Genomic DNA, 45,680 nt, shown 5'->3' on the forward strand with positions numbered 1-45,680 from the left:
AGACAGGCTCCAACAGTCTCGATGTGACGCTTGAAAGGGTTCAGCGCGGGAATGAACCGCCTGTATGGCTCTTTGCGTCGGAGACGCTCGCGAAAATTCCCGAGTTTTACGATGCCCTGGGCGCCAAATTATTCGAAAGATATTTTCCCAAATTTATGACCGATATCGTAGTCCTCTGGTTTCCTCTTTGGCAGTGGCTCTATATCCTGCTCATGGCGCCTCTTTCGATTCTTGTGGCCACCCTGGTCACCCGGCTGGTGACCCCGCTTTTTCTGATCCTGATCAGAAAAATTGCGAAAACCGGCGACGAAGACCACGTCATGACGCTTACCGGTCCTCTTCGCATTTTTATCCTGGCCCTGGCAATCTGGGCTATCTCCTTCTTTTCCCGTTCCGTACTGATCAGCCTCTTCTGGACCTACGCGGCCCTGACCCTCACGGTAGCGGGAATCACATGGCTCGCCGTCCGGGTGATCGACGTGGTGGTGAGGCTCAAACACAGGCAATGGACCGCAACTGCGTCAGGAAGACTCGCCATGATAGAGCTTCTCGGCAAGCTCTCGAAGGCGCTCACGGTGATTGCGGGTTTCCTTATCATCCTCTACTTCGCGGGGGTCAACATCACCGCCGCCCTTACGGGTCTCGGGATAGGCGGTATTGCCATAGCACTCGCAGCTCAGAAAACCCTCGAGAATCTTTTCGGGGGGATCATGATCATTTCAGACCGGCCCATAAGAGTCGGCGATTTCTGCAAGGCAGGCGCCTATATGGGCTCCGTGGAGAGCATAGGTCTTCGTTCCACCTATCTGCGTACTCCCGAGCGAACCATGGTCTCAATCCCGAACGGACAGCTTGCTACAATGAGTCTGGAAAATTTCGCATTCCGTGATAAAATAGTGTTTCATCACACAATCAACCTTCAGCCTGGTATTGCCTCCCCCCGCATCGCGGACTTCCTCTCCGGGATAAGGCAGATCCTCATGGAGCACCCCAAGGTTGAAGAGTCGAGCATGAGGGCGAACCTCCTGCGCATCTCCGATTCCTCCCTTGTGATAGACGTATTTGCGTATATTCTGGAGAGCGGGTATGAGACATTTCTTGCAATTCAGGAAGAGCTCCTCCTCTCAATTGTCAGCTTCGCGGAAAAAACCGGGTCTCCCCTGGCGTTTCCAACCGCCCTCAATTGGGCAGCAGCCTTAAAAGGGCCGGCCGAAGGAGAAGACGAAAAGAAGAAGTCCGATACATGAGCATTCCTTCATGGGAAAGCAGGACAATTGGCCGTACAGGGAAGATAAAATCAGAGGGAGCAGAAAGGGCGGACGGTCCATCTGCGAAACCAAAGGGAGGTTTTATGAGAATCACAAGAGTATTCTTATGGATTTTTATCGGCATGGCTGCTCTCCTCCTCATGGCGCCGCCGGCTTACTCGGAAAGCGATAGTGCCCAAAAAGGGACCTTTAAGCAGGAGGAACTCGACCAGATGCTGGCTCCGGTGGCGCTCTACCCCGATGCCCTCCTTGCCCAGCTTTTCATGGCTGCCACGTATCCCCTCGAAGTGGTGGAGGCGGACCGATGGGCCAAAGGCAACAAAGGACTGAAAGGCGATGCCCTGAACGCCAAACTGGATAAGCAAACCTGGGATCAAAGCGTCAAGGCCCTCGTTTCCTTCCCTGACGTACTGGCAATGATGAGTGAGAAGCTCGACTGGACCCAAAAGGTGGGCGACGCGTTTCTGGCACAACAGAAACAGGTCATGGATACGGTCCAGAAATTACGGTCGAAAGCCTACGCACAGGGCAAGCTGACAACCACAACCCAACAGAAAGTGGTGGTGAAAGAACAGGTAATCGAAATAGTGCCGTCGAGCCCTACTGTCGTATATGTTCCCGCCTATGATCCCGCGGTAGTCTACGGCCCCTGGTGGTACCCTGCCTATCCGCCTTATCCTGTATATCCTCCCGGCGCAATGATGGCCACCAGCATGGTCTCCTTCGGTCTTGGAGTGGCGGTGGGGGCAGCATGGAGCAGCGGCTGGGGGTCGTGCAACTGGCATACGGGCGATGTGAATGTAAATGTGAACAAGAATGTCAATGTGAATAATACCAACATACACAACACGAACGTTCAGACGAACAAATGGCAGCATGACCCCGATCACAGGAAAGGGGTGGCTTACCGGGATAACGGTTCGGCACAGAAATACGGGCAGACGCCGAGAGGAAACGCCGATGCCCGGCAGAATTACCGGGGCTTCGACGATAAAAGCGGGCAGACGCGGCCTTCTTCCAATCAGAAAGGTCCAAACTCCGGGGCAGGATCAGCCAAGACCGGATCACAGGCGTCTTATGGGCAAAAAAATGCCGGTAAGGGCGCGGGCATGGACAGCCGCCAGCCGTCCCGCCAGACTTCGCAGCCGAGTGCTTTTGAAGGCGTCGACCATGGCGCTCAGAAGACTGCCATGAATAGTGAAAGGGGGCGGACGAGCCGCGAAAGCATGAGCGCATCGAGAGGCAGCTCGTCATGGGGAGGCACAGGTCGCTCTGGCGCCTCCGGTTTTGGCGGTCATCGCCGGTAATCGAATACCGGCTCGAACAAGCATATTAAACAAAAGGCCTTCAGGATACATGATATATCCCGAAGGCCTTTTGTTTAGTTCTTCATCCTTTGGAGGAGTAGACTCGAATCTCCCGTATCGATCACAAGAAGCGTTCCCTCTATCTTGAACCGGGCGTTCACATTGCCCTTGGGTCTGTTGATGAGCAATGTGGAGCCCACTATATGATAGGGGAAGGACTGGCTTTTTTCGGAGCGGTCCTCGTACACCGTGGTCTCGACCAGGTTTCCATCCGACCTGAAACTGAAGATCATGCTCGCATAGGCTTTCGCAGGTTTCGGGTTAATGCTTGTCACGAGCCACCTGGAGTTGCCCAGAGGCTTGAGATCCTCGGGCGCAGGCGCCTCCTTTCCGTGATCCACCATTTCATAAGAATAGATTAGTTTGGCCGCAGCATCGACGAGGGGCGCGGTTTCTCCGGCATGCTCGGGGCCGCCCTTACAGGAAGCCGCAAGGGCCGCGATCAGGCAAAAGACCGCCAATCCGGTCCAATGTGCCACGCTTTTGCGTCTCTTCATATATATTCCTCCTATGACATTAGCCTCTTCATTTTGTCTCGAAAATCTTGGCCAGGCAATGCGATTGAAGCATGTTCTAAAATATTTCTGCGAGCCAGCGCAACATAGATCAGGGCTCTGCTGTTCGGCCACCCAATCGATAATCTCCCATAGGCCTTGCACAGGTTTACAAAAATGAATTTGCTTTTTAGAAACGAACGGCAAATAGAAGCCGCGTTGAAACGCGGCAATCGATTGAATATTTGGTAGTGCGGACACCGGACAAAGGGCATTCACACTCCGAGCCCTTATTTTTCCTGGTGAGCGTCTTTCTCTCCAGCCTGTGCGCCTGCCTCTTCCTGGCCCTCTCCCGTATCGGTCCCTGCCTCTTCCTGGCCCTCTTCGCCCTCTTCCAATATCTCTTCACCTTCGCCTTCTTCGCCCAGGGCTTTTGCGGCGAAGCGACGCTGTCGCTTTTCTTCCTGTTTCTTAAGACGCGCCATCTCTTTTCTTCTTTTTTCCGATTTATATGCCTGTCTCGCCACCTAAACCCTCCTTCCTTTTTGTACCTGCCGCCTTTCATCCTACCATTAAAAAAGAAGAAAAAACAGTCCTTTAGGGGGGGAAATAGGGAGAAGGAGAAATTTAAGAACTACGTGCTGCCGGCCAGGAAACTCCCGCGGCGTTCCCAAAACCACCTGGCCGGCACATAATCAGGCAACGTAGGGCGAGGTTACTATCTGTCCTTCCTGCTCCCTGAGGGCCGAACAGGTGATCTCGCTTCTCGACTCAAAGGAGAGATTGCCGACGACGATCCCCACATTGGCATAGATGACCCGGGACACTTTAATTTCAGGCTTGGCCCCTTTTTCTATGCTTTTCTCAAGATCGGTAATTTCTTCGCGCAGTTCCTCAATGCGGTTTGCCAGCTCTTCAGATGCAGAGAGGAGCTTACGGTAAAGGACTTCCTTCGTCTCCGAGAGCGTATTTTCCCTCCTTTGCTGTTCCAGAACTCTGAGCCCTTTTCTCACTTCAACAAGAGAAGCCTCCCTTTCCGATCTTTCCTTCTTCTTATCATCCAGCCGCTTTTTTTCTTTCGGCTTATATCCCACCCTCAATTCAGTCCTCACGTTCGATTCGGAACCGATCGACTTTGCCTCAATAAGGTTCTGGGCCGATACCTTGCCTCCCAGGATCCGGCCCTTGCCGGTAAGGACGAAAATTCTGTCTCCCGCGGATAAGGTGGAATGGAGGACGTCGCCTATAAGGATATCTCTCCCCGCTTCAATGGTGCCATACTGCACGAAAAGAGCGCTCACGTTGCCTCCCGCCCTTATTATTCCCTTATTTCCTCCCTGGATCCCGCCTTTTATAAGCACATTCCCGCCCGCCTCCACGTGTGCGTCCTCCACTACCCCGCTTATATCGATATTTTCAGTCGCTTTGACTGAAAACCCGGCAGTGATGGTGCCGTGAATGATAAGGCTTCCTGCGAAATCTATGTTTCCCGTGTCGAAATCTATATCGCTTTTAATATCCAGAACCGGTTCGACCGTCAAGGTCCGGTCCCTGAGTATGGGCTGGCCGTCTATGTTCGCCAAAACCTGGGCGCCGTCATCAGAAAATCGCGTATTTTTACCCGCCACCAGACGGATGTCCCTCACCGATTTCACAGGTATCTGCTTACCCATTACCGTGGTCCCGCCGACACCCCTTGCGGCCGGTGTTTTTTGTGCGAGGACTTCATCTTTTCTTACCGAAAAGACCGTCTGCAATTCCCGATAATCGACTTTGTCGAATTCGATCTCTTTGGGGTGTATGATCGTTTCCCTGGTAAACATATATTCAACGGAAGCGTCCCTTCCCTCGACCGGCTCTTTCCCCGACGCGATCAGGATCGTAGAATTGTATATTTCCTCCATCACCGCGCGCTCGATCTCCTCCCCGTCTATTCCAAAGACAACCCCGTGCTTTGTGAGGAGCTGTTTTATCTCACCGACACTTACGGGATTGCCGCCGAGGGGGGGAGATAAAACCAATTCGGCGGACATGGCGTCCCTCGCTACAATGATTTCCGCCTTGCCGTCTACTGCCCTTGCGGCAAGCACCGGTTTGCCTGTCGAGTGCTCTGCCAGGGCCTTTTCGATACTCTGCTCGTCAATCCAATAGGGGATTTCCTTTTCCCTCAGTGCATGAATTATATCGTCCAGGTCCGGATAAGACTCCTGGTCCGAAATTATGACGAAGGCCTTTTTTGTCTCTTCATCGAGATTGACTTCAATGGCAGGATGGATCATATCGTCGCAAATCCCCTTCCCCTTGCGGGCTGTCCACAGCTTTCCCCTTCACAAGAAACTTGTCCGGGTCATCTGATGTCCCGGAAACAAGCTCCCTCCCCCCTTACCATGTATCGGAAATTTCGGCTCAATCCTTAATGGCTTTATGCGTTTATAAACAGTATCAATTGAGATGTCAATTAAAAAAATATGGTAAAATGCAGATAAACCGTGGACGTGGCCGAAGCAAATCAGGAACGGCCGCCTTCGCGCACCGGCACATGTTCGCACCCGAGGAAGGAGAGGTCATGATTACCGTAAAAGAAGTTCTCGCGGCTCAAAACAGGATAGGACCTTTTATCCATAAGACGCCTTTGATGCGGTCCAGTTCTTTAAGCGAGGCAACGGGCGCGGATGTCTTCATCAAGGCGGAAAACCTCCAGAAAACAGGGGCTTTCAAAGTGAGAGGGGCTTTCAATAAGATGATAGGCATGAATGAGGATGCAGTGATTACCGCATCCATGGGGAATCACGCGCAGGCCGTTGCTTTTGCGGCCAGAGAAACGGGAATCAAAGCAAAAATCGTGATGCCTGTCGTGGTTTCCATAATAAAAGAAGAAGCGACGAGAGGCTACGGGGCCGAGGTGATACTGAAAGGCGCCGACCTGGGGCAATCCCTCGATTTCGCCCTCTCTCAAAAACAATATCCTTTCATCCACCCTTTTGACGACGATGCAGTAATCGCGGGACAAGGAACTATAGGTTTGGAAATAATGGACGAGCTCAACAACGTGGACGCGATCCTCGTGCCGGTGGGTGGGGGCGGCCTGGTCGCCGGGGTTGGGGCGGCAGTAAAAGCCCTATCTCCTTCCACTCAAATAATAGGGGTAGTCACCGAGTCGGCCCCGGCGGCATACCGCTCCTTTCTCGAAAGAAAATTATTGGAGTGCCCTCCCCGCCCTACAGTGGCCGACGGGGTCAAGGTGGGCAAATTGGGGGACAGGCCCTTCCGGATGATCATCCGATACGTCGATGATATCATACTGGTAGCGGAAGATATGGTCGCCCTCGGAGTGCTCCTTCTCATGGAGCGCGCGAAAATGGTGGTGGAGGGGGCCGGAGCGCTCCCGCTCGCGGCGCTTCTGTCACATAAGGAGCGATTCAAGGGAAAACGGGTGGTCCTCGTAGCGAGTGGAGGAAATATCGATTTCACCGTCATCGACAGGATCGTGAGAAGGGGGCTTGTTACGAACGGGAGAATAGTGACCTTTGACGTGGTGGCGGACGACATACCGGGAAATCTGCGCGATCTCACCTCCCTTATCGCCGGGCTCAGGGCCAATATCCTCGATGTCTCTCACAACCGGCTTACCCAGAGCCTCCCCCTGGAGAAGACTTTGGTCACCTTTACGATAGAAGTGCGCTCCAGGGAGGACGGAGAGGCCCTTTTTGCCCGGCTCCGCGCCAAAGGCTTTGTGACGAGAGACTCCTCCCGCTTCATTACGGGAGCCACCAGAACAACAGGCGCCATAGATGATGTCTTACATTAGCAGATGATTATAATCTATTTAAATAATTAGTTCTTCGTAATGGGGAGGCACTGATGAAATTGAGCGAAAAGGAATTTGACGCCCTCGTAAAAAGGGCGATACGCCGCATCCCTCCCGAAATCTGCGAGCACCTCGAGAATATCATGATCTCCGTCCTCCCAAAACCTTCAAAGGAAATGCTCAGGGAATCGGGCCTCCCGAAGGGAGAGACCCTTCTCGGCCTTTTCCAGGGGGTTTCCCTTATGGAGCGACTTGCCACTTTTCCTCCCCTTTATCCTGATACCATATTCCTCTTTCAGGAGCCTCTCGAAGAGATTTGTCTCACCATAGAGGAGCTTGAAGAGGAGGTCGAGATCACGGTCGTCCATGAGGTAGCCCATTTTCTGGGCATGGGAGAGGAGAGACTGGCCGAGCTCGGCTATGCCTGAGTTTCCTGCGCACCAGTCTTAGATGATAAAGATTATTGCGAGCGAAGCGTCCCGTGGTGAAGGGCGTCACACAATGGAAACCCTTCGCTCAAGAGTTTCAGGATAAGGATACTCCATTCGTTTTGCCGTCTCACGCGAGACACCGTCTCCGAAATACTTGGCCACAATCAGAAGGGCGCAATCAATCCCCGCGGAAATGCCGGCGGAGGTAAAAATGTTTCCGTCCTCTACCACGTGAAGGTCTCTCTCCACCTTCGTATCAGGGAAGAGATCTCTCATCCAATCGAGAAGAGCCCAATGGGTCGTAGCCCGGCGCCCCTTGAGTAAACCTGCCCTGCCGAGAAGCATGGAACCCGTACAGACCGACGCCACGGTCCCGGCCTCGCGAGCACGCTCGGAGATCCATGTGATGAGAGGCTCATTCCCCATCTCTCTGCGAGTTCCCATCCCGCCGGGGATGAAAAGGATATCGAAGCGAGGACATGTGGCAATCCCGCAGTGAGGCACAACTTTCATGCCTCCTGTCGTAATCACCGGGTCCGCCTTCTCCGCCACAAGGAGGACCTCGAAAGGAGAAGGGTCCTCGCCACGGCTCTCTTCATGAAGACGGGTCACCGAAAAGACTTCGAAAGGTCCGCAAAAATCGAGTGCCTCTACCTCGTCAAAGATCAGAATTCCCACCTTTTTGCGTTCCATCTCAGCCCATAAACCGGTGGAGGACCTTTCCGCCCGTGATGGTAAGGCCGATGCTGAAGGTATATCCCTCCAATGCCTGAACAGGCCCGAGGTCCGCAACTTCTTCGAAAAGGGAGGGCATGAAGTAAACCCCGGCCTCGCCCGTCCACGCATCCTTCACCGCCACATTCGTAACCGTACTCATGGTAATATCATGAACGAGGGGTTTTTCGGGATTTTCGTAATCGGGAAAGTGGCGCATGAGGTAGAATTTTACCGGAGGTGCTTCTTCCGGGGGTATCGCCTTCTTGAGGACCAGCGTCCCTTCCACTATCCTTTCTTCGTGGGCAGCGCATATGCCCTTCATTTTTGCGCCCCCCTTCTTCCCCCCTACCATCGGCGTCAGGTCGTGGAGCTTCGTAATGTGGACACGGCCAAGCTTCTTCGGAAAACCCTGGATGAACCCACGCATAAGAGTAAAATCGTTGTCCACCCATATATAGGGCACATAGTAACCGGGTTCTCCTTCAAAATCACAGCGTATCATGACGATGCACTCCCTGTACATGGAACGCTCGGGATTGACGAAGGAGAGATCGAGACTTGCATCGCTCACAGATATCCATTCCACAAACCAGACAGCGCCTTCACCGGGATTCGGACCCATACCGAGCGGCTCGGGCAGCAGAGCACGGACCTTTTCCGGATCGGCCTTAAAATTGAGGTGCATGGCCTCCCCGCCATAATGCCATGGGGGCGGGTCCAGGAGAGAAGCTTTCCCTCCCGGTGACAGGGGGAGCATATATCCCTTCAGGGTACTTTGGCTCATAATTTTGACCTCCTCCTCTGTGTCGCCTCAGGTGAGGCGGAATGTGCGCACGTGAAGGCAAAGATTATCTTGTTCCCCACTTACTCTGAAAAACCTCAAGGAACAAAGGGTCGAATTTCAAGGCCCTTCGGGCCGGAGCCCTTTGAGGGCCGTTTCAAGGTCGCCATATAGGGGAATATCGGAGGCAAGGTCCACCATGTCGAATACCTTTTTTATTGTTTCGCCGGCATTTGCAATGACCAAATTCCCTTTCTTCCCTTCTATCTCACCGAGCGTCCGGTACAGCACCCTGATCCCGGCGCTGCTCATATATTCGAGGCCGTGGATATCCAGAAGGAGGAATCGGACGCCCCTCTCCAGGAGGGTCGCACACCATTGGTCGAGCTGGGGGGACGTAAGTGCGTCCAGCCGCCCCCTCACAGTGAGAATTACCACATCTCCCTTGGTATATTCCGTAATCTCCATGTCCCTCCCTTTACTGCCGACTCCGTCAGGCCATTGCCCTTAACACATGTGCCTCTCCACATTATCTCAGTTTGTCTCCCCTTCGTCCACGGTTTTTTATAACGCGAATTATGTGGCAGGACCGAGAAACCTGACGGAAAGGATGGTGATATCGTCCGATTGGACGGCGCCCGCGGCATGACGTCTGAGCGCAGCAAGTACGTGCATAATGTGCTCCCGGGGAGATGTCGCTCCGCCCCCTTCCAGGGCAAATGCCAGGCCCTCCTCTCCGAAAAGAGCCCCCTCGGGATCCATGGCTTCCGTCACGCCGTCCGTATAAGCGAAACATAACCCACCCCGGGGCAGAACAAGAAATTCGTCGCAAAAGGAGGCGGCGGGCCTTACGCCGAGCGGCCTCCCGGGCCTCACGTCCACCCTGGTAGCTGTTCCCGCGGCATTTATCAAATAGGGCGGGTTATGACCTGCGTTGGAGTAGCGGAGCTCTCCGGTCTCCATATCAAGGACAGCGAGGAAGACAGTGATAAACATGACCTGATCGTTTTCCCGGCATAGCTCCACATTCGCTTTCGAGAGGATTTCCGAAGGAGATTGAACGCCCTGTCCCCCTGCGGCAAGCAATCTTATTGCGGTTTTTCCACGGGCCATACATAATGCGGCGGGGACCCCCTTCCCTGAGACGTCACCTATGACTATCCAGAGGTGCCGTGAACCGGTAAAGAAGAAATCATAGAAATCTCCCCCCACCTCTTTTGCCGGCTCAAGATGGGCGGCCAACTCGAAGTCGTGACGCGCGAGCTCAGGAGGATGAGGGACCATACTCATTTGAATGTCATGGGCGATTTTAAGCTCACTTTCGATCTTCTCTTTCGCAGCCGTGGCCTCCTTAAGCTTCTCTATATGTGAAGTGAGCGACCCTGTCATGAAGGCGAGCGCTTTCGCGAGCCGTGAAACCTCATCCTTTGATTTCATGGCAATCGCCTTGATCCTGGCGCCCGCCTCATGGATGTCGGTGAAATCCGTATAAGAGAGTTGTCGCGCATAGAAGGCGAGGAGATTGAGACTTCCCGTCATTCTCTTTACCAGGAAAAGGGTCGTAATACAGCTTGCAATAAGGACCGGTCACGGTGAAAACTATCTGCCATCCCACCAAGACCCTGGCGGGGCGGTCAATCTCGTCCCTGTACACGGAGGCGGCCACATACCAGTCAAGGGGAGGGAAATAATCGACATAGGCTTCCTTGAGGAAACGGAAATCGCCCTCATGCCCCGAGGGTTTGTCCCAAAGGTATATCAAAGGCAATCCCGGGTTTTTTGAAGCCTTTATAAGCTCATCATAATGGAGGATCACCCGGGCAGGGTCATTTACCTGTGCCGCCTCCTTGCCTTTGAGGGCAGGGTGGAGGAGCATCTTCTTTTGACCGTTAAAGAGGAAGAAATAGCCGGTCTGCCCGATACGCATTCTGCCCATGGTCTCTTCGAGGCCTTTCACGACCCTTTCGATCTTCATGTTCATATCACGTGTAATGTCATCGATGTACACACCGGTGCCCACCACCCAATTCCATTTTTTATAAAGCTCGACATAACTCAGCTTCTCCGCCGGCTCTTTTTCTCCCAACCGTATATACCAGAATGAGTCAAATCCGCTCCCTTTGGTGAGAGCGGTCCGGATGATGTCCCGTACCGCGTACTTTCCCTTCACGTCCCGAAACAGGGAAAGGTCCTTTCCGTAGAGTGCCGGATCAGGGTGAGAGATATTCATCCCCTTCAGATCATAGACAAAAAAATAGTCGTTGTTTCCGAATTTAAAATTTCGAAGAGATTCGGCGGCTAATCTCTTCGCCTCCCCCTCCGTGAGCGATCCCGCCCGGTAAAGGGCATAATATCCATCGATATGCGTCAGGGCCAGGGCCGTGAGGTTCTTAAGCTGCTCTTTGTACCTGAGAAGGGCATACTCTTTATGATAGACGATGCTCCGATGCTCGTTCTCGATGTCCAGCTTCACGAGGCGGAGCTGGTCGCGCGCTGCCTGTCTCGTCGTCCTGCTCATCGTCTCCGTCACTTCCACTACGGTAAAAGCCATAATCGCGGCGGAAGACACGGTAAGGATAGTGATGATGAGGAGGAGTAGTTTTGAACGGAAGGAAGTAAGCATCGACGCCTTCAGATTAATGTTCAAAATGGAGGAAGAGGAGGTTCATGTCGTCCCTCTTTTCCTGGCGCACCGCATCCGTGTATTGGCGGATCATGTAACCTGACAGCTTCGTGGAAGCCGCAGCTTCCCGTTTCAACTCCTCCTTTGAAGGCCGGGATAAGGCAAGCTCCAGGGGTTCACCACGATAGGAAATCGTCATATCGAGCTTGAATTCATCAAACTCCGCCTTCACCTTCACCTTCCCTTCCTTCACCTCGACAAGGGAGGCTCCTTCAAGAAACTCGTTCAAGGCGGAGGCAGCGCTGTGAATCACTTCCGGACGGGCGCCCCAGCTTCTCCCCTGATGCTCCATAAATTCGAATATTTTCTCCGAGGAATCAGTTGCCACATTCAGCTCCAGTACCGCCTGTCGTGAAATGCCGATCCTCAGAAGCAGGTTGAGGAGAATTGCGGCCATCGTGGCGAGAGAGAGGGAGGAGGCGAATACGGGCTTTACCCATGGATGGACGTTTCGATAAAGCTCCGGCGCCATATCGGCGCTTAAGCCGAAGATGATCGAGGCGCCGACCACGAAGGTCTTGCGGGCATCCATCATTCTTGACATCATGATTTGAAATCCCGCCACGATCATGAAACTGACGGCAAAAATGAGCGTTGCTCCGATTACGGGTTTGGGCATTATGAGGAATAGCTCCGCCAGTTTCGGGAAGAAGGCGAGGGATATGAAAATAGCGCCCACCGCAAAGGCCACCACGCGGCTCGTCGCTCCGGTTGCCACCGAAAGGCCCACATTGGACGACGAAGTCGATTGTCCGTAGCCTCCTATAATTCCCGGTATCACCCCGCCCAGCCCGTCAGCAAGGATACCTCGTGAAACCGCGTTCATATCCGGTCTCCTCCAGTCACTGTCGTTGATCTTCTGGCACGTCACCAGGTCCCCCACTGTTTTGAAGGTCGAACAAAGGGTGGCCACCGTGAAAGGTATTACAAGAGAAAAATCAAAGGCCCAGCTTATTTTATCCGGCCGGGGAAGGGCGAAGACAGGGGCGGAGCGTATCTTTTCCAGGTCATCCGCGGTAATAATGCCCAGAAGCGCGGAGATCCCGTACCCGACGACCATTCCTACAAGGGTACAGTAAAGCTTTAACTTACCCCTGCTCCACACGCTCAACGCAATGATTGCAAAAAAAGTGACGAGGCCGGTACTGATCTCTGCCGGGCGAAGAGAAAGGTCTCCCGCCTCATAGCCGAAAAAATTCTTCACCGAGATAGGGATCACCACTATCCCCACCATTGCAACGACCACGCCCGTGACTTCTGAGGGGAAGAGCACCCTCAGCCGGTGTATGACCCGCGAAAACAGGCACTCGATGATGCCGGCCACGGCCGTCATACCGAAAAGAAGGGGCAATCCTCCCGTGGCTGCGGCAATCTTTGACGCGTCAAAATAGGAAGGTCCGCACACGGAAGGACAAAGATAGCCCGATCCCACGGGTCCCTTCGTAAAGGCCTGAAGGACCGTTGCCGCTCCCCCCGCAATCATGGAAAGACTAATGAAGCCCCTCGCCCAATCAGGGCTTATCGAGCTTCCCAGTTGTCGCACTATAAGCACGGGAAAAATAAGGGCGATAAACAGGACGAACACATGCTGCAAACCCAATATAAGGGTCGTAAAAACTGGCGGCCTGTCATCCACGCCATAGATCAGGTTAGTCGGTTTTTTGGCCATAAAGGGTCTTGTTCTACTCTTACCACTATCAAAAACTTTTTGTCAATGAATCAGGAAGGCTCATCCCTCTACCTCCCACAGAAATTCGGATAGACGGGGGAGTCTCGCGGTATTGCCTTTACAATCTTCGCGAGGCTCATTATCATAATGTAAGGCAATATTTCTTACGTTCATTTAAAGGCCTCCGGAACGGGACACATGGATATTAAGGTCGGTATCAGCGAAGCAATCGGAATGAGGGACAACATGGAAGACCACCACGCGGTCCATGGAGGGCCCGATCTTCCTCTTTTCAGTGCCGAAGTCTATGACGGTCATCTCGGCAGGGAGGCCGCCCGCCTCGCTTCGGAGATGCTTACCCCCCATTTTCTGAACCGATGGTACGAGGAACAGGAGAAGCCTGCCTTCGATCGCCTCAACGAAATTCTTTTACTGCGAGAGGCATATAACGCCGTGGATGAGTACATCATCCATGAGGGTATCCAGGGGGGGACCGCCGCAGCCACCCTTCTTCTCATGGGAGAGAGGTTCTTAGCCGCCAACGCCGGAGATTCAAGGGTAATAATAGGCACCGGATCAGGCGTTGAGACTCTGACCCTCGATCACAAGCCGGACTTGCCCGAAGAAAGGGAAAGGATAGAATCACTCGGCGGGGTAATCACCCATCTCGGGACACCGCGTGTAATGGGTTTTCTCGCGATGACCCGGGCCCTTGGGGATAGGGATCTCAAGCCTTTCGTCACCTCCGAGCCGCGCATCGTCTCCGGCCTCCTGGGCAGAGAGAACGATTATGCCGTTCTGGCATGCGACGGCGTGTGGGATGTTCTTACTCCGGAGATAGTGATTGCAGTCATCCGGGAGGCCCGGGAAGCCCAGAAGGGAGCCGATGCCATAAAGGACAGGGCGATACGGGAGGGGAGCATGGATAATGTTACGGTCCTGGTCCTTGACCTCAAGGCCCACACGGCCCGAATGACCAGAGAACGGATGGAGGTCCGGACGGTCCTGGACATGGCACTCCCTCACGACCCCGAAGATGGACTGATGTGAGATAAACTGCCCTTACAGGGCCGACTATGGTATTATATCGCATGTTATCCATGATTTACGTATACTTTTCAAAAAATGTTCATTTTACACCGACATCTCTTCTTTTAAAGGCAAAGGGCGTCTTTCCTTTACGACAGAGGAAGACGATGGGGCCGAATAGGGGTATCTCTTTTTGCGGAAGCTTCCTGTGGCTCCTTTCATGCCTTTCCCTCATTACCTTCGCCTCTTCACCCGCTCATGGTTCGTCCCTCTGGGGCGCCGTCGGAAATTCCGTAGAGGGCGGCGGAGCGCTGGTGGGAAAAAACTATGACGGGCAACCGGTGCATTGCGAATTTCGCATGGTAATTCCCAGGGAGGGCATTCCCTACCTGGGCCTTTTTCCGCTCCATACCAAGAAAGGCCAGGGGCCGGTAGCGGGAATAAACGAAAAGGGTCTTGCCGTGGTAAGCGCTGCCCCCGAGACCATCTCGGACTCCAGGATGAACCCTTCGGCAGAACGGATTACGGAAGCATTACTTACCGGATACGAAACGGTCGATGCCCTTCTGTCTGCGCCCCTCGCGTTCAAGAAAGGCTTTCCCATCTTTTATCTCATCGCGGATCGGCACAAAATTGCGCTGGCCGAAATTCCTCCCCAGGGGGACGCCTTGATAAGGACTGCAGAAAACGGAACTCTCTTCCATACCAATCATTATATTCAACAAAAATTCATCGATTTTAATAAAAAAATGAGGAAGAACAGCGAACTAAGGCTTGAGCGGCTCGCAGGCGCGTTCACCGGCCTTGCCGGCCCCCTGACCATGGACACTTTCATAGGCATAAGTAAAGATAGAGGCACCGGTACGGAAGATGCCATACTGAGGTTCGGCGGACCCCCAGGCTCCGAGCGGACCCTCGCCTCCTGGATCTTATCGCTGCCGAAAGCAGCCCCTCCAGAACTGCATGTCGGCTTCTTCGGCGCCGACGAGACGGAAAGGGAATACGACCTGAGGCTCGACCGCTCCTTCTGGAGCGAGGCGGTGGAATAAGGCGTGTAATGCGTGTAATGCGTAAATCTGTGTGAGGCGGAAAGATGGAACCTTGTCGAACGAAACAATACCGCGGCCCCAACTCGCACGGCGAGCGAGACCAACAGTAGGCGCCTGAGGCGGGGGGAGGCTCGGCGGGCTTTTGCCCGTCGAGGGGGCGACGTGAGCCCCAATAAAAAGTTCGTGTGAGGCGTGTGAGGCGGGAAGACATAAACATGAGGGCGACGCGAGGCTGAATAATTGTCCCCCATAATGGAATAGGATGGAAAAAAACGACAGAACTTCTTATATAGAAAACCTCGATGATCCTTCACGATTGAGGGAGATTTATCTCGGCCTGGCCCCGGAGGGACGGAAAGAGATGGTGACGGGCCTCGCGTCGGTGCGGGACGAGAGAGCTGGGATATGTTTTATTGCCCTCCTCGCCGGTGAGACGGATAAGGAGCTTCAAAAGCTTATCAGAAAGGCGCTTTTCAGGCTCAAGACCGTGGGGATCAGAGTGGAAGAGCCGAGACCCGCCGGGGAACCGGCATTAAAGGCCATAGAAGATAAAAAAGAGCACAAGGCTTTTATGTCGAATTACGATCAGGAAAACACCCGGATAGTAATTCTCGCCTTTGAGGTAAAGAAAAATTACTATATCTTCGTGAATGCCATGCTCCACTTATATGATGGCCTCACCGACCTGAAACTCGCGCCCCTTGCCCGTTCCGAATTCGAGGCGATTATTGCCGAGTATCGGGACGCAACAGACAGGCTCAGCGTCCTCGTGGAGATTTCTCCCGCCTATGCCGCCTGTCTCATCGGAGAAGGAGAGGCTCTTTCCCATCGTCACGAGGAAGACGTGAGACAGATAAAGCAGTTCGCTTTGAACCTCAAAACAGGGGTGCAGAGGCCCAGGGACCTCTATGAGTTGCAGATCCCGGACGACATCACGCCGCTGCCCGTGAGCGAGGTCCTGTCGGACGACCTGTTCCACTCTTTCTCTCTGGCATGGGATACGATGGAGGCAGACAAAGAGGTCCTCGCCTCCGCCACAGGATCGAATATCCTCCTGCCGCCCCAGGTGATGACGGAGAAATTGGAGACCTTTCTGACGGAACTCATTGAAACAGAGCCATTGAAGGCGAAGCTCCCGTTCCTGACAAGGCTTATAGAAGATTATGCATATATTTATTATTTATCCGGGAGGTATGACTCTTTTATGACCCTCATGGAATTATTGAAACATGAGAAAGGACCCCGGGGCGCTCTCGCTTTTTTTATAAGTAAAACCCTTGAATCAAAAGAGAACCGGGCTGAGCCCCGGCAGGAGCTCATCGTGAACCCCTATGAGTAAATTTATCGTCAGAGATACGTTCTTTAATAAAGCGAAAAAGGATGGTTACCGGGCCCGAAGTGTCTATAAGCTCAAGGAGATTCAGGATAAGTTCACCCTTATCAGACCCGGGGACAGGGTTCTGGATCTCGGATGCGCGCCGGGAAGCTTCCTCCAGATCATTTCAAAATTGACCGGAGAGGGCGGTCGGGTCGTGGGTATCGATATACTTCCCGTCGCTCCCCTGCCCGAGAAGAATATCACCGTCCTCACCCTTGACATCAGGTCTATTGACGCCCGGACGCTCCTCGAAGACCTCTCGATCCCTCACTACGATGTGGTTACTTGCGACATCGCACCCAATATGTCGGGTATCCGGGAGGTAGATGACCGGAACGTGGATGAACTGTTCGAGGCTGTTCTGAAGGTCGTGAGCGCCTGCCTTAAAAGAGGAGGGAACTTTCTCATCAAATCTTTCTTCTCGGACTCGCTCAAGGGAGCGGATAAAACACTGAAGGAGATGTTCAGGAAAGTCGCAATCTTTAAACCGGCGGCATCAAGAAGGGTAAGCTCGGAGATGTACTTTATCTGTACGGGAAAAAAATAGAATTTATTTGCTAACCCGGGACAGGCGTTATGCCCCAGATGCGCTCCGCATATTCACGCACCGCCCTGTCGCTCGAGAATTTCCCGCTTCGGGCGACATTGAGAATGGCTTTTCTCGTCCAGAGGGTCTTGTCGCGGTAGGTGCTGCTCACCTTCTCCTGACATTCCACGTAGGAGGCATAATCGGCAAGCACGAAATAAGGATCGCTCCGAAGGAGCGGATCGATCACGGGACGGAACAGGTCGGGTGAGCCCGGCGAGAAATAGCCCCCGGAAATCTGATCTATGGCTTTCTTGAGTTCCCGGTTCTCTTCATAATACCTTCCGGGACTGTAAGAAGAGCGCAGCCTCACAAGCTCGTCGGTCTTATGGCCGAAGAGAAAGAAATTTTCTTCCCCCACCTCTTCCCTGATCTCCACATTTGCCCCATCAAGAGTGCCGATGGTCAAAGCGCCGTTAAGGGTATATTTCATATTACCCGTTCCGGAGGCCTCATACCCTGCCGTAGAGATCTGCTCGGATAATTCGGCGGCAGGCATGATGCGCTGGGCAAGACTCACATCATAATTAGGGACAAAGACAAGGGCCAGTTTTTCCCGTACCAGGGGGTCCGCATCGATTGCCGCTTCAAGGCTGTGAATGAGTTTAATGATAAGTTTGCAAATGTAGTATCCGGGCGCCGACTTACCGGCAAAGAGAATCGTGCGCGGCGGGAACGCCTTCGTCACCTTTCCTTCACGAATCCGGTTATAAAGGGTGATTACATGGAGGACATTGAGGAGCTGCCGTTTATACTCATGGAACCTTTTGGTCTGGCAATCGAGAAAATAGTCGGAAGGAAAGGAAAGCCAGTACGCCTTATAGACATAATCGGCAAGGGCCACCTTATTCATCTCTTTTATACGGGAGAACTTGTTGCAGAATTCGCGATCCTCTGCTAGAGGCTCTATCTTCCTCAGCTCTTCGAGATCGGTAATCCACCGGTCTCCGATCGCTTCGGTGATAAGGTCGGCGAGGTGAGGGTTTGCCTGGAGAAGCCAGCGTCTGGGCGTGATGCCGTTCGTGACATTTTCGAAATTCTCAGGCATGAGGTCGTAAAAATCATTAAATACGGATTTTTTGAGGATGTCCGTGTGCAGCTCCGAAACCCCGTTGACCGCATGGCTTCCCACCATCGCAAGCCGGGCCATGTGGATGACCTGCTCTCCTGCCCCTGTAAGAATCGACATCCTCTCTTTTTTTCCCCCATCTTCCGGAAACCGGTCGCTCACCTGGACGAGGAATCTCCTGTCGATCTCTTTTATGATCTGGAGGTGACGGGGAAGAAGATTTCCAAAAATACCCTCCGACCACGTTTCAAGGGCTTCGGGCAGGACTGTGTGATTCGTATAGGCTAAAGTCTTTTTCGTGATCGCCCATGCATCTTCCCAGAGAATCCCACCCTCGTCAACCAAAAGTCGCATCAACTCCGCTACCGCGATCGCGGGATGGGTATCGTTGAGCTGGACCGCTACCTTATCGGGAAATTGTGTATAGGTCTGGCGGGACTTCCGGTACCTTCTTATGATATCCTGCAATGTTGCACAGACGAAGAAATACTGCTGCTTCAGCCTCAGCTCTTTACCGGCAATGTTCTGATCGTTAGGATAGAGGACCTTGGAGACATTCTCGCTCCGGTCCTTGTCCTCCACGGCTTTTAAATAGTCTCCGCTATTGAAGTAATCAAGATCGAAATCCCTGGTTGACTTGGCGGCCCAGAGACGAAGGGTATTCACCGTCTCGTTCATGAACCCGGGGACCGGATAATCATAGGCCATGGCCATGATCTCTTCGCCCCCCGCCCATTTCATCCGGTACTTTCCTCCACCTGATGCCGCGGTGCGTATTTTTCCATAAAAGCGTACGGTGTAGAGCAGCTCCGGCCTCGGAAATTCCCAATGATTCCCATATCTTAGCCAGCTATCTGGCGCCTCCACCTGAAAGCCGTCCTTGATCTGCTGAAAGAAGATCCCGTACTCGTAGCGTATGCCGTACCCATAGGCCGGATATTGAAGAGTGGCCAGGGAATCGATGTAACACGCAGCCAGACGGCCCAATCCGCCGTTACCCAACCCTGCGTCAGGCTCATATTCCATGGCCTCCTCGAAAGAGAGGCCGAGGAGATCCATCGTTTTACCGTATTCTTTTGAAAGACCGAGATTGAGGACATAGTTTCTCAGAAGCCTGCCCAGAAGAAACTCCAAAGAGAGATAATAGACCCTTTTTGCATCGGCATCGTAATATCTCTGTTGCGTTCTGATCCATCGCCTGACAAGAGGGTCCCTTACCGACAGGACAATGGAATGAAACTTGTCCCTTTCGGTGGCGGAATACATATCCTTACCAAGATCGAGTGTGAGGTGGCGTACTAATGATTGTTCTATGCTGTTCCTATCCCCTGCCATCAGGAGAAGGCCCCCCTTCCGCGTGACATGGCTTATGATATCATGGCGGACCTATTGTTGCAAGAGTGGCCGTTCTTTCTAAAGACCCCGGGCCGATCTTGCCCGGGGTGGAGTTCTTGTCCGTTAATCCAGCGAGTGGGTCATTTCAGTATGACTTGCCTCCTTACCGACTATTGCCACCGTGCTCGCCTGGGGTCCTTTATCTCCCATCTCCTCGCGGTACCGTACTTCCATACCTACCTTCAGACGTCCGAATCCGTCATTAAGAACGCTGTTTTTGTTGAAATAGAGCTCATTTCCATCGAAAGACTCCAGAAATCCATAGCCCTCCTCGGGAAACAGCCGGACGACCTTTGCATGAGGCGCGGCTAGATCGAGCTTCACCTCTCCGTGCTTCTTCCGGTCATAGTCTTTCAGCTTCCTCTCCATTGCCTCGAATGCATCACGGACCATGACATAGACGTCATCGTGGGTGTCCCGGTCGCCCGGCTCACGGTCCACCACCAGCTCTTTTCCGGGAACGCTGACATCGATTCGCAGATGATAGGAGTTTCCGGTCCGATGGCGTCGATGGGGCGCTTCGACCACGACCCTGCACTTCATAATGGTCTCATGAAACCGGTCCAATTTCGTCGCCCCTTCCCTTATCCGGGCTTCCAGGGCTTCAGACCTGTCCACTTCGTGAAAACTGATTTGCAAAGGAAGTACCATATTCCTCCTCCTTCTTGGCAATATAACTGCTTTCTCAAGGAGTATAATGCAGGAAAGAAACGGTGTAAATGGCGGCGAACTCCGCAGGTTCTTCGGGATCTCACACAAGTTGAGACGAAGAAAGGGGGTGCGTCCCTCAGGAGGAGAGGATTTGGTCTGTCTTCTTTCTCGGCGCCTTCACGAAATGGAGCAGGTAGTCGAACTTTTCAATCTGGAGGCATGTATTCTTGCACGGCCCTTCGGGTCTCTTGTTGGGTATTGCAAGAACAGGCACTCTCTCCGTTACATCTTTTATGCCGGAGAGCAGGTCTCTTTCACAGGCCACGGCCAATATAAGGGTAGGTCTGAACTCTCCGATCGCCTTCCTTGCCTCTTCCCCTCCGCCCGCGGTCACTATCTGAACCTCGTATTCTTCCGCCCTGCTCATGATCTCGCCACGGGTCTGCCTTCCAAGACATCGGGGAAGAAGGACGAGCAGCCTTTGGGGATTGAGCCTATGGGCAGGAGTCGCGGTAATGTAGTTGTGGACTTTAATAAACGAATTGCCCACCCGGTCCCTGTTAATTCCCATCCGTGCCCCGACCCAGAGCGCCTTCGGCAGGACCATGAGAAAAAGCCGCTCCACCAGTTTATAAGGGAAGAGGGACTTCTCCATCCTTCTTAATACCAGGATTTCTATGCAGACGAGTACGAACAGGAGCGCCCCGCCTATGGCAAGGGCCCATTCAATCGCCTTGGGGAGGAGCACGTAGAACTGTTCGATTCTCGGTCTCACCATATACCAGGAGATTATCAGCAACCCCACGAGCATGCAGACCGCAACGGCGGCAAGAATAAGGAACGTTGCCGACCGCTCCTCTATCTCCTGGTCATGAGCCCTGGAGCGGCCGTCCCAGTCGGCCCATTCGTCGCCCAGCTTTCTGTCTCTGGAGCCGGTTTTATGAGCGGTTTCTTTCAATACTTTTTCCGCCTTAAAATAAACCTTTTGGAATTTTCATTACCAGTAAAGTTTCTCACAGATTGATGCCTCGGTCAAGGAAAGGAAGGCGGAAACGAAAAGACGGGAGCATGGGGGGGGCCGGGGGCTACCCACGTAAGGCCTTTTTGGTTTATAATCTAGACGCGCCTTCGGGCGCACCAGTCGCGCACACAGAATACCTTCCATACTCTCATTGAGAGGAAAACCACATGAAGAGGAGGAGATGAGTGGAGCTTTTTGCCGTTATTGACGAAGTATTGATGGGACAGGGCGTATTCGGTATTTTTTCCACATCGGAGCTGGCACGGAAATTTATGGCGCAGTTTCAATCGAATACCAATTTTCGGTGTAGGATAACAAAGCTCACCGTAACGGGCGGCGTCGCTGATGATAAAGTGTGGGTCGCCTATGTCCATGACTGCATTCATGATGTTTTCGAGCTGGATGGCCTGTACGGGGAGCCTCTTCTGGCACGGGATGCATCGGGAGATAAAGGCATGGTGGTCGAATTTGTGATCGACGCGCCGGGTCGGAAAGGGGCACTTTCCTAAGACCTTTCGTCAGAGAAGACGGGCTCAGCCCGAACCTCCGGTTCGATTCATCCGGAGGTATTCGCCCTCATTCCAGCATTGCCGGAAGAAAGGGCAGCCCCTGCATTTCTCCGTACAATTACGGCTCACGAGGTATTGTTTGCCCGTCGCTCCTGTTACGCCGTCCTCTTCCATCTGCTCGATACAGGGAGGGGTGCCGCTCTTGCACCCGTGCCTGTTGTCGCAATTGATACAGTATCCTGTTTTAGGTTTGATAAGACACCTTTTTCTCGCTCCATTGAGTCTATAATCACTCTCCCATGGTGTCAAGTCCTCGAAAAACCGGGACCATGACCCATGAGTGGGATGACATACCTCCATCGAACGGGGTATAAGTTTTTATGGTAACTGCACGAAGGAGTATGATACATAACAGGAGCGATATGTCCCGAATAACGATTGATCCCGAACGATGCGTGAGAGACGGACTCTGTGTCCGCGTCTGTGAAAAAGTCTTCTCCCGGGAAACGATTGATTCCGTGCCGTTGGTCGCTCACGAGGATTCATGCAACGGGTGCGGTCACTGCGCCCTTATCTGCCCCACGGGTGCAATATGGCAGGAGGAAAGTCCTCCGGAGCTGATCCACCCCGTAGAGCCTCGTCTCATGCCTACTTATGAGCAGGTGCGGGAGATGATCGTGACCCGGCGGTCAGTCCGGAATTTTCAGGACAGGCGCGTGGAGCGGGAAGTACTCGAAAAAGTGATCGATGGAGCCTGCTACGCGCCCAGCGCCAAGAACAGCAGGAGCACCGAATATATCGTGGTCACCGATAAAGCTCTCCTCGCCGAGATCGCCGCCATTACAGCCCAATGGCTTGGCGACGTCTCCCGCAAACTTAGAAATCCCCTCTGGAGAAGGCTCTACATGCTTTACGGGGAAAAGGACGTGGAGGAAATAAAACGCTGGGTCAATCAATTCGACCTTATTGCGGAGAGGGCCCGAAACCATTGGGACGTAATACTTTTCAAGGCGCCGGCCGTTCTTTTCTTCCATGCCCGCCGGTCGATACGGTTTGGGGAGACCAATGCAGCCCTGGCAGTACAGAATGCCGTCTACACCGCCTCTTCTCTCGGTCTCGGCAGCTTCTTCACCGGCTATGTGGTAGCTGCGTGCAGCAGGGAAAAGAGGCTTCCCCTTCTCCTCGGACTGCCCAAGGGTCACATACTATACGGAGGTCTTGCCCTGGGCTATCCTGAACTCGGGTTTCCTACATGGATCGAACGCACTGCTCAACATATCACATGGAGAGACGGGACCTGAGCGGATGGGGCGGATTGAAAGAATTCCCATGGTGTGGTAAGTATTTAACGCATTGAGGCCTCTTTCTGGGGCCGGTCAGACCAAGGAGGAGAATTACCCGACATGATAGAGACAGACTCCGCGCCTCAAACCGACTTTATACGTGAGATTATAAATGACGACCTGAAGACGAACAAGAACGGAGGACGGGTCGCTACCCGCTTTCCCCCCGAGCCCAATGGTTACCTTCATATAGGCCATGCCAAATCGATATGCCTGAATTTCGGTATTGCCGCCCAATATGGCGGGACCTGTAATCTCCGTATGGATGATACCGATCCCAGCGGTGAATCCCTTGAATTTGTGGATTCCATCATAAAGGATGTCCGCTGGCTCGGTTTCGACTGGGAAGATCGCCTCTTTTACGCATCCGATTATTTCGAGAAGCTTTACCAGTTCGCCGTAAGGTTGATTAAAGAAGGCAAGGCATATGTCTGCAGCCTTTCCGCCGATCAGATAAGAGAGTACAGGGGCACCCTTACCGAGCCCGGCAGGGAAAGCCCTTATAGAAACAGGTCCGTCGAAGAGAACATCGACCTCTTCACCCGCATGAGGGCAGGAGAATTTGAGGACGGCGCCCACGTGGTCAGGGCCAGGATCGACATGGCATCACCCAATATCACCATGAGAGACCCCGTGATCTACCGGATCAAGCGCTCGCCCCACTATAGGACCGAAAGCGAATGGGTCGTCTATCCCATGTATGATTTTGCCCATTGCCTGTCAGATTCTCTCGAAAATATCATCTACTCCATTTGCACTCTGGAATTCGAGAATAACCGGCCCCTTTACGACTGGATTGTGGATGCCCTGATCCCGGAGCCTCAACCCCGCCAGATAGAATTCGCCAGGCTCAACCTCAGTTACACGATTTTGAGCAAAAGACGCCTTATAGAGTTGGTAGAGAAAAAGGATGTAAGCGGCTGGGATGATCCCCGCATGCCCACCATTGCCGGAATGCGGCGGCGCGGGTATACGCCAGAAGCGATCCGTACTTTCTGTGCCAAGATCGGTGTGGCGAAGAAGGACAACCTCATCGACATGTCCCTCCTGGAGAGCTGTGTCCGCGACGATCTCAACGACCGTGCCCCCCGAGCCATGGCGGTCCTTCGGCCCCTGAAACTCGTGATCGATAATTATCCGGATGACCGGGTCGAGGAGTTCGACTGCGCCAACCATCCTCAAAAACCGGAATTTGGCAGCCGAAAAGTGCCTTTCTCCAAGGTGCTCTATATCGAGGGGGATGATTTCAGCGAAGAGCCTCCAAAAAAATATAAACGCCTCAGTCCGGGTCGTGAAGTGCGCCTGAGATATGCCTATGTAATAAAATATGCTTCGGTCGTAAAGGATGAGACGGGCCGCATTATGGAGGTCCATTGCACATACGATCCCGATACGCGTGACAGTGCGCCCCCCGACGGCCGTAAGGTGGAAGGGGTGATCCATTGGGTCTCCGCCGGACAATCCGTCACTGCATTGGCGAGGCTGTACGACCGTCTTTTTCAGGTCCCCAATGCCGCGAGCGAGGGGGACGATTTCGCTGCTCATTTGAATCCTTCGTCTCTCGAAACCCTCATCGATTGCCGGGTGGAGGCGAGTCTTGGAGCCGCGTCGGGAGGGAGCAGGTTTCAGTTCGAGCGATTGGGCTATTTCTCTGCCGACCCGGTCGACTCAATCCCGGGAAAGCCCGTATTCAATCGGATTGTTACTCTCCGGGATTCCTGGGCCAAGGTCGTTACAAAAGCAAAATGAGCCGATAAGATGCCTCTTGCCCCGGGACAGGTGCTTTCATCTGCCCTGGGGACCCTCTTTACCGCTTTTTCTTTTTGAATCCACACCGCCTATATCCTTACCGACTGCCCCCGCTCAAGATGCGGCTTTTTAAGGAGAAAGTGAAAATCCACAATTTTTCCTTGACTTATTCAATTGAATAATTAAAATATACAATTGAAATTAGCGTTTTAATGTCAGAGTGGGGGATTCCGAGGGGATGAAAGCATTGAGAAAGGACGCGGAGCAGACCCGCCAGAGCCTACTCGCCGCAGGGCGCGAGATTTTCGCGGAAAAAGGCTACCGGGATACGACTATTGCCGATATCTGCGAACGGGCCTCGGCGAACCTTGCCGCGGTCAATTATCATTTCGGAGATAAAGCAAATCTTTACAGTGAATCGTGGCGCTACGCCTTTCTTAAATCGATAAAGACTTATCCTCCCGATGGAGGGGTGCCCGGGGATGCGCCCCCCGAAGAGCGTTTGCGCGGTCAGGTGTCCGCTCTTCTTCGAAGGATCTCCGATCGGGACAACAAGGAGTTCTTTATTGCCCTGAAGGAATTTGCCAATCCCACCGGACTCCTTGAGCAGATTATACTCGACGAAGTGAACCGTCTCAACAAAAGAACCGAGAGCGTGCTGCGCGAATTGCTCGGCGCCGAGGCTCCGGAAAGGGATATTCAATTTTTTGTCATAAGCATAGTTTCTCAATGTGTGAACATGATCGTGGCTGAATCTTCAAAAGAAAGCGACCGGCCCAACCGTTTCGGTTTTCCCAAAATAGAAGATGTGGAAGCCTACATCAATCATGTGGTCAGGTTGACCCTGGCGGGCATCTCCTCCACCAGGCAAATGCTGGCCCACGGGGGATCGAAGGTGGTACGGGATGAATAAAGAAATTACTTTGATGAGGTGTTGCGTGCAAGAGAGCGGTAAACGAACGATTAACCTCGCCCTTTGGAGTCTGATTATTCTGATTGCCATGACGGGCTGTCAAAAGGGAAAAGCAAGCCAGGCCGGCCCTCAGAACCCTCCCGAGGTCGCGGTGGTGGCTATAAAGCTCGAACCGGTGGTCATTACCACGGAATTACCGGGCCGGACATCTTCATACCTGGTCGCGGAGGTACGCCCCCAGGTGAACGGTGTCATACAGAAGCGGCTCTTTGTCGAAGGGGACGACGTGAAGGCCGGGGATGTGCTCTATCAGATCGATCCCGCGCCGTATCAGGCTGTATATGACAATATAAAGGCGACCCTTGCGAAGGCGGAAGCCAACCTGCCCCCCATCCGATTAAAGGAAGGACGCTATAAAGAACTGGTTGCCGCCAAAGCGGTGAGCCAGCAGGAGTATGATGAAGCATCGGCAGCCCTCAAGCAGGTTGAGGCCGAGGTCGGGGTAGCCAGGGCGGCGGTGGAGACCGCGCGCATCAATCTCGCTTATACCCGCATCACCGCGCCCATTAGCGGCCGGATCGGCAAATCACACGTCACCGTGGGGGCCCTCGCCACAGCCCATCAGGTTTCGCCCCTCACCACCATTCAGCAGCTCGATCCTATTTTTGTCGACGCCACGCAGTCGAGCGCAAGCCTCCTCCAGCTTAAACGTCACCTGGAGAACGGACGGCTCAAAGGCGCGGGACATACCCGTGTAAAGATGCTCCTTGAAGACGGCACCCCCTACCCTTCGGAAGGGACCCTCAAGTTTTCCGATGTCACCGTGGATCAGACCACGGGCTCTTTTATTCTTCGTATCGTCTTTCCCAATCCGAAACAAACTCTGCTGCCGGGTATGTTTGTCCGCCCGGTGATTCAGGAAGGAGTTATGGAGCGCGCAATGCTCGTCCCCCAACAGGGCGTCTCACGGGACCCCAAGGGGAATGCTGTCGCCCTGACCGTCGATGCCCAAAATAAGGTCCAGGCGCGATCCATTACCGTCGATCGTGCCATCGGGGATAAATGGCTCGTCTCCGCCGGCCTTGCCCCCGGCGACCGCGTCATCGTGGAAGGCACACAAAAGGCGCGACCAGGCTCTACCGTAAAGGCCGTTCTCCTCGACGCCGTCCGGAAGGACGGTCCGGGGCAGGCGACAGACCGCTCCACGCAAAAGAATTAGGCGGGAGGCGACGGATGCTATCCAAATTTTTCCTTGACCGCCCCGTCTTCGCCTGGGTTATCGCCATCATCATCATGCTGGGCGGGGGCCTCGCCATCTATAGTCTGCCTATATCCCAGTATCCCGCGGTGGCGCCGCCGTCAATCTACATACAGGCCTTTTATCCCGGGGCATCGGCGGAGACAGTAGAGAACAGCGTAACCCAGATAATAGAGCAGAAGATGACCGGCCTCGATAAAATGCTCTATATATCGGCCACCAGTGATTCAGCAGGCTCGGCCCGTATCGAATTGACCTTTGCTCCCGGTACCGATCCGGACCTCGCATGGGCAAAGGTGCAGAATAAGCTTCAGCTTGCCATGGCAAGCTTGCCCGAAGTGATACAACGTCAGGGCGTCACCGTGGGCAAGGCCACGAAAAACTACCTCATGGTGATCGGCCTCATCTCCGAGGACGGCAGCATGGACGGCAATGACCTCAGGGATTATGCCCAATCGAACCTGGAGAAGGTAATCGCCCGGGTGCCCGGGGTGGGCGAGGTGGAAAACTTCGGCTCCCAGTACGCGATGAGGGTCTGGCTCAATCCCGACAAACTAATCAGTTTCCAGCTCACCATAGAAGATGTGGTCATGGCGCTCAAGGCCTACAACGTCGAAATCTCCGCGGGTCAGTTCGGTGGCGCGCCTTCCGTTCCCGGACAGCGACTCAATGCGTCGATCATCGTCCAAAGCCTTCTTAAAACGCCGGAGGAATTCGGCGCTATCCCGGTCCGCGTCAACCAGGACGGCTCTATCGTACGTATCAGGGATGTAGGGAGGCAGGAGTTGGGGACGGACGCGTACGATATCGAGGCCTTTTACAACGGCAAACCGTCCGCCGGCATGGCCGTCAGAATGGTCGCGGGCGCCAATGCCCTCGATACGGCCAATGCCGTCAAGGCCAAGATGAAGGAGTTGGGCCGCTTTTTCCCGAAGGGGATGAAGGTCGTCTATCCTTACGACACCACTCCTTTTGTCAAAGTGGCAATTGAAGAGGTGGTAAAGACGCTTCTCGAGGCAATCCTCCTCGTCTTCCTGGTGATGTGGCTTTTCATGGGCAACATCAGGGCCACCCTTATTCCGACCATCGCGGTTCCCGTGGTGCTCCTCGGCACCTTCGCGGTCCTCTCCTTTTTCGGCTTCTCGATCAACATGCTCACCATGTTCGCCATGGTGCTGTCCATCGGTCTATTGGTGGACGATGCCATTGTGGTGGTGGAGAACGTGGAGCGCATCATGCACGAAGAAGGCCTCTCTCCGAGGGAGGCAACCAGGAAATCCATGGAGCAGATTACGAGCGCCCTGATCGGCATAGGCCTCGTACTTTCCGCCGTTTTCGGGCCCATGGCTTTCTTCGGCGGCTCGACCGGGATCATCTACCGCCAGTTTTCCGTTACGATCATCGCATCCATGCTCCTGTCAGTGTTAGTAGCGCTGATCCTGACCCCCGTCCTCTGCGCCTCACTACTTAAACCCGTGAAACCGGGACATCAGTCGGCGGACAGTGCCGTCTTTTTCCTCCGTCCCTTCTTCAGGTGGTTTGACCGCCTATTTTATCGCATAAGGGATTATTACGTGGGGATGGTGGAGCGCTCCTTTTCGCGGAAGCTCCGCTATGTTGCAATCTATATCGCCATCGTCGCGGTGGCGGGACTCATTTTCTTCCGCATGCCTACATCCTACCTTCCGGACGAGGACCAGGGGCTGCTCTTCGCCCAGGTGATCATGCCCACCGGCGCCACCCTGGAGCAGACCCGAAAGGTGGTCGACTATATCGACGAGTATTTTCAAAAAGAAGAGAAGGCCACCGTCGAATCATGCATGACCATCTCCGGTATCGGTTTCTCCGGTCGTGCCCAGACCGCGGGCCTTGTCTTCATTAAGCTCAAGGACTGGAAAGTCCGCCAAAAGTCCGAACTTCGAGTAAAAGCTGTCCAGGAGAGGGCCATGAAGGCTTTCTCGAAAATCCGCAACGGCATGGTCTTCGCCTTTCCTCCTCCCTCCGTTATCGAACTAGGTAACGCCACGGGGTTTGACTTCCAGTTGCTTGACCGTGGCGGCATCGGTCATGAAAAACTGATGGCGGCCCGGAACCAGCTCCTCGGTATGGCCATGAAAGATCCCAGATTGGCCTCGATCCGCCCGAATGGCATGGAAGATGTCCCACAGTACAGGATCGATGTTGACTGGGGGAAAGCCGGTGCCCTGGGCGTCCCCATCTCTTCCATTCACAATACCATTTCCGACAGCTTCGGCAGCGTTTATGTCAACAATTTTATCCAATCCGGAAGGGTGAAGCGCGTTTACGCCCAGGCGGACGCGCCCTATCGTATGCTGCCCAAGGATATCGATAAGCTTTATGTGCAGAACTCGTCAAGAAAGATGGTTCCCTTCTCCGCCATAGCCTCGGGTCACTGGTCCTCAGGGTCCCCCAAGCTTGAGCGCTACAACGGCTTTTCTTCCCTCAATATCTGGGGCGAGCCCGCACCGGGCAAAAGCTCTGGAGAGGCCATGCGGGCCATGGAAGAGATGGTCGGGAAGCTTCCCGAGGGCATCGGGTATGAATGGACGGGGCTCTCTTATCAGCAGCGCATCGCCAGCTCACAGGCGCCGCTCCTCTATGCCTTTTCGATTCTCGTAATTTTTCTCTGCGTGGCAGCCCTTTACGAAAGTTGGCCCATTCCACTCGCAAATATGCTCATGCTGCCCCTGGGCGTCTTCGGGGCCGCCCTGGCTACCTGGTCACGGGGACTGCATAATGACGTTTATTTTCAGATCGGCTTTCTCACCACCCTCGGCCTGACCACAAAAAACGCCATTCTTATTATCCAGTTCGCCCGGGAAAGGATGACCCACGGGACCGGTCTTGTTCAGGCGACCCTCGAGGCGGCGCGCCTCAGGCTGAGGCCGGTCATTATGACGTCCCTCGCCTTTTTCTTCGGCGTCCTCCCCCTGGCTATCGCCTCCGGAGCAGGGGCAGGAGCGATGAACGCCATAGGCACCGCAGTGACGGGCGGGATGCTCTCCGCCACATTTATCGACCTTTTCTACATCCCCCTGTTCTTCGTCTTCGTATCGGGATTATTTAAGAAGAAAGGGCCGCAGGAGGCGCCCTCCCCTTCCCCGGGGACCCCCGGTTCTTCGCCTCCCTCACCCATACCGGCAACGTCCGGGCAGCAACCCGATGGGAATGCGGTAAAGGAGGGGTCACCGATATGATACGGACCATCGCGGCATTCATCCTTTCCCTTCTCCTCGTTGGGTGCGCCACCATGGCGCCCGACTATATGCGCCCGGTGCCGCCCGTGCCGGGCGAATGGCCCGAGGGAGCGGCATATAAGGCGACCGGTGCGGAGCAGAACGGCGCGGTCCCCCTCGGTCTTCAGTGGCGGGCCTTCTACATGGACGACAAATTGCGCGAGCTTATGCGCATCGCCCTCGACAATAACCGGGACCTGAGGGTGGCAAGCCTGAATATCGAGAGAGCGCGCGGCTTTTACCGGATCCAGTTCGCCGCGTTATTTCCCACTTTGAACGCCTACGCTTCCGAAACCGCCCAGCGGCTGCCCGCCGATCTCTCCTACCTCGGCAGGCCCGTTGTCTCACGCCAATTCTCCTACACCGTCGGCTTCAGCTCCTATGAGCTCGACTTCTTCGGCCGCGTCAGGAGCCTCAAGGACCAGGCCCTGGAGCAATACCTTGCCACCGAGCAGGCCCGGCGCAGCGTCCAGATCTCCCTCCTTGCCGAAATAGCCTATGCATATCTCAACCGGGCGGCGGATTATGAGCGCCTGAAGGTGAGTCTCGATACCCTCGAGAGCCAACAGGCGTCTTACAAGCTCGTGGAAAATAAATACAGGGTAGGATCGGCGTCCGAGCTGGATCTCCGTCAAGCACAGACGCGGGTTGATGCCGCCCGTGTCGATATCGCCTACTATACTGCTCAGGTGGCTCAGGATGAAAACGGCCTGGCATTGCTCCTCGGTTCGCCGGTACCGAGCCGGCTGCTCGTTGATGAGCTGGGAACGGATAAGATGTTTGAAGATATCATCGCCGGGGTCTCTTCGGAGGTACTCCTTCGCCGTCCCGACATCGAGCAGGCTGAGCACCAGCTCAAGGCTGCCAATGCGAATATCGGGGCCGCACGGGCTGCTTTTTTCCCCACCGTCACCCTCACCACCGGCGCAGGCACCATAAGCGGCCAATTATCCGGGCTTTTCACATCCGGTCAGGGAACGTGGATTTTCGCGCCCCAGATAACCCTGCCTATCTTTGACTTCGGCTCGAGGTGGGCAAACCTCGCCGTCTCGAAAGCCGATCGCGACATTGCCGTTGCCCGGTATGAACGATCGATTCAGACAGCCTTCAAAGAAGTGGCCGATGCCCTCGCCGTCCGTGGGACGGTGGGCGATCAGTTGGCTGCCCAGGAGTCCCTCGTTCAGGCTTCGGCGGAGGCCTATCGCCTCTCTGAGCTCCGTTATGCAAAAGGGATCGATAATTATCTGGGCGTCCTTGATTCTCAGCGCTCCCTCTATGTGGCGCGATTAAGACTCGTCAGCATCCGGCTTGCCCAGCTTGTGAATCTGGTAAACCTTTACAAGGTGTTAGGTGGCGGAGAAGGAGAATAATACCGCCTTTTCCTGCATCGGCGGCCTTAATTCAAGATGATTACAGGCGCCCGTACTCTGCCTTTCATCCCGAAAGCCCGGATGTGAAAATCTATATAATCGATATCCCGCACCTTTATTCCTTAACACCAGGCCCATCTCCGGTCTCCTGACTGTCGTCCTTCGCTTTTCTTGTCTATAGGACCAAAGCCCTATAGACACTTCCTCCCTGTCTGTTTACGTTGCGATTAATGGTCAGGAAAAAGAGTGCAATCCACGTTTTAGTCGATGGTGAAGCAATCCGGGACGTTTTCGAGGCTCTTCCGCTCAAGCCGAACTCCGGCGCGAAGACCTTTTCTGCTCCGGACAAGTTCTACGCAGAAAAGAGGCCGGAGGAGGATGCGTGTACCTTACGAATTCCTAGTGATCGCAGCAGGATGTAGAGTGCGAATACCCCGCAACAGAGGAGGAGACTGATGACAAAGCTTGTGCTGCTCCGTCATGGCGAGAGCACTTGGAACAAGGAGAACCGTTTTACTGGATGGACAGACGTCGGTTTGAGCGAGAAAGGGAGAGAAGAAGCCGTCCAGGCCGGCAGGGTTCTCCTCAAAGAAGGGTTTGTCTTTGACATGGCCTTTACCTCGGTCCTTAAGCGGGCCATCAAGACCCTGTGGCTTGCCCTTGAGGAGATGGACCTCATGTGGATACCTATTTGGCACAGTTGGAGGCTTAATGAGAGACACTACGGGGCTTTACAGGGGCTGAACAAGGCAGAGACCGCCGAAAAGCACGGGATGGATCAGGTCAAGATCTGGCGGAGAAGTTACGATATACGTCCGCCGGCCCTCACGGAAGATGACGAGCGGTATCCCGGAAAGGACCCCCGTTACACGCACCTGAAGCCCGAGGAAACTCCCCGGACCGAAGCCTTGAAGGATACGATCGAGCGGTTCCTGCCTTACTGGCATGAGACCGTTGCGCCGGCCCTTAGAGAAGGCGGGAGGACGATTATCACAGCACACGGAAACAGCCTTCGCGCATTGGTCAAATATCTCGATAATATCCCGGATGAGGAGATTGCAGGGCTCAACATACCCACAGGGATACCGCTGGTGTATGAACTTGATGATGATTTGAAGCCGATTCGCAGTTACTACCTGGGTGACGCCGAGGCAGTGGAAAGGGCGGCTCAGGCCGTGGCAGACCAACTGAAGAAGGCATAAGGCGACGGATATTGTGAAAGGAATTCAATAAATAACGAAACACGGATCGGGAGGACGAGAAGAACGGGTTTCCGGGATTCTCCGTTCGTTGACCGGTCCGATGGAGGGAGACAGATGGCCCAGATCGTGAAAGTCATGGGAAGAGAGATTCTTGATTCAAGAGGCAATCCAACCGTCGAAGCGGATGTAATTCTCGAGGATGGGAGCATGGGAAGGGCGGCGGTGCCGTCGGGAGCATCCACAGGCGTTCACGAGGCGGTCGAGCTTCGCGACGGAGACAAAAGCCGCTATCTCGGCCAGGGGACCAGAAACGCGGTGGGACACGTCAATGCCGAGATCGCCGGTGGGATCGAGGGCATGGATGCGGTACGCCAGGAAGAAATCGATCTTAAGATGATCGAGCTCGACGGCACGAAAAACAAGGGACGCCTTGGAGCGAATGCGATCCTGGCCGTTTCCATGGCGGTAGCCCGAGCGGCCGCCCAATCTCAAAAAACACCCCTATACCGATACCTCGGAGGGGTCTCTGCATCGCTCCTTCCTGTTCCAATGATGAACATAATGAATGGAGGGGCTCATGCCGACAATTCCGTAGACTTTCAGGAATTCATGATCTGCCCCTACGGGGCGTCCTGTTTCGCCCAGGCCTTGAGGATGGGATCCGAGATTTTCCATACTCTTAAGGGCGTACTTAAAGCAAAAGGATATTCAACCTCCGTAGGGGACGAAGGAGGATTTGCGCCAAACCTGAAGTCCAACGAGGAGGCGATTGAAGTGATCCTCGAAGCCGTGGAAAAGGCCGGGTATAAGGCCGGAATAGATGTCGGCCTCGCCCTTGACCCTGCTTCGAGCGAGTTCTATGACGCAGAGAAGAGGAAGTATATCTTCAAGAAGTCGGACGGCGGTGCCCACGATTCTGCCGGGATGGTCAAGTTCTGGACGGAGTGGGTCCGCCAATACCCCATCGTCTTGATTGAAGACGGGATGGCGGAAGACGACTGGGAAGGCTGGAAGGCCCTCACCGACGCCTTGGGAGCGGAGATCGAGCTCGTTGGCGACGACCTGTTCGTCACCAATACGGAACGGCTTGGCCGGGGCATCAGTGAAGGGATTGCCAACGCGATCCTTATCAAGGTCAATCAGATCGGCTCGCTCACGGAAACAATGCAGGCCATGCAAATGGCGGCACGGGCCGGATATACCGCCATGGTCTCCCACAGGTCGGGAGAAACCGAGGATACCTTTATCGCCGACCTTGTCGTGGCGACAGGGGCGGGCCAAATCAAGACAGGGTCGGCAAGTCGGACCGACCGCATCGCCAAATACAACCAGCTGCTTCGCATAGAGGAGGAATTGGGTCGATCTGCGAAGTTCGCAGGCAGGGAAGCCTTCCGTCAGCAGAAGATTAGGGGTTACGTTTAAAGGAAGGAAGATGACTCCAAAGACATGGGCACCGAGATGCCGAGATGATCCTCAAGGTTTATAGCAGGTTCATCGAAACGCCGGAGGGACCGGGGCCTAAGAGAATGTGGCTCGGCCGTATCGCGATGGTGGGAAAGATAAGGATGACGAAATGCAAAAAGGGGTTACGAGATCTTCGTAACCCCTTGATTATATTTGGCTGGGGGAGAGAGATTTGAACTCCCATTCGCGGAGTCAGAGTCCGATGTCCTGCCATTGAACGATCCCCCAACAGCGTTCGGTTTATTTCCTCATCGCCATTGGCTTTAAACATTTATCAGAATCTAACGTACAAGTCAAATACTTTCTCTTTTGTTCACCCTGTTATAGCCGACGGGTTTCTCAATTTTCTCATTCTGAGAGATGGGTTCTAATGACGGTAAGGCTGTCCGGCAGAAGATGAACTTGAAGGAAGACGTATATCTTGCAACGATGCGGTAATTCTTGTATAGTTGATGCAGTGCGGGCGGCCGACGGTGCTTTTGTTTTGCCGTCCCGACTCTTTACAAGGAATCCCACAGTGAAGGTACGTAATTTCTTCAATGAAGTACCCCCGTCTCCTGAATTCGTTCTCCCCGGATTTCCCACCGGCTCGGTCGGACTGCTCACGGGCGCCCCGGGTTCCGGCAAGACATTGTTCGCAATTGAGTTATGCTGTGCCGTAGCGGGCGGTATGCAGGAGGAGGGAAATCTCCTCGGCCTTCCGGTCGATTCCAGGGGCAAGGCATGTTATCTCAATGCTGAGGACTCTGACGGGGAGCTTCATCGGATGGTCCATGCCATAGGCGCCCTTTTTGCTCCTGAAACCCGTAAATCCATAATCAGAGATTTTATTTTGGACGCGGGGATGGGCGAGACACAGGATATTCTCGATGATAAGAGCCGGGAGACTATCATAGAAACCTGCAGGAATTCGAGGCTGATCGTCTTCGACACCTTAAGCAGATTTCATGCCCTCGATGAATCGAATACGAATAATACGGCCAGGCTCATGGGGGCGCTCGATCGGATCGCGGTTGAAACAGGGGCGGCAGTTCTCTGTCTCGATCGACCTAACCCGGCGTCCCTTCTTGCGGAAAGGATCCGCTGGCGGGCAAAACTGAGACTCATGGAAGAGGAGGAAAGCCGCTCTTTCTGCGAGAATCCGGAAGGGGGATCCGGTCTTGACCGGGCCCGCGATAAGATTCAACCTCACCGCTATTTTACCGAGCTTTGGATTACGGACCGCTTTTTCAGTAACCTCGGAACCGTCAATTGGTTCAGAATTGCCGATGGCGGGGTACTCAGACCTGCACATCTCTATTCCACCGACGGGGAGTAACTTATCCCCTATCCAGGACCTCCCTCACTTTCACGAGCATTTCATCCGGTAAAATGGGCTTGGATATGAAATCGATCTTCTCCTCCCGGAGACCTTCCCGGGGGACCGCATTACTCGTATAACCGCTGGTAAATAGAACCTTGATCCGAGGATGGAGGATCCGGGCCTCGTCGCACACCTCTCGTCCGCTCTTCTTCGGCATGACCGAATCGAGAACCACGAGATCGATCTCCTCATGGACCTTAAGTTTATCGATAGCGTCCTCACCGTCCATGGCTTCTATGACCGTGTACCCATGCCTCGACAGGATGCTGCAGACCAGGCGCCTCACGTCGTCATTATCCTCCGCTATAAGGATGGTTTCCGTGCCCCCTGGTATTACCCGCGGCGCAACATCGACTTCCTGCGGGGCAGTCCGGACAGCGGGAAAATAGAGGCGAAAAATCGTCCCTTTTCCCGGCTCACTCGATACGTTTATATATCCATTATGCTGCTTCACAATACCGTATACCGTGGAGAGACCGAGGCCTGTGCCCTTCCCGAACTCCTTGGTCGTAAAGAATGGATCAAAAATCCTCTCACGGGTCACCCCATCCATACCCGAACCTGTATCGGAGACAGCAAGTAGCGCGTAACTTCCCGAAACACCATATCCATGGGCCTGCACGAATTCTTCGTTCAAGCCGACGAGTCCCGTCTCGATAGTGAGAGTGCCGCCCTTTTCCATGGCGTCTCTCCCGTTCGCGACAAGGTTAAACAAGATCTGCTCTATCTGGGTGGCATCCGCCATAATCAGTATTTTTTCCGGTGCGAGCGAGGTCTTGAGCTCCACCTCTTCGGTCACGAGTCTTCTCAATATCTCTTCACTCCCCTTTACGGATTTATTGAGATCGAGGGGAATCAGTTTGACGGGCTGCTGCCTGCTGAAGGCCAGGAGGCTTTTGGTAAGACCGGCCCCTTTTTCCGCCGAAGAGAGTATTGGGTCAACATACATCCTCAACGGACTTTCACTGTCAGTGGCCATTTTAAGAAGAACCGCATAACCCGATATTATGGTGAGTACGTTATTGAAATCATGGGCTATGCCTCCTGCGAGAGTGCCGATGGCTTCCATCTTCTGGGCCTGTCGGAGCTTCGATTCCAAACTCATCTCACGAGTGACGTCGAGAATGGTCCCGGCGGCCGCGGGCTTGCCTTTATAATAGAGAAAGCCCCCTGAAACCTTTATGGTAATGATCCTCCCGTCTTTCCGATGGGCCCTGAAGGAATATTCGACGAAATCGGATTTTCCTGTGAGCCGTCTCTGAAGATTCTCTCTTATCTTCTCCCGGTCATCGGGATGGGCCATCGAGACAGGGTCCATGACAGCCATTTCGTCATAGGTGTAGCCGAAGATATCACATACCCGTTTGCTTATGAAGCGAAAACCCTGGTCCTGGATGATATAGAAACCGGCAAGGGAATTCTCCACCACGGCGCGATATTTCGCCTCCGACTCACGGAGTAACTCATTGCTCCGCCTGAGTCTCCGCTCGGCCCGGTACATAGACCGTATCGGCACTATCCGGATAAGCACGAATACGCCTATTCCCAGGGGTAAGACAATAAGCGCAAGGAGGAGGGTCCTGTTCACGAGGGGGCGCAACGAACGGGATATCTTTATTTTGCCTACAACCGCACCGGAATCCATAAGATCCCTCGACTTTTCAATGACCGGCGACTCGAGGGGATCGGCGCTTTCCGCGATCCGTTGGTTTTGACGGTTCACCACCCTTCGGGTTTCCTGGTGCCCGTGTCTCGGGCGACGGGAAAGGTATTCCAACAACCTGGTTTGTTCGAATTCCCACATCTCCGGATTCTTGCTGATGATCTCAGTAATAATCCTGGAGTTAATCTCCGCCTCCGCCTCCAGTTCACCTGTTATATTCTCATACGAGAAAAGGTAATAGAGCAGGGGCAGGAGTATCATAATGGTACCGGTGATTATACCCGCAAGAAGTGCGGTGATCCGGTCCTTTGTTTTCTCGGTCTCCATCGGTTCCTCTGCCTTCTCAGTCCGGAAGGTTTCCGGAGCTCTCCATGATCCTCTTCCCTTCAGGGGACTTGACGAATTTAACAAAATCATGGACCGCCGGAGGCGCATCTTTCCTCAAAACTATATAAAAAGGCTTCCACAAAGGATAGGAGCCGTTCGCGATGCTCTTTAAACTTGCCTTTACGCCGTTATAAGCAAGGACCTTCACTTTCGGCCGCTCCGTAAGGACAAGGGTAAGGGAAGAAAAACCGAACGCCCCCGGGGTGCTCTCCACCATATCCGTCAGGTCCTGATCCGTGAGGGCCATCAACATTCCGGGTCTCGCGGCCACTTCTTCAAGAGACCTGGCGATCTCCGGTGCGATTCTTTTCGCGATGGCCGTATCCGTGTCCGAAGCAGGGCGCAAGACAGGCCTGACCCGCTTCCCATCAGGCCATGAAATTGTCTTACCCCCATACATTGCGGCAATCTGGTTCGGCGAAAGGGTAGATACTCCCACACTTTTATGGGCAACAAAGATAAAAGGCGTTCGGGCGGCGGGAATTACGGTAAGGTCCATTCGCCGCTCCTCCTGGTCTAACTCGCGCGACATCATACCCACATCTATGGCCCCCTTGGCAAGAGCCTTCACGGCCCCCGCGCTGCCGAGACTCGGGTAAATAGTAATGCCTATCCCGGGATGGGCTCTCTCATAGGCACGGCTCATCAGCTTCATCATTCCCGTAGGGCTGCCCACGCCTCCGATCCGTAAAAGTTCTTCAGCCGGAGCGACGGAAACCGCTCCAAGACAGAGAAATAAGGCAATCACAGGTGAAATTCTCAAAAATATGCTCTTCTCAAAGATGTAAATCATCTGCCGGCCTCCCGATCTCTCTTGATCACCCTCCGCCCCTCTCTTATGTTCTTTCCGGGTAGCACAAAAAACCACAAAGTTCCTTTTATTATAACTACCGTGAGATATTTTAGCATAGGGTCATCCTAAATGTAAGCGGCATGCGTCACAATCTTCGCCTTAGGGGTCGAACTATTTTTTCAGGTAGGCGGAGTCGTGACTGAGGCGACATTTAAGTCTTCCCCCATTCTCACCGATTATGGTATATCAATACAGGTTTCCTTCTGAATATACATGAAAGATTAATTTTTCTCTCTGGGGGATAAACAATGACAGACAGCGCAAAATGCCTGAGGGCGCATTTCAAGCCGGCGTCGCGGCCGCCGCTCCTTTTTATTGCATGTGCGGGCCTTGCAATGCTGATGCTCACGGGCTGCGGCAAGAAACAGCAGGAGACGAAGGGGCCTCCCGTGGTCGAGGTCGCGGCGGTAATTCAGCAGGATGTTCCCGTATACAAGGAGTGGGTCGGTTCCACCGACGGCATAATCAATGCCACCATAAGGGCGCAGGTTCAGGGATATCTGATCAAGCGTAATTATTCAGAGGGAGATTTCGTAAAGAAAGGACAGGTCCTCTTCGAGATCGACCCGCGGCCCTTTCAGGCCGCCCTGGACCAGGCTAAAGGGAATCTCGGAATGGCTGAGGCCGGTTGGTCACAGGCCAAGGCAAACCTCGCGAGGATAAAACCTCTCGCAGCGGAAAATGCGGTCAGCCAAAAGGACCTTGATGACGCGGTAGCCGCGGAGCAGTCCGGCCGCGCCTCGGTGCAATCGAATCAGGCGGCCGTTGAAAAGGCCCGCCTGGAATTAGGGTTTACCAAAATAGTCTCTCTTGTCGACGGTATCGCGGGCATAGCAAAAGCCCAGATCGGAGACCTCGTAGGCCCCGCGACCATAGAGGAGCTGACCACGGTCTCCAAGGTCGACCCTATTAAGGTCTACATTTCGGCCAGCGAGCAGGAATATTTAAAATATGCCGAGTCGGCGAAGCACGATGACGATCACGTGCCTGTCGAAATGGTGCTCGCCGATGGAATTCAATATCGCTACAAAGGCGCGTTCATCCTCGCCGACCGTCAGGTCGACCCGAAAACCGGCACCATCAAAGTAGGCTGCATTTTTAAAAATCCGGGCAATATTATCCGTCCGGGACAGTTCGCCAGGGTAAAAGCCGCAGTCGGCATAAAGAAAAATGCCCTCCTGGTCCCCCAGCGTGCGGTGACGGAGCTTCAGGGCAGTTTTCAGGTAGCGACCGTCGCAGCAGATAATAAAGTCGACATCAGACCCGTAAAAGCGTCTGAATTGGTCGGAAACTTGTGGGTAATCGACGAAGGCTTGAAACCCGGTGAAAAGGTTATTGCCGAGGGGTCCCAGAAGGTGCTCCAAGGAATGACGGTCAACCCGAAGCCTTATGTCGCGGCAAGCCAAGGCAGCGGGCAGTCTCCGAAGGCCGGCGCCAAACCCGCTCCTCCTGCAAAAAATTCCTCGAAGAAGGGATAAGCTTTAGTGTCCAAATTCTTCATCAACCGGCCTATTGTGGCCATGGTGATCTCGATTCTCATGGTCGTGGTGGGTATCATTGCCATGGCCGGTCTTCCCGTGGCACAATTCCCTAGCATAGTGCCCCCTGAGATTCAGGTGCAGACCACGTTTCTCGGCGCCGATGCGCTGACCGTGGAGCAGGCGGTGGCGACGCCGCTCGAGCAGCAGATTAACGGCGTAGACAATATGCTCTACATGTACTCAGTCAACGCCAATAACGGTCAGATGACTCTGAGAGTGGCCTTCGACGTGGAGACAAATCCCAACATCGATCAGGTCCTTACCCAGATGCGGCAGCAACAGGCACAGAGCCAACTGCCCGACAGCGTCAATAATTACGGTATTGCAAATCCCAAGTCTCTCTCCAGCCCCCTCATGCTCGTTACCCTCTACTCCCCCAAAGGCACATGGGATGCGACTTTTCTCGCGAATTATGCCTATATAAATATCAACGACCCCCTTACCCGTACCCCCGGCGTGGGTCAGGTTCAGGTATTCGGGGCCGGACAATACGCGATGAGGATCTGGCTCAAGCCCGACCAGCTCGCAAAGCTCCAGATTACGGTCCCTGAAATATGGTCCGCCCTCAATACCCAGAATCGCGTAAATCCGGTCGGTCAGGTCGGGGCAGAACCGGTCCCCACGGGACAGGAGTTTACCTATACCCTAAGGGCCCAGGGGCGACTCCTCACGGCCGAAGAATTCTCCGATATCGTGATCAGGGCTAAGTCGGACGGCGCGATCGTAAGGCTTAAGGATGTGGCGCGGGTCGAGCTGGGCGGACAGGTCTATAACATCATCGGAAGGATGAACGGCGCCCCTGCGGCGATCCTGGCTGTATATCAGCTTCCCGGCTCAAATGCGATCGACGCCGCCAAGGGGATAAAAAAGCAGCTGGAGGAGATGAAGCAGCGATTTCCCCAGGACCTCGACTACAGGATATCGCTCGATACGACTCTCGCCGTCAGCGAGGGCATACAAGAGATCGTGAGCACCCTTTGGGAGGCCGTGATTCTCGTGATTTTCGTGGTATTCATCTTCCTTCAGGGCTGGAGGGCCACCCTCATTCCCCTGGTGGCCGTTCCGGTCTCTCTCATCGGGACTTTTGCGGTCTTTCCCCTCCTGGGGTTCTCCATCAACACCCTCTCCCTTTTCGGCCTTGTTCTCGCCATAGGTCTCGTGGTAGACGACGCGATCGTCGTGGTCGAGGCGGTGGAGCACCATATCGAAGAAGGCATGTCTCCCAAGGAGGCCACCCTTCTGGCCATGGAAGAGGTTTCCGGACCGGTCGTGGCAATTGCCCTTATCCTTGCCGCGGTCTTTGTGCCCACCGCGTTTATTCCCGGTATTACGGGCAGGCTCTACCAGCAGTTCGCCGTTACCATCGCGGTTTCCATGCTGATATCCGCCTTCAATGCATTGAGCCTGAGCCCTGCCCTGGCGGCCCTCCTCCTTCGTCCGAAAAAGGAGGCGCGAGGTCTTTTGGGACGCTTCTTTCAGGGGTTTAACCGGTGGTTTACCCGCGCCACCGACGGCTACGTAGGCATATGCGGGTTTCTCATAAAGAAGGCGGGCAGGAGCCTCCTTTTTTTGGTGATTGTGGGCGTTGCGGCAGTCACCTTCGGCGTAAAGCTGCCCGGCGGCTTTCTCCCGGAAGAGGACCAGGGATATTTTTACCTCGATGTCCAGTTGCCCGAGGCCTCGTCACTTCAAAGGCTGGACGGCACATGCAAGAAGATCGAGGAGATACTGCGCCGGACACCGGGGGTGGAGGTATTCAATACGATTGTCGGCTATAGCATCCTGAGCCAGGTAAACACCACCTACAATGCCTACTTTTCGGTCACCTTGAAGCCCTGGCATGAAAGAAAGAAAAAAGAAGAGAAATATGCAGCCATCATGGCCCGGGTCAATAAAGAGCTGGCGAACCTGCCTTCCACTCAGGCTTTTGCCTTCTCTCCCCCGGCCATCCCGGGAATCGGTACTTCAGGCGGCCTCACTTTCATGCTCGAGGACCGCGTCGGCCACGGCATACCTTTTCTCGCAGAAAATGCCACGAAATTCTTGAGCGCCGCCCGCAAGAGACCGGAATTCGCTTCGGTCACCACCTCCTTCTCTCCTTCCGTTCCTCAGGTGTATGCGAGCGTCAACCGCGACAAAGTGGTGAAACAGGGGGTGAATCTAGGAGACGTGTATCAGACCCTGCAGGCCTTCATGGGCGGCCCTTTCGTCAATTATTTCAATAGATTCGGACGCCAATGGCAAGTGTACGTCCTGGCGGACGCCGAATACCGGACCAAAGCCGAAAATATGAGTCAATTTTATGTGAGGAATAGAACGGGCCAGATGGTGCCCCTTTCGAGCCTCGTCACCATCGAGAGAACATGGGGGCCGGAATTTACCGTGCGGTATAATGAATACAGGGCTGCCCAGATAAATGTGATCCAGGCGCCGGGCTTCAGCTCGAGTCAAGCAATGGAGGCCCTGGAAAAGGTATTCACCGACACCATGCCGTCCGGCATGGGATACGATTACATGGGCATGTCTTACCAACAGAAGGTGGCGGCCGAAGGCATTCCTCCCGTCATTATTTTCGGCCTTTCCCTCTTGTTCGTATTTCTCATTCTTGCCGCCCAGTACGAGAGCTGGTCCCTGCCTTTCAGCGTGCTTCTCGGCACGCCGATCGCTGTTTTCGGGGCATTTATGGGCCTCTGGCTCCGTTCCATGGAAAACAACGTCTATGCCCAGATCGGCCTCGTCATGCTCATAGGCCTTGCGGCGAAAAATGCCATTCTTATAGTGGAGTTTGCAAAAGCGAAGTTCGAGGCAGGCAGGCCCATCGCAGAGGCGGCCCTTGCGGGGGCACGGCTCAGGCTCCGCCCCATATTGATGACCGCTTTTGCCTTCATTCTCGGAACAGTGCCTCTGGCTATCGCGTCCGGCTCGGGAGCCAAGTCCCGCCAGATTCTGGGGACGGTGGTAATCGGGGGGATGCTTGCCGCGACTTTGATCGCCATTTTCCTGATCCCTGTGGCGTTCTATGTGGTGGAGAAGCTTGCGCACCGCCCGGAGAAAGAGAAAAGAGCCGTTGCCGATGCCGCGGAATTGCGTGCTCATGGAGGTCCCGATGGAAAAGAATAGAGATTCAGGGGTACGCAACAACTCAGATAACCGGCTTCTAGAGGAGTAAGGAAATATGTCGAAATTCTTTATCAACCGGCCCGTGGTGGCAATAGTAATCGCCATTATTACCGTGATCGTGGGGGTTGTCGCGGTCCTCAGCCTGCCTATCGCCCAGTTTCCCAACATCGTGCCACCGGAAATCCAGGTAGTGGCCAATTATACGGGGGCCGATGCACTGACAGTCGAGCAATCGGTCGCCACGCCGATAGAACAGCAGATGAGCGGCGTCGATAACATGCTCTACATGTATTCCATCAACGCGAATAACGGTCAGATGACCCTTTACGTCGATTTCGACGTGACTACAGACCCGAACACCGATCAGGTACTCACCCAAATGCGTTTCGGCCAGGCCCAGTCCCAGCTGCCCAGTGACGTGAATACCATGGGCGTGACGGTGAAAAAATCGACCGCCAGCCCGCTCCTCGTATTTTCTCTCTATTCACCGAAAGGGACTTACGATCAGGAGTTCCTTTCCAATTATGCCTATATCAATATAAATGACCCCATGTCCAGGGTGAAGGGCGTGGGGCAGGTCCAGATCTTCGGCGCGGGCCAGTATGCAATGCGGCTCTGGGTAAAGCCGGACCGCCTCGCAAAACTGGGTATCACGGTGCGTGATATCGTAAGCGCTATCAATGCGCAGAACACGGTGAACCCGTCGGGCCAGATCGGCGCGGAACCGGCGCCTCCTGGCCAGGAATTTACCTACGCGGTAAGGGCCCAGGGACGGCTCGTGACCGAACAGGAGTTCGGTGAGATTGTAATACGCGCTAATTCGGACGGTTCCCTTCTCAGGGTGAAGGATGTGGCCAGGGTCGAGCTGGGCACCCAATACTACAACATCAAAGGCCGCTTCAACAGCAAGCCTGCGGCCGTAATCTGCATCTACCAGCTTCCGGGCTCAAACGCCATCGATACATCGAAGCGGGTCTACAAACTGATGGACGAGTACAAACAGCGTTTTCCCAAGGACCTCGCCTACGAAGTCTCCCTCGATACCACGAAAGCCGTAACCGAAGGCATGAGAGAGATTATCATCACCCTGATCGAAGCCCTTATCCTCGTCATAATTGTGGTTTTTCTTTTCCTCCAGGGATGGAGGGCCACCCTTATCCCCCTTTGCGCGGTACCGGTCTCCCTTGTGGGCACCTTTGCCTTTTTCCCTCTCTTCGGTTTCTCCATCAACACTTTGTCGCTTTTCGGGCTCGTGCTGGCCATAGGCCTGGTAGTGGACGACGCGATCGTGGTCGTGGAAGCGGTAGAGCACCACATCGAGCAGGGGCTCTCGCCCAAGGACGCCACCCTGAAGGCGATGCAGGAAGTCTCGGGACCCGTAGTGGCTATCGCTCTAATTCTCGCGGCGGTCTTTGTCCCCACTGCCTTTATTCCCGGCATCACCGGACGGCTCTACCAGCAGTTTGCCGTCACCATAGCCATATCGGTCATTATCTCCGCCTTCAACGCCCTCACCCTGAGCCCGGCCCTGGCAGCTCTCCTGCTCAGACCGAAGACGAGAGGGACCGGAGTATTACAAAGGTTTTACGACTGGTTTAACCGTCTCTTCGGCAGGGCAACCGATCGTTACGTCAATGTATGTAACGTGGCGATCCGGAAGAGCACGGTGAGCCTGATTGTCCTTGCCGGCGTTCTCGTCCTCTCCCTCATCCTCGGAAAAAGCATTCCCGGGAGTTTCCTTCCGGAAGAAGATCAGGGATATATGTTTGCCGCGATCCAACTCCCTTATGCCGCCTCCCTGCAACGTACCGATCAAGTGGTAAAAAAGATCGAGAAGATAATTCAGGAGACGCCCGGCGTAAGGTGCTGCACCTCGATCGTCGGCTATAATATGCTGAGCCAGGTCACAAACACGTACAGCGGCTTTTTCTTCATAAGTCTCGAAGATTGGGCAAAGAGAAAGAAACCTGAAGAGAAATATCATCCTATCATGATGATGCTCAATTACCAGATATCGGAGTTGACCGAAGGATTCGGATTCGCCTTTTCACCGCCCGCCATTCCGGGCATCGGGACATCGGGGGGCTTCACTTTTGTGCTGGAGGACCGGTCGGGAAAAGATATCGGCTTCCTTGCCGCAATGGTAAAGAAATTCGTGGAGGCTGCCCGTAAAAGACCTGAGCTGTCGGGCATCGCCACCACCTTCAGTCCCGCCGTGCCCCAAATATTTGTGAACGTGGACAGGGACAAGGTGCTCAAGCAGGGCGTCAACCTGGGGGATGTCTATCAGAC

At 54.1% G+C, this 45,680-nt stretch carries 35 protein-coding genes and 1 tRNA gene (1 of these 36 running past the window's edge); 21 read left to right on the forward strand and 15 right to left on the reverse strand.

Annotated features, from left to right (window positions below; all coding sequences use genetic code 11):
• Together VGJ94_08415 and VGJ94_08420 are read left to right on the forward strand one after the other, a co-directional pair.
• Positions 1 to 1,247 carry the 3' portion of a mechanosensitive ion channel domain-containing protein gene (locus VGJ94_08415; protein HEY3276630.1) on the forward strand. Its footprint begins 385 nt before the window's first position, so only the last 1,247 of its 1,632 coding nucleotides appear in the window; its start codon lies beyond the left edge, outside the window; it ends in the stop codon at positions 1,245 to 1,247.
• A gap of 104 nt (positions 1,248 to 1,351) precedes the next feature.
• On the forward strand, positions 1,352 to 2,575 hold the full coding sequence (locus tag VGJ94_08420; GenBank protein ID HEY3276631.1) for a DUF3300 domain-containing protein: 1,224 nt from the start codon (positions 1,352 to 1,354) through the stop codon (positions 2,573 to 2,575).
• 74 nt (positions 2,576 to 2,649) lie between these two features.
• On the opposite strand, the gene VGJ94_08425 is transcribed toward VGJ94_08420, so the two are convergent.
• The 3 genes from VGJ94_08425 to VGJ94_08435 form a co-directional block, all read right to left on the reverse strand.
• Positions 2,650 to 3,132: a hypothetical protein gene (locus VGJ94_08425; protein HEY3276632.1), complete on the reverse strand. Its 483-nt coding sequence runs from the start codon at positions 3,130 to 3,132 to the stop codon at positions 2,650 to 2,652.
• Between the two features lie 287 nt (positions 3,133 to 3,419).
• The gene (locus tag VGJ94_08430) at positions 3,420 to 3,656 is read right to left on the reverse strand and encodes a hypothetical protein (protein ID HEY3276633.1); all 237 of its coding nucleotides are present in this window, start codon (positions 3,654 to 3,656) and stop codon (positions 3,420 to 3,422) included.
• 168 nt (positions 3,657 to 3,824) lie between these two features.
• On the reverse strand, positions 3,825 to 5,408 hold the full coding sequence (locus VGJ94_08435) for a FapA family protein (protein HEY3276634.1): 1,584 nt from the start codon (positions 5,406 to 5,408) through the stop codon (positions 3,825 to 3,827).
• A gap of 287 nt (positions 5,409 to 5,695) precedes the next feature.
• Between VGJ94_08435 and ilvA the strand changes: the two genes are divergently transcribed.
• Together ilvA and VGJ94_08445 are read left to right on the forward strand one after the other, a co-directional pair.
• Positions 5,696 to 6,937 (forward strand): threonine ammonia-lyase, encoded by a 1,242-nt coding sequence (gene ilvA / locus VGJ94_08440; protein ID HEY3276635.1) that lies wholly within the window; start codon positions 5,696 to 5,698, stop codon positions 6,935 to 6,937.
• A 53-nt stretch (positions 6,938 to 6,990) separates the two neighbouring features.
• Positions 6,991 to 7,365 carry a metallopeptidase family protein gene (locus VGJ94_08445; protein HEY3276636.1) on the forward strand — a complete coding sequence of 125 codons (375 nt, stop codon included), beginning with the start codon at positions 6,991 to 6,993 and terminating at the stop codon, positions 7,363 to 7,365.
• A gap of 66 nt (positions 7,366 to 7,431) precedes the next feature.
• Here the strand turns inward: VGJ94_08445 and VGJ94_08450 are convergent, their stop codons facing one another.
• The 6 genes from VGJ94_08450 to VGJ94_08475 form a co-directional block, all read right to left on the reverse strand.
• On the reverse strand, positions 7,432 to 8,061 hold the full coding sequence (locus tag VGJ94_08450) for a DJ-1/PfpI family protein (GenBank protein ID HEY3276637.1): 630 nt from the start codon (positions 8,059 to 8,061) through the stop codon (positions 7,432 to 7,434).
• 1 nt (position 8,062) lies between these two features.
• Positions 8,063 to 8,869 carry an acetoacetate decarboxylase family protein gene (locus tag VGJ94_08455; GenBank protein HEY3276638.1) on the reverse strand — a complete coding sequence of 269 codons (807 nt, stop codon included), beginning with the start codon at positions 8,867 to 8,869 and terminating at the stop codon, positions 8,063 to 8,065.
• A 117-nt stretch (positions 8,870 to 8,986) separates the two neighbouring features.
• Complete coding sequence (locus tag VGJ94_08460; protein ID HEY3276639.1) at positions 8,987 to 9,334, reverse strand: STAS domain-containing protein; 348 nt, start codon at positions 9,332 to 9,334, stop codon at positions 8,987 to 8,989.
• Positions 9,335 to 9,442: 108 nt separating this feature from the next.
• Positions 9,443 to 10,405 (reverse strand): PP2C family protein-serine/threonine phosphatase, encoded by a 963-nt coding sequence (locus VGJ94_08465; GenBank protein HEY3276640.1) that lies wholly within the window; start codon positions 10,403 to 10,405, stop codon positions 9,443 to 9,445.
• Positions 10,332 to 11,489 (reverse strand): cache domain-containing protein, encoded by a 1,158-nt coding sequence (locus VGJ94_08470; GenBank protein HEY3276641.1) that lies wholly within the window; start codon positions 11,487 to 11,489, stop codon positions 10,332 to 10,334. The genes VGJ94_08465 and VGJ94_08470 overlap by 74 nt, the downstream gene beginning before the upstream one ends.
• A 13-nt stretch (positions 11,490 to 11,502) precedes the next feature.
• Positions 11,503 to 13,218, reverse strand: coding sequence for a solute carrier family 23 protein (locus VGJ94_08475; protein HEY3276642.1), 1,716 nt, complete (start codon positions 13,216 to 13,218; stop codon positions 11,503 to 11,505).
• Positions 13,219 to 13,416: 198 nt separating this feature from the next.
• On the opposite strand from VGJ94_08475, the gene VGJ94_08480 reads away from it, so the two are divergent.
• The 4 genes from VGJ94_08480 to VGJ94_08495 all read left to right on the forward strand — a co-directional run bounded on the left by VGJ94_08480 (position 13,417) and on the right by VGJ94_08495 (position 17,221).
• Positions 13,417 to 14,268 carry a PP2C family protein-serine/threonine phosphatase gene (locus tag VGJ94_08480; protein HEY3276643.1) on the forward strand — a complete coding sequence of 284 codons (852 nt, stop codon included), beginning with the start codon at positions 13,417 to 13,419 and terminating at the stop codon, positions 14,266 to 14,268.
• A 146-nt stretch (positions 14,269 to 14,414) separates the two neighbouring features.
• A complete protein-coding gene (locus VGJ94_08485) occupies positions 14,415 to 15,296 on the forward strand; it encodes a carcinine hydrolase/isopenicillin-N N-acyltransferase family protein (protein ID HEY3276644.1) in 882 nt (293 codons plus the stop codon).
• Between the two features lie 262 nt (positions 15,297 to 15,558).
• Positions 15,559 to 16,635 carry a hypothetical protein gene (locus tag VGJ94_08490; protein HEY3276645.1) on the forward strand — a complete coding sequence of 359 codons (1,077 nt, stop codon included), beginning with the start codon at positions 15,559 to 15,561 and terminating at the stop codon, positions 16,633 to 16,635.
• On the forward strand, positions 16,628 to 17,221 hold the full coding sequence (locus VGJ94_08495) for an RlmE family RNA methyltransferase (GenBank protein ID HEY3276646.1): 594 nt from the start codon (positions 16,628 to 16,630) through the stop codon (positions 17,219 to 17,221). The genes VGJ94_08490 and VGJ94_08495 overlap by 8 nt, the downstream gene beginning before the upstream one ends.
• Positions 17,222 to 17,231: 10 nt before the next feature.
• Here VGJ94_08495 and VGJ94_08500 read toward each other — a convergent pair whose 3' ends face one another.
• The 3 genes from VGJ94_08500 to VGJ94_08510 all read right to left on the reverse strand — a co-directional run bounded on the left by VGJ94_08500 (position 17,232) and on the right by VGJ94_08510 (position 21,333).
• The gene (locus VGJ94_08500) at positions 17,232 to 19,664 is read right to left on the reverse strand and encodes a glycogen/starch/alpha-glucan phosphorylase (protein ID HEY3276647.1); all 2,433 of its coding nucleotides are present in this window, start codon (positions 19,662 to 19,664) and stop codon (positions 17,232 to 17,234) included.
• Positions 19,665 to 19,787: 123 nt separating this feature from the next.
• On the reverse strand, positions 19,788 to 20,375 hold the full coding sequence (locus tag VGJ94_08505; GenBank protein ID HEY3276648.1) for an HPF/RaiA family ribosome-associated protein: 588 nt from the start codon (positions 20,373 to 20,375) through the stop codon (positions 19,788 to 19,790).
• Between the two features lie 136 nt (positions 20,376 to 20,511).
• Positions 20,512 to 21,333 carry a DUF116 domain-containing protein gene (locus VGJ94_08510; protein HEY3276649.1) on the reverse strand — a complete coding sequence of 274 codons (822 nt, stop codon included), beginning with the start codon at positions 21,331 to 21,333 and terminating at the stop codon, positions 20,512 to 20,514.
• A 248-nt stretch (positions 21,334 to 21,581) separates the two neighbouring features.
• Between VGJ94_08510 and VGJ94_08515 the strand changes: the two genes are divergently transcribed.
• The 9 genes from VGJ94_08515 to eno all read left to right on the forward strand — a co-directional run bounded on the left by VGJ94_08515 (position 21,582) and on the right by eno (position 34,419).
• On the forward strand, positions 21,582 to 21,905 hold the full coding sequence (locus VGJ94_08515; GenBank protein ID HEY3276650.1) for a hypothetical protein: 324 nt from the start codon (positions 21,582 to 21,584) through the stop codon (positions 21,903 to 21,905).
• A 422-nt stretch (positions 21,906 to 22,327) separates the two neighbouring features.
• Entirely contained in the window at positions 22,328 to 23,206 is an 879-nt protein-coding gene (locus VGJ94_08520; GenBank protein HEY3276651.1) for a nitroreductase family protein, read from the forward strand.
• Between the two features lie 102 nt (positions 23,207 to 23,308).
• Positions 23,309 to 24,997: a glutamine--tRNA ligase/YqeY domain fusion protein gene (locus VGJ94_08525; protein ID HEY3276652.1), complete on the forward strand. Its 1,689-nt coding sequence runs from the start codon at positions 23,309 to 23,311 to the stop codon at positions 24,995 to 24,997.
• Positions 24,998 to 25,235: 238 nt separating this feature from the next.
• Complete coding sequence (locus VGJ94_08530; GenBank protein HEY3276653.1) at positions 25,236 to 25,910, forward strand: CerR family C-terminal domain-containing protein; 675 nt, start codon at positions 25,236 to 25,238, stop codon at positions 25,908 to 25,910.
• Positions 25,903 to 27,129 carry an efflux RND transporter periplasmic adaptor subunit gene (locus VGJ94_08535; GenBank protein HEY3276654.1) on the forward strand — a complete coding sequence of 409 codons (1,227 nt, stop codon included), beginning with the start codon at positions 25,903 to 25,905 and terminating at the stop codon, positions 27,127 to 27,129. Before VGJ94_08530 ends, VGJ94_08535 begins: the two co-directional genes overlap by 8 nt.
• A gap of 14 nt (positions 27,130 to 27,143) precedes the next feature.
• Complete coding sequence (locus VGJ94_08540) at positions 27,144 to 30,386, forward strand: efflux RND transporter permease subunit (GenBank protein ID HEY3276655.1); 3,243 nt, start codon at positions 27,144 to 27,146, stop codon at positions 30,384 to 30,386.
• Complete coding sequence (locus tag VGJ94_08545) at positions 30,383 to 31,795, forward strand: efflux transporter outer membrane subunit (GenBank protein ID HEY3276656.1); 1,413 nt, start codon at positions 30,383 to 30,385, stop codon at positions 31,793 to 31,795. The genes VGJ94_08540 and VGJ94_08545 overlap by 4 nt, the downstream gene beginning before the upstream one ends.
• A gap of 455 nt (positions 31,796 to 32,250) precedes the next feature.
• Positions 32,251 to 32,997: a 2,3-diphosphoglycerate-dependent phosphoglycerate mutase gene (gene gpmA / locus VGJ94_08550; protein HEY3276657.1), complete on the forward strand. Its 747-nt coding sequence runs from the start codon at positions 32,251 to 32,253 to the stop codon at positions 32,995 to 32,997.
• 114 nt (positions 32,998 to 33,111) lie between these two features.
• On the forward strand, positions 33,112 to 34,419 hold the full coding sequence (gene eno, locus VGJ94_08555) for a phosphopyruvate hydratase (GenBank protein HEY3276658.1): 1,308 nt from the start codon (positions 33,112 to 33,114) through the stop codon (positions 34,417 to 34,419).
• 196 nt (positions 34,420 to 34,615) lie between these two features.
• On the opposite strand, the gene VGJ94_08560 is transcribed toward eno, so the two are convergent.
• Positions 34,616 to 34,689: transfer RNA gene (locus VGJ94_08560), tRNA-Gln, on the reverse strand.
• A 289-nt stretch (positions 34,690 to 34,978) separates the two neighbouring features.
• Between VGJ94_08560 and VGJ94_08565 the strand changes: the two genes are divergently transcribed.
• Positions 34,979 to 35,779, forward strand: coding sequence for an AAA family ATPase (locus VGJ94_08565; protein HEY3276659.1), 801 nt, complete (start codon positions 34,979 to 34,981; stop codon positions 35,777 to 35,779).
• 1 nt (position 35,780) lies between these two features.
• Here the strand turns inward: VGJ94_08565 and VGJ94_08570 are convergent, their stop codons facing one another.
• On the reverse strand, positions 35,781 to 37,814 hold the full coding sequence (locus VGJ94_08570) for a PAS domain S-box protein (protein HEY3276660.1): 2,034 nt from the start codon (positions 37,812 to 37,814) through the stop codon (positions 35,781 to 35,783).
• A 16-nt stretch (positions 37,815 to 37,830) separates the two neighbouring features.
• Entirely contained in the window at positions 37,831 to 38,667 is an 837-nt protein-coding gene (locus VGJ94_08575) for a substrate-binding domain-containing protein (protein ID HEY3276661.1), read from the reverse strand.
• Between the two features lie 308 nt (positions 38,668 to 38,975).
• On the opposite strand from VGJ94_08575, the gene VGJ94_08580 reads away from it, so the two are divergent.
• From VGJ94_08580 to VGJ94_08590, 3 genes are all read left to right on the forward strand, one after another.
• Positions 38,976 to 40,205 (forward strand): efflux RND transporter periplasmic adaptor subunit, encoded by a 1,230-nt coding sequence (locus VGJ94_08580; protein HEY3276662.1) that lies wholly within the window; start codon positions 38,976 to 38,978, stop codon positions 40,203 to 40,205.
• 6 nt (positions 40,206 to 40,211) lie between these two features.
• A complete protein-coding gene (locus VGJ94_08585; protein ID HEY3276663.1) occupies positions 40,212 to 43,388 on the forward strand; it encodes a multidrug efflux RND transporter permease subunit in 3,177 nt (1,058 codons plus the stop codon).
• A gap of 55 nt (positions 43,389 to 43,443) precedes the next feature.
• Positions 43,444 to 45,680 (forward strand): efflux RND transporter permease subunit (locus VGJ94_08590; GenBank protein ID HEY3276664.1); only part of this gene is annotated, 2,237 nt, incomplete at its 3' end.

Source organism: Syntrophorhabdaceae bacterium (assembly GCA_036504895.1).
Classification (GTDB): domain Bacteria; phylum Desulfobacterota; class Syntrophorhabdia; order Syntrophorhabdales; family Syntrophorhabdaceae; genus PNOM01.

Coding starts and splice junctions, on each gene's coding strand:
- VGJ94_08530 (HEY3276653.1), top strand. CDS start 25,236: ATGAAAGCATTGAGAAAGGACGCGGAGCAGACCCGCCAGAGCCTACTC.
- VGJ94_08580 (HEY3276662.1), top strand. CDS start 38,976: ATGACAGACAGCGCAAAATGCCTGAGGGCGCATTTCAAGCCGGCGTCG.
- VGJ94_08540 (HEY3276655.1), top strand. CDS start 27,144: ATGCTATCCAAATTTTTCCTTGACCGCCCCGTCTTCGCCTGGGTTATC.
- VGJ94_08475 (HEY3276642.1), bottom strand. CDS start 13,218: ATGGCCAAAAAACCGACTAACCTGATCTATGGCGTGGATGACAGGCCG.
- VGJ94_08455 (HEY3276638.1), bottom strand. CDS start 8,869: ATGAGCCAAAGTACCCTGAAGGGATATATGCTCCCCCTGTCACCGGGA.
- VGJ94_08545 (HEY3276656.1), top strand. CDS start 30,383: ATGATACGGACCATCGCGGCATTCATCCTTTCCCTTCTCCTCGTTGGG.
- VGJ94_08465 (HEY3276640.1), bottom strand. CDS start 10,405: ATGACGGGAAGTCTCAATCTCCTCGCCTTCTATGCGCGACAACTCTCT.
- VGJ94_08520 (HEY3276651.1), top strand. CDS start 22,328: ATGTCCCGAATAACGATTGATCCCGAACGATGCGTGAGAGACGGACTC.
- VGJ94_08485 (HEY3276644.1), top strand. CDS start 14,415: ATGGGGCCGAATAGGGGTATCTCTTTTTGCGGAAGCTTCCTGTGGCTC.
- VGJ94_08420 (HEY3276631.1), top strand. CDS start 1,352: ATGAGAATCACAAGAGTATTCTTATGGATTTTTATCGGCATGGCTGCT.
- VGJ94_08480 (HEY3276643.1), top strand. CDS start 13,417: ATGGATATTAAGGTCGGTATCAGCGAAGCAATCGGAATGAGGGACAAC.
- VGJ94_08500 (HEY3276647.1), bottom strand. CDS start 19,664: ATGGCAGGGGATAGGAACAGCATAGAACAATCATTAGTACGCCACCTC.
- VGJ94_08445 (HEY3276636.1), top strand. CDS start 6,991: ATGAAATTGAGCGAAAAGGAATTTGACGCCCTCGTAAAAAGGGCGATA.
- VGJ94_08460 (HEY3276639.1), bottom strand. CDS start 9,334: ATGGAGATTACGGAATATACCAAGGGAGATGTGGTAATTCTCACTGTG.
- VGJ94_08570 (HEY3276660.1), bottom strand. CDS start 37,814: ATGGAGACCGAGAAAACAAAGGACCGGATCACCGCACTTCTTGCGGGT.
- VGJ94_08495 (HEY3276646.1), top strand. CDS start 16,628: ATGAGTAAATTTATCGTCAGAGATACGTTCTTTAATAAAGCGAAAAAG.
- VGJ94_08505 (HEY3276648.1), bottom strand. CDS start 20,375: ATGGTACTTCCTTTGCAAATCAGTTTTCACGAAGTGGACAGGTCTGAA.
- ilvA (HEY3276635.1), top strand. CDS start 5,696: ATGATTACCGTAAAAGAAGTTCTCGCGGCTCAAAACAGGATAGGACCT.
- VGJ94_08490 (HEY3276645.1), top strand. CDS start 15,559: ATGGAAAAAAACGACAGAACTTCTTATATAGAAAACCTCGATGATCCT.
- VGJ94_08525 (HEY3276652.1), top strand. CDS start 23,309: ATGATAGAGACAGACTCCGCGCCTCAAACCGACTTTATACGTGAGATT.
- VGJ94_08450 (HEY3276637.1), bottom strand. CDS start 8,061: ATGGAACGCAAAAAGGTGGGAATTCTGATCTTTGACGAGGTAGAGGCA.
- VGJ94_08425 (HEY3276632.1), bottom strand. CDS start 3,132: ATGAAGAGACGCAAAAGCGTGGCACATTGGACCGGATTGGCGGTCTTT.
- VGJ94_08470 (HEY3276641.1), bottom strand. CDS start 11,489: ATGCTTACTTCCTTCCGTTCAAAACTACTCCTCCTCATCATCACTATC.
- gpmA (HEY3276657.1), top strand. CDS start 32,251: ATGACAAAGCTTGTGCTGCTCCGTCATGGCGAGAGCACTTGGAACAAG.
- VGJ94_08435 (HEY3276634.1), bottom strand. CDS start 5,408: ATGATCCATCCTGCCATTGAAGTCAATCTCGATGAAGAGACAAAAAAG.
- eno (HEY3276658.1), top strand. CDS start 33,112: ATGGCCCAGATCGTGAAAGTCATGGGAAGAGAGATTCTTGATTCAAGA.
- VGJ94_08575 (HEY3276661.1), bottom strand. CDS start 38,667: ATGATTTACATCTTTGAGAAGAGCATATTTTTGAGAATTTCACCTGTG.
- VGJ94_08535 (HEY3276654.1), top strand. CDS start 25,903: ATGAATAAAGAAATTACTTTGATGAGGTGTTGCGTGCAAGAGAGCGGT.